The sequence below is a fragment of the Actinoplanes sp. NPDC051470 genome (assembly GCF_040682035.1).
GTDB lineage: Bacteria > Actinomycetota > Actinomycetes > Mycobacteriales > Micromonosporaceae > Actinoplanes.
The window spans coordinates 1-57,671 of the sequence record NZ_JBFBAA010000041.1 but is presented as its reverse complement, the minus strand read 5'-3'; the positions used below and the strand labels follow the sequence as shown (position 1 = coordinate 57,671).

The following is a 57,671-nucleotide window of genomic DNA, read 5'->3' as shown; positions in this document are numbered from 1 at the left end:
AAGAGGGAAAAAGGTCGGCGAGGGGAAAGACTGGCCCGGACCATACTGGTTTCTGTGACCGCCAAGGCGCTGATCTTCGACTTCGACGGCTTGCTGATGGACACGGAGACCACGCTGCTGGAGAGCTGGCGCTGGGAGTGGTGGCAGCACGGGCTGGAACTCGACTCGGCCGGCTTCTTCGCCGACCATGGCGGCGACGCCAACGAGCCGCGTTACGCCGCGCTCGCCGAGGCCGTCGGGCCGGCCTACGACCGGGCGTCCAGCCATGCGCAGCGCATGGCCTACCGCGCCGCCCTGAACGAAGCGCTGGAACCCGCACCCGGCATCGTGGATTGGCTGGATCGGGCCGGTGAGCTGGGGTTGCGGCTGGCGGTGGCGAGCAGTTCCGGTGTTCACCACGTGGGCGCGATGCTGGATCGGACCGGGCTGAGGGCGCGGTTCGAAGTGCTGGCGACCGGCGATGAGGTGACCGCGCACAAGCCGGATCCGGCCGTCTACCTGCTGGCCCTGGATCGGCTCGGCCTGCCGGCGCGGGAGGCGGTCGCGTTCGAGGACACCGCGCACGGGGTCGCCGCCGCGCGGGCGGCCGGTCTGCCGTGCGTGGCCGTGCCGAACCGGCATGCCGACCATGGCCGGTTCACCCATGCGGACATGCTCCTGCCCGACGCCGCAAGCCGGTCGCTCGACGCGATCCTGGCCGCGCTCACTCCGCGTGCTGGTTGAGCTGACGCGGCCGGATGAGGGTGGTGACGGGAGCAGACGAAGGGCCGGGGCCGCGAGCAGGATGCCGGGCGCGCAAGGTGGACAGTCGGCGCGGCGGGATCGGCGGTCGAAGGGCTCGGAATTGGGACGGCGGGGTCCGTCTGCTGGGAATTGGCGAAGCGGGCCAAAGGGGGCGCGGGCGGGCGGACCAGGGAGATCCAGTTCGGGGGATCGGCGCGGTTTGACATGGGACATTGACGGGCGTCGACGCGGAAGGGGCGTTTCGGGCCAACGGGAAACTGTGATGGGGCAAACAGGACCGTTTGCTTTCGGGGCGTGACCAGAGCGTCATCGTGTGTGCACGATGTGCTGATCGAACCCCCGCACCCCGAGGAGAACTTCGGTGACCCGACGCCCGCGCATCGACGACCTGACCTCGTTCGCCGCGCCGGAGGAGCCCGCACTGTCGCCGGACGGAACGCTGATCGCGTACGTCCTGCGCACCGCCGATGCCACCGCCGACCGCGCCGTGACCTGCCTGTGGCGCGTGGGCGCCACGGACGGTGAACCGCAGCAACTGACCCACGGACCCGCCGACACCGCGCCGGCCTGGGCGCCGGACGGGGAGCGGATCGCCTTCCTGCGGGCCGGCCAGGTCTGGGTCCTGCCGGCCGGCGGCGGCGAACCACAACAGCTGACATCGTTGCCACAGGGTGCGGGGGCGCCGGTGTGGAGCCCGGACGGCGGCCGGATCGCGTTCACCGCGCGGGCCGAGATCAGGCAGCCGAACAAGCCCGTGGTCGCGGATCGGCTCGGTATCCGGGAGGCCGGCCATGTGCATGTCCTCGACCTGGCCACCGGCGCCTGCCGGCAGATCACCGACGGGGACTGGCCGGTGGGCCAGCCGGCCTGGTCGCCGGACGGCACCCGGCTGGCGTACCCGGCCTGCACCGGGCCGGACGCCGACCTGAGCCTGCGCGAACCGGTGTGGGTGATCGACGCCGGCGGGAAGGGCGAGCCGCGCGTGCACGGGCCGGTCGACGGGGTGGCGACGACCGTGACCTGGGACGGCGACGCGCTGCTGGTGACCGGGCGCCCGGACGGGCCGGGCGGCCACCAGCATCTGCTCCGCATGCCGGTCAGCGGGACGGAGCCGACCGATCTGACCGCCGCCCTCGACCGGAACGTCTCACCGGTGGCGCCGAAGATCAGCGGGGACAAGGTCTACTTCTCCGCCATCGACCGCGGCTGCACCCATCTCTACGCCGCCGACGACCAGAAGGCCAAGGCGGTCGTCCAGGGCGCGGGGCGCAACGTGGCCGGCTACGACGTGCGGGGCAACACGGCCGTGGTGGTGCTGGAGACTTCGGAGTCGCTCGGCGAGATCGTCGTGGTCGATCTGGAGACCGGTGAGGAACGCGTACGCACGAAGCACAGCGACCCGGAGATCGTGTTCTACCCGCGGCGGGAGCGCGAGTTCGCCATCTCGGACGGCGCCGTGGTGCACGGCTGGGTGATCCGCGACGACGACGCCACCGGCCCGCGGCCGCTGCTGCTCGATGTGCACGGCGGCCCGCACAACGCCTGGAACGGGGCCGCGGACGGCATCCACATGTACCACCAGGAGCTGGTCCGGCAGGGGTGGACGGTGCTGCTGCTGAACCCGCGGGGGAGCGACGGGTACGGCGAGGCGTTCTACGTGGCCGTCTCCGGCGCCTGGGGCGAGGCCGACGCCAAGGACCTGCTCGAGCCGATCGACCGGCTGGTCGAGGAGGGCATCGCCGACCCGCGGCGGCTGGCGGTGACCGGCTACAGCTACGGCGGCTTCATGACGTGTTATCTGACCAGCCGCGACCAGCGCTTCGCGGCGGCCGTCACGGGGGCGCCGATCAGCGACCTGACCAGCATGACCGGGACGGCGGACATCGCGCAGTACCTCGGCGTACACGAGATCAGGGTGTTGCCGTGGCAGGACCGTGAGCGGTCGGCCGAGCTCTCGCCGCTGTCCCAGGTCGAGCGCGTGACCGCGCCGACGCTGATCCTGCAGGGCGCCGACGACCGCCGCTGCCCGCCCGACCAGGCCCGGCAGTGGCACACCGCGCTGCGGCAGCGGGGCGTGCCGGCGCGGCTGGTGATGTATCCGGAGGCCGATCACCTGTTCCTGTTCAACGGGCGGCCGTCCTACCGGATCGACTACCACCGGCGGACCGTGGCCTGGCTGCTGGAGCACACCGCGGGCCGGCCGGCCACGCTGGACCCGGTGCGCTGGGAGCGGCGGCTGCGGGTGCTGGCCGAGCGGCACAACGTCCCGGGCGCGGCGCTCGGCATCACCCACCTGGACGGCGAGACGATCGAGGTCGCACACGGTGTGCTGAGCACGTCGACCGAGGTGCCGGCCACGCCGGATTCGGTGTTCCAGATCGGCTCGATCTCCAAGATCTGGACGACCACGTTGGTCATGCAACTGGTCGAGGAGGGCCGGCTCGACCTGGACGCGCCGCTGAGCGACGTGCTGCCGGAGTTCAAACGTTCCGGCGTCACCATGCGCCACCTGCTCACTCACACCAGCGGCATCGACGGCGACGTGTTCACCGACACCGGCCGGGGCGACGACTGCGTCGAGAAGTACGTCGACCTGCTCGCCGACGTGGCCCAGAACCACCCGGTCGGCGCCACCTGGTCGTACTGCAACGCCGGGTTCGTGCTGGCCGGCCGTGTGGTCGAGCGGCTGACCGGGCTGACCTGGGACGGCGCCGTCCAGAAGCGCATCTGCGAGCCGCTCGGCCTGACCCACACCGGCACCATGCCCGAGGAGGCGCTGCTGCACCGGGCGGCCGTCGGCCACCTGAACGCGCGCACCGGGTTAAGACCCACGCCGGTCTGGATGCTCCCGCGGGGGATCGGACCGGCCGGGCTGATCCATTCGTCGGTCGGCGACGTACTGGCCTTCGCACGCATGCACCTGGCCGGCGGCGTGGCGCCGGACGGCCTGCACGTGCTGGGCGAGAAGGCGGTCTCGGCGATGACCGAACACCAGGTGGACGTGCCGGACGGGCACACGCTGCACGACTCGTGGGGGCTGGGCTGGATGCGCGCCACCTGGGACGGCCGGCTGGTGCTGGGCCACGACGGGCGGACCGTGGGACAGTGCGCGTTCCTGCGGCTGCTGCCCGAGGCCGGGTTCGCGATGACGCTGCTGACCAACTCGGACGAGGCCGCCGACCTGGCCGACGAGCTGCTGCGGGAGGTGTTCGCCGAGGTCGCCGGGGTGGCCATGCCGCGGCCGCCGGCCCCGCCGGAGCAGCCGGTCGAGGTGGACATCACGCCGCACGTGGGTGTCTACCGCCGGGCCGGCGCCGAGATCGAGGTGCTGGCCGACGGCCCGGCGCTGCGCTACACGGCCACCGGCGAGATGACGCAACTCACCGCCGAGCCGGTCACCGAGTACGCTCTGGTCGCGCTCTCCGAGGACCATTTCGTGGTGCGCTCGCCGTATTCGTCGGTCTGGACACCGGTCAGGTTCTACGCTCTGCCTACCGGGGAGCGCTACGTGCACCTCTCCATCCGCGCGACCCCGAAGGTGGAGCTTGCGTGATCGCCGACGCCCTGAGACTGATCGAGTGCGAGTCGCCGTCCAGTGACCTGTCCGCCCTGGCCGACTGCGCCGGGCTGGTCGCGGGGCTGGGCGAGCGTCTGCTGGGTGCGGCTCCGGAGCGGATCCAGGTCGATGGGCGTACGCATCTCCGCTGGCGATCCTTCGACGACGGCCCGCGTGTCCTGCTGCTCGGCCACTACGACACGGTGTGGCCGATCGGCTCGCTGGCCCGCCACCCGGCCACCGTCCGGGACGGCGTGCTGCGCGGTCCCGGCTGCGTCGACATGAAGGCCGGCCTGGTCCTGGCCATGCACGCGCTGGCCGGCCGGCCCGATCGCGCCGGGGTCGAGCTGCTGATCACCGCGGACGAGGAGATCGGCTCGCCGACGTCGCGCCGGCTGATCGAGGAGGACGCCGCCGGCTGTGTCGCCGCCCTGGTCCTGGAGGCCGCGGCCGACGACCGGGGTGCGCTCAAGACCGCGCGCAAGGGCATCGCGGGTTACACCATCGACGTGTACGGGAAGGCGGCGCACGCCGGCCTCAACCCGGAGCTCGGGGTGAACGCTTCGGTCGAGCTGGCCCACCAGATCGTGGCGGTGGCCGGGCTCGGGAACCGGGACCGCGGCACGACCGTCACACCGACCGTGCTCAGTGGTGGAACAGCGGCCAACACCGTGCCCGCGCGGGCACGGCTGGTCATCGACGTCCGGGTGCCCGACGCGGACGAGGCGGAGCGGGTCGACGCCGCGTTGAAGAGCCTGCGCCCGGTGCTGCCCGGGGCGCGGCTCGAGGTCACCGGTGGCGTCAACCGGCCGCCCATGCCGCCGGAAGCCTCGGCCGGCCTGCACCGGCGGGCGATCGCGGTGGCCGGGCGGCTGGGCCAGCCCGCCCCGGCCGGTGTCGCGGTCGGCGGCGGCTCGGACGGCAACTTCACCGCCGCGATCGGGGTGCCCACGCTGGACGGCCTCGGCGCGATCGGCGGCGGGGCGCACGCCGACGACGAACACGTGCTGGTGGACACGATGGACGGGCGCGTCGCCCTGGTCGCGGCCCTGATCGCCGATCTACGGTCGGACTCGTGACGGAAACCGAAGCGGAGGCGGCCGCCCGGGCCGCCGGGGTGCGCATCCGCGCGCTCGAGAGCATCACCGACCTGATGGCCGCCGACTCCCTGACCCGGGACATCTGGCAACCGGTCGAGCCCGGCATGATGCTGCCGCTGGAGACCATGCGGGCCTTCGCGCACACCGGCAACTACCTGGTCGGGGCGTACTCCGGCGAGGAGATGGTCGGGTGCAGCATCGGCTTCTTCGAGGCGCCGGCGGCGAACGCCCTGCACAGCCACGTCACCGGGGTCACCGACCGGGCGGCCGGGCGCGGCGTCGGCCGGGCGCTCAAGCTGCACCAGCGGCAGTGGTGCCTGGAACGCGGCGTCGCGGCGATCACCTGGACGTACGACCCGCTGGTGGCCCGGAACGCGTACTTCAACCTGGCCCGGCTGGGCGCGCGGCCGACCACCTACCTGACCAACTTCTACGGCACCATGCAGGACGGGCGGAACGGCAAGGACGAGAGCGACCGGCTGATGGCCCGCTGGGAGGTGGCCCGCTACCCACCGCCTCCGACTCCGGTGGACGGCGCCGAGGTGGTGCTCGGCCGGGCGGCCGACGGCGGGCCCGCTTACGAGCCCGGCGGCGGGCCGCGGGTGCTGGTGGCGGTGCCCGATGACATCGAGGCGCTGCGCGAGGCCGACCCGGACACGGCCAACCGGTGGCGCCACGCGGTGCGCGAGGCGCTGACCGGGCTGCTCGCCGAGGGCTACTATTTCGCGGGCTTCGACCGCACCGGGTACTACATCCTCGAGCAATGATCATTCGGTCGCGGTTCCCGGTCGACGATGCCGTCCTCAGCGCTCTGCATTCGCGTGCTTTCGGCGTACCCGTCGAAGTGAAGAAGTGGTCTTCGCAGTTGAACCGGCACGCCTTGACCTGGCTGGGCGCCTTCGACGCCGGCGATGAGCTGATCGGCTTCGTGCAGGTGGCGTGGGACGGCGGCGGGCACGCCTTCATCCTGGACACCGCGGTCGACCCGGCCGCGCAGGGCCGAGGCGTCGGCGCGGCGCTGGTGCGGACGGCCGCCGCCGAGGCCAAGGCGGCCGGCTGCGACTGGCTGCACGTCGACTACGAGCCACACCTCGACCACTTCTACCGTGACCGCTGCGGGTTCCGCCCCACTCAGGCCGGGCTCATCAGCCTCGACTCCCAGGCGACCTGACGCTGGAACACCTGGAAGCCGAGGCGGCGGTTGATGGCCAGCATCGGGGTGTTGTCGGCGGCGCTCTGGGTGACCAGGTAGCGGATCTCGGGGTGCTCGCGGATCAGCACCGACAGCATCGCGTCCTTCAGGCGGGTGCCCAGGCCACGGCCCCGGGCCGCCGGCAGCACACCGGTGAACTCCTGCTCGGCCACCCCCGGCGTGGTCGGCGACAGGGTGACCTGGGTGAAGCCGGTGATCACGCCGGCCTGGTCGCGGGCGCACAGGGTCAGCCAGCGCTCGCCGGCGAAGGCGGCCCGTTCCTCGAGCAGGCCGAGCGAGGCGGTCATCGACGAGGTGCCGCGCGGCGGGATCTCCAGCATGCGGTGGGCCTGCGCGAACGACTCCCGTAGCGCGGTCGGGCACGGGCCGAACCAGCCGGCCAGGCTGTCGTCGCTCGGGCCGGCGGCGCGCCCGCGCAGGTCGAGCAGGCTCCACTCCTCGGCGCCGCGGGGCCGGTCGAAGCGGGCGACCAGGAAGCCGTGACCGGCCGAGTGTTCCGCGGCCCGGCCGTAGACGGTGGCCGGGCCGTCGGCGAGCGCGGCCGCGCGTACCCATTGCATCAGCTCCGAGCCCAGGCCCCGGCGCCGCCAGTCGGCCCGGACCACGATCCGCAGCTTGCCGGACGGCAGCGTCAGCGTCGCGTACCCGATGGGCGTGTTGTCCGCGGCCCGAGCGACCCATCGGCGCTGCGACTCGCCATGCCGGGCGCGCAGCGAGCGAGCATCCGGCGGGCGCGGGTCGTACACCTCCGCGTCCGCGGTCCGGCACAGGTCGGCGAGGTCGTTACCGGCCTCTTCGACGATCTTCCACATCGGCACGGCGAGAACATACCTGGTTGACGGGCCCGGCCGTGGACCGCCACGATGCCGGGTGTGGACGAGCTGCGGGGGAACCGGCACGCGTGGGAGATCGCCTCGGAGAAGTACGTGCGGGAGTACTCCTCGCTCTCCGGCCTTGCCGAGGGCACCTATCCGCTCTTCCCGGCCGAGCTTGCCCTGCTCGGACCATTGCTGGCAACGGCGCCGCACGTGGTCCATCTGCAGAGTGGCTGGGCCCTCGACGACGTCGCCCTGGTGCGGGCCGGCGCCGCCTCGGTGGTCGGCGTCGACTTCAGCGTGGTGGCCGCCGCCACCGGCCGGCGGCGGGCGTGTGAGCTCGGCCTGCCCTGCCACTACGTGACCGGCGCGCTGCCCGGCGCCCCGCTGCGGGCCGGCTGCGCCGACCTGGTCTACACCGGCAAGGGCGGTCTGATCTGGATGCCCGACATCGACGCCTGGGCCCGGGACATCGCCCGGCTGCTCCGCCCCGGCGGCCACTTCTTCATCTTCGACGGCCACCCCGCCTCCGCCCTGTGGTCGTGGGACACCGATGTCGCCCGCATCCGGCCCGACCGGTCGTACTTCGCCCGCGGCTACGTCAACGACAGCTTCCCGGCCAACGGCGCCGTCGAATACCAGTGGACCCTGGGCCGGCTGGTGACCGCGGTGGTGAACGCCGGCCTCGCGATCGAGCACCTCAGCGAACACCCCGAGCCGTTCTGGAAGATGGGCGACGTCGAGGCGGCGGCCTTCGACGGCCGGCTCCCCAACACCTACGCCCTGCTCGCCCGCAAGGGCTGAACGAGGAAGCTTGGCGCGGCGTGGTCGCCGGATCGACCAGCGTGAGGGTCTCGCCGGGCACGGGGGTCCAGGCGCCGTCGATGAACGCGTTGCCCGTTCGGGCACGCGGGTAGCGGCGGGGTTACAGTCGGCCATGGCCCGTCTCCTTGATCGCCTCGCCACCCGGCTGCTGAAGCTGCCGCCCGCGACCACCGGCTACACGGTCACCAAGGATTTACGGGTGCCGATGCGCGACGGCGTGACGCTGGCCGCCGATCTGTTCCGGCCGGTCGCCGAGGCGGCGGGGACGATTCTGATCCGTGGCCCGTACGGGCGGGGGATGTTCGCGGCGGGCGCCGCCGGCGTCTATGCCGCCCGAGGTTACGCGGTGCTCTACGTGTCGTCGCGCGGGACGTTCGGGTCGGGTGGCGTGTTCGACCCGATGGCCACGGAGGCCGACGACGGGCAGGACGTCGTGCGCTGGATGGTGGCGCAGCCCTGGTTCACCGGGCGGTTCGCCACGCTCGGGATCTCGTACCTGGGATTCACCCAGTGGGCGCTGATGGCCGACCCGCCGCCGCAGCTGGCCGCCGCGATCGTCGCCGTCGGCCCGCACGACTTCGCCCGGCACATGTGGGGGACCGGCGCGCTGAACCTGGACTTCCTCGGCTGGGCCGACCTGGTCGCGCACCAGGAGGACCCGGGTGTGCTGCGCCGCGTGTACCGGCAGGCCACCGCGGCCAAGCGGCTCGGACCGGTGCTGGCGGGGCTGCCGGTGGCCGACGCGGGGGAGCGGTACCTGGCCGGGCGGGCGCCCTGGTACCGGGACCGGGTGACCCGCCCGGACCTGGCCGACCCGTTCTGGGCGCCGATGCGGCAGGCGGCCGCCCTGGAGCGGGCCGACGTGCCGATCCTGATCGCGGCGGGCTGGCAGGACCTGTTCCTGGAGCAGTCGATCGAGCAGTACACCCGGCTGCGTGACCGCGGGGTCGACGTGGCGCTGACCGTCGGGCCGTGGAGTCACACCCAGGTGGCCGGCCAGGGCGCCGGCCTGATCACCCGCGAGACCCTCGACTGGCTGGGCGAACACCTCGCCGGGCACGGCCGGCGGCGGCGCCGGACGCCGGTCCGGGTGTTCGTCACCGGGGCGGGCGAGTGGCGCGACCTGCCGTCGTGGCCGCCGGCCGAAAGAGAACGAACGTTCTTTCTGAATGTGAACGGCGAGCTGACCGCGGAGCGCGCCGGCGAGGCCGCCACGGCCGCCTTCACCTTCGATCCGGCCCGGCCGACCCCGGTCAGCGGTGGCCCGGTGCTGTCCGGCGGCGGCGTGGTCGACGACAGCGCGCTGGCCGGCCGGGACGACGTGCTCGCGTTCACCAGCGCCCCGCTGACCGAGCCGCTGACCGTCCTCGGCGCCCCGGTGCTGACCCTGGCGCACAGCTCGGACAACCCGCACGTCGACGTCTTCGCCCGGCTGTCCGACGTGGGCGCGCGTGCCCGGTCGCGCAACGTCACCGAGGGCTACCTGCGGCTCGACCCGGAGCGTGGCGACGGGCCGGTCACGCTGAGGCTGCGGAACGTCGCGCACCGTTTCGCCGCGGGGAGCCGGGTGCGCCTGCTGATCTCGGGCGGCGCCCACCCGCAGTACGCCCGGAACCTCGGCACCGGGGAGAACCCGAGCACCGGGTCGGCCATGAGGCCGGCCACGCACGCCATCGCGCTGCGTACCTCGAGCATCGTCTTGCCGCAGGTCGAGCCCGAGGGTTGAAGGCTGAATTGATGGTTTCCAAAACGGCTGAACGTTTCGCGGACGTGACACGTACAGAAAGACGCCAATGTCACCGAGGACTGGAGTCGCGATGGCCGGGACGGGAATCGATACGTCGATCCTGCACAAGGGTGCGCACAGCGCGTCCTACTTCGACCTCGCCCGGAACGCGGGTGACGGTGTGGAGATCGTCGATTTCTGCATTCCCTGCAACCCGTACTTCCCGACCCCGGAGATGTTCGACGAGCTCTCCCGCGACCTCAAGAACATCCTGAAGTACTACCCGAGCGACTCGGCGAACATCACCAAGAAGCTCGCCAGCGTGCTCAACCTGCACCCGCAGACGGTGGCCATGGCCAACGGCTCGACCGAGCTGATCACCTGGATCGACCACCTGCTCATCAAGGAGAGCGTGGCGATCCCGATCCCCACCTTCGGGCGGTGGACCGACCAGCCGCTGGAGACCGGCAAGCGGGTCGACATGTACCCGCTGCAGGAACGGGACGGCTTCCGGCTCAACCTGGACGACTACGTGCGCTTCATCCGCGAGCGGGGCACCCGGGTGGCCGTGGTCTGCAACGTGAACAACCCGGACGGCGGCTACCTCCCGCGGCGCGAGGTGATCCGGTTCATGGACATGCTCGGCGACCTCGACCTGGTCGTCATCGACGAGTCGTTCATCGACTTCTCCGACGAGGAGCAGTACCCGTCGGTCGGCCCGGACGCGGTGATCCGCCCCAACACGGTCGTCCTGAAGAGCCTGGGCAAGAACTTCGGCCTGCACGGCATCCGGTTCGGCTACCTGCTGGCCAACCCGGCCATCGCCGGGAAGATCGCCAGGACGCTGCCCAAGTGGAACCTGAACTCGCTGGCCGAGAAGGTCGTCTACATGATTCAGGAGCACGACGGCGAGTACGAGGAGAGCCTCGCCCTGCTGAGCCGGGACCGCCGGTCGATGGCCGGCGAGCTGTCCCGGATCCCCGGCCTGACCGTCTTCCCCTCGCAGGGCAACTTCATCCTGGTCAAGCTGCCCACCGAGTGGTCCGGTGTGGCGCTGCGCGACTTCCTGGTCGCCAACCACGGCGTCTACACCCGCGAGTGCGGCAACAAGCTGGGCATGACCAGCCAGTTCATGCGGATGGTGGTGCGGCCGGCCCGGGACGTGGACCGGCTGATCGACGGGATGATCGATTACGGCAGCCAGTTCCGCCGCCCGCCGTCGTACGAGGCCGACCCGCTGGACACCCGCCGCGGCTGGGAGCCGCCGCAGCCGGAGGCCCGGCCGGACAACCTGATCCAGTACCCGTCCCGGGGCCGTTCCGAGTACTCGGCCCGCCGGGCCGCCATGTAGCCCCTGTGGATAACCGTCCCGGAACGTCACACCCGTGCGCTACATTTCCGCCCACCCAGTGCCGGGGTGGGGGAGGTGGCGGCACGCGCGCGGGAGGCAAATTGATCTTGCGGCTAGAGCGTGGCGGGGACGCCCAGCCAGCTCCGGATGTCGCTGAGGCTGCCGGGGCCCTGGTCGGCGGCGACCGAGCCGGCCAGGTCGGCGACCGTGACCGCGCGCAGGGCCTGGCGCCAGGCCTGGTCGGCGGAGAGCATCGCGCGGTTGATGGCGCACGGCGTCAGGCACTCGGAGGCGCTGATGGCGATCGGGCCGCGCTGGCGGATCTCGGTGCAGACGAAGGCCGGCAAGGCGCCGTCGACCGCCTCGACCACGTCCAGCACGGTGATCTCGGCCGAGGAGCGGGTGAGGATGTACCCGCCGGAGTGGCCCTGCACCGACTCGATCAGGCCGGCCCGGGACAGCGCCTGCATCTGCTTGGCCAGATAGCTGGCGGACACGTCGTGCAGCTCGGCCAGGCGGGCGGCGGGGACGGGGCGGTCGGCCGCGGTCAGCACCACGCAGCTGTGCAGGGCCCATTCGACGCCACCGGACATCTTCACGCCGACACGCTACTTTCCCGGACAATATTGTCCGAATTGGATGGTCAGGATCATTTCACGCCGCGAAAAACTCGGATCGGCATGAACAACGGGTTGACCGGTCCGTTGTGGAGTCCGACGCACGCTTTCCGCTGCGGCGCCGGTGCTCCAGCCGGTGGCCGTGCCGGGGCCGTAAGCAGGCGCCGCGACCCCCCTCCGACGGCGCCGGCCCTGGGGAATCGGTGCCCCTCCACCCACCCCGCGGTGGAGGGGCACCTCCCGAGAACACGACCGGAGCGGTCAGGCGGCCTCCAGTCCGGTCCGCAGAGCCCGGAGGGCGTAGTGGGTGCGCGACTTGACCGTCCCGACCGGGACGCCCAGGCGTTCGGCCACCTCGTCGATCGAACGGCCACGCAGGTAGACCTGGGACAGGATGTCGCGGTGGGCCGGCGTCAGGCGGTCGAAGGCGTACCGCATGGACGCGCCGGCCAGCGCCGAGCCGGTGGTGTCGTCGCGGGCGGCGATCCAGTTCAGGTCGACGGCCCCGACCTCGGCCGGGCGGTTGTGCCGCATGCGCACGACGTCGATGACCAGGCGCCGGGCCACCGTGAAGAGCCAGCGGCGGATGCCCTCGGAGTCGTCGGGCAGCGAGTCGATGTGCCGCCAGGCCCGCAGCATCGTCTCCTGGAGCAGGTCCTCGGCGGTCTGCCGTTCCCCCTTGGTGAGGCCGAGCAGGAAGCGGGACACGTCGCGTGAGTGTTCGGCGTGCAGGGCGACCATGCGGGCCTCCCGGTCCTCCCCGCGCAGAGATGGTGTTTCCAGAGGTGGTGCGAGCATCCGTAACCCCCGTCGGGCGAACTAGGGCGAGATGAGGTCACGGACCGGGTCCGGTCCGTCTGCCCGAGAACGCTAGAAGGCGGGGGTGTCATCGCACTGACACTCGAGTGCGGAATGAGTGCCGTCGCGGCGTGCGGGAAACAAGTCACGGTCCGTCACGAAAGCGGACGACGGCGGGCCGGCCACCGGCGGGCAGCGTGCGGCGCCGCCGTCGCCCGCAACGGGAGCGGCGCTGTCCCTGACCCCCCAGCGGCAACACGCCGGCTCCATCCGTTAAGAACGGTGCTGACCAGGCGTTGTTCATTTGGCCAGGCGAAGTGATCTGGATCACAGTTGTCACCGTGAACACAGGCTGCCGGTATGCGTCCTTAGTGACGCAAGGCGGCCACCTCTCCCCGTGCGGTGGTCGCCTTGCCCGAACCGGTCCGGGAGACCCGGAGCGGGTTCTGCTCAGGCCGAGGGACGCAGCCGCCGACGCAGGGCGTGAGCGGTCGCCGCCTGCGCGTACGAGATCAGCCTCAACGCCTCGTCCCAGGCCCGCCCCGCCTCGGAGGCATCGCCGGCCGCCGTGAGCGCGTCACCGAGCGCGGTCAGCGCCTCGGCGGTCTGCGGCCTGGCCGACGCCTCCCGGAAGCACACGGCGGCGGCCCGCCACGCCGCCACCGCGGCCTCGTGATCGCCCGCGGCGGTGTGCACCTTCCCGATCACGTCCCAGCACTCCCCGGCCCCGAGCTGGTCGTCCAGCTCCTGGAAGACACCGAGCGCCCACCGGGCCAGCCGCGCCGCCTCGTCCCGATGCCCCAGCGCCGCGTGGTTGGCCGCCTGCTCGACGGCGGCGTCGGCCAGCTGCTTGCGGTCGCCGGTGGCGGTGGCCTGGGCGATCGGCTTGGCCAGGGCGGCCAGCGCCTCGTCGTGCCGGCCCTGCTGGCGCAGCACCATCGCGATGTTGAACTCGACCCGGCTCAGCTCGGCCCCGAGCCCCAGCGCGACGAACAGCGACCGGCTGCGTTCCAGGTGGAGCACGGCCGCGTCGAAGTCGCGCTGGAAGTAGTACGCGCCGGCCAGGCTGCGGTGGGTGCGCGCCTGGCCGGGCCGGTCACCGCCGCGCTCGGCCGCCTCGAGCGCCACGAGCGCGGTGGCCGCCCAGTCCAGCGACCGGCCGCTGCGCTCGAAGTAGTGCTGGATGCCGACGGCGAGCTGCCACGCGGCGGCGTGCCGGCCGGTCCGCGCGGCGAACTGCACGAGGTCGATCAGGACCTGCCCCTCCGCCTCCAGCCAGGACATCGCCGCCACCCGGCCGGGGAAGGCCAGGGGAGTCACGTCCGGGCCGGTGTCGGGTACGCCGTGCTGCTCGGCGCGGGTGGACAGAAGCTCATGGGCGACGGCCGCCGTGGACCGGTAGAAGCGCAGGCAGCGGTCTTCGGCGGCGCTCCGCTCGGCGGCCCCGGCCTCGTCCAGCAGCTCGGTGGCGTACGCGTGGAGCAGGTCGTGGGTCTGATAGCGGCCCGGCCGGTGCTCGGCGATCAGGTGGGCCCGGTTCAGCTCCCCGACCAGCCGGCGTCCGGCCCGGGCGGGCACCCCGGCCAGCGCCGCCGCCCCGGCGATCGACACGTCCTTGCCGGGGTGCGCGGGCAGCAGCCGGAACAGCCGCTGGGTCTCCGGGTTCAGCGCCCGGTACGACCACGAGAACACCGCGCGCAGATCGGTGTTCGGGTCGTCACCGGAGAACCCGTCGAGGCTGCCCCGGGCCAGCCGGAGCTCCTCGGCGATCCGTTCCAACGGGGTGTCCGGCCGGCTCGCCGCGCGGGCACACACCACCGCGCAGGCCAGCGGCAGCCGCCCGCAGCTCTCGATGATCTCGTCGACCATGTCGCCGGCCGCGTTCACCCGGGCCGGGCCGAGCCGCCGGATGAACCCCTCGCGCGCCTCCTCGAGGGTGGGCAGCGCGACCGGCATCGGGTGGGCGCCGGCGCCCGCCATCAGGCCGGTCAGCCGGCTGCGGCTGGTCACGATGACCAGGCAGCCCGGGCTGCCGGGGAGCAGGTGGCGGACCTGTTCGGTGTCGCGGCAGTTGTCCAGCACGATGAGCAGCCGGCGGCCGGCCACGGTGCTGCGGAACAGGCCGGCCTGGGCGTGCAGCTCGGCCGGGATGGTGTCCTGGGGCACGCCCAGCGAGCCGAGCAGGCCGCGGAGCGCCTCGGCCGTACTCATCGCGGGTCCTTGCCCGTCGAAGCCGCGCAGTTCGACGTAGAGCTGACCGTCCGGATAACGCGGGGCGAGCGCGTGTGCGATGTGCACGGCCAGGGTGGTCTTGCCGACGCCCGGCATGCCGTCCAGCGCCAGCACCCCGGCGCCGTCCGGCCCGGGCGCCCCGGCGACGCGGTAGGCCTCGGCCAGGGCGCCGACGCGGCCGGCGAAGAACGGCAGGTCCGGCGGGAGTTGCGCGGGTGCGGGCAGGGCCGCGGCCGATGTCGGGGCGGGGGTACGCCCGGCGGTCCGGCGAACCACCCGGTCGTACGCGTCGCGCATCTCCTCGCCCGGGTCGATGCCCAGCTCGTCGGCCATCCGGCGGCGTACCGCGTGGTAGAGGTCGACCGCCTCGGCCTGCCGCCCGTCCGCGGCCAGCGCGACCAGCAACCGGCTCTGCAGCGCCTCGTCGAGCGGATGCCGCCCGGCCGCGTCCCGGAGCGGCACCAGCACCGCCGCCGCGCGCCCGCTTCGTTCCGCCGCGTCGGCCGCCTCCCGCACGGCCACGGCGTGCTCGGCCTCGATCGCGGTGAAGGCCGGATGGGTACGGCTGACCGGCTCGAGCCCGGCCGCGACCCGCCCGCGCCACAGCCCGAGGCCGGCCAGCAGCAGGTCGAGCGCGGCGCCGGGGTCGTCGGTGGACCGCGCCTGGGCGACCAGGCCCCGGAACCGGAGCAGGTCGAGCGACTCCGGGGCGACGTGCAGCTGGTAGCCGGACATCTGCCGGATCAGGTAGCGCCCGGTCTCGCGGGTGGGCAGCCCCGGCTCGAGCAGCCGGCGCAGCGCCCCGATCTGCCGATGCACCACGTTGGACGCCGACGCGGGCGCCGACTCCTCCCAGAGCAGGTCGATCAGCTCGGTCATGGTGACCAGGGAGCCGGCCCGCGCGAGCAACAGCGCGAGCACGAGGCGTTGCTGCCGAGCCCCGAGCGCAAGCTCATGGTGACCCTGAGTGACGCGAAGGGATCCGAGCAGGTGAAATGTCACCGGCTGAAGATCACTGGGCTGCACGTGGGTCACGGTAGCCGTTCGGCTGCAACGCCAACCATCGGCATGTCGTTGGGCGCTGTCGTATTTGTGTCATGGCGCTACCGTCCACTCCCGACCGGGCGCGGACGCATCCGTCGATCACCCAGCCGGTCAGCCCCGATCTGACTCAGTGTGATCGGGCGAGCGGTCTGTCGCCATGCCGACTCGGCTCCCGGGCAAACGTGAAAACGGCGGCGCCCACCAGGGCAACCACTCCGCAGAGGCCCAGCGTCACGACCCGTCCCCAGTGCTCGATGGCCAGCCCGGCGAGCACGCCGGCGAGCAGCGAACCGGCCGCGGTGGCGTTCGCGAACAGCGTGGTGGCCCGGCCGGCGGCCGGCCGCATCAGTTCCTGGAACCAGCGGATCCCGGCCGCGCTGACCACGGCGATCGCGACAGCCCGGGCGACCTGGCCCACCAGCAGGCCGGTCATGCTCCGGGCGAGCAGGGTGATCGCGTAGTACGCGGCCATCGCCACCATCCCGCCGCCGATCAGCAGCCGCTGGTTCACCCGCTCGGGCAGCACGGCCAGGCCCAGGGCGGCGACGATCTCGATCGCCGCGCACGCGCTGAACAACAGGCCGACCGCGCTGCCGGGCCGGTGCAGGTCGGTCGTGACGTAGAGCGGCAACACCAGCGACCCGGCGAACATCGCCAGGAAGAACAGCGTCACGCCCGCCACCGCCATGATCGGCGTCTTCGGCGGCGTCGCCGGCGCGGCCTCGTCCGGGCCCGCCGCCCGGCCGGTCGCGGGCGCGGGGACGAGAGCCGTCGCGACGGCCGCCAGGATCAGGGTCAGCGCGGCCGCGACGAGCAGCCCGGTGAAGCCGGCCCGCGGGAGCAGGGCGGCCCCGGCGAGCGGGCCCAGCGCCCAGGCCAGCGACCATGTCGAGCGCAGCAGAGGGGTCGACCGCGGACCGCCCAGCACGACCCGGGAGAGGGCGAAGAGCTGCGGGAACATCGCCTGCCCGGCGGCGAGCAGGGTGCCGCCGACCAGGATCAGCAGCGGCGCCGACCTGGTGGTGGTGAGCAGCAGGAAGCCCAGCGCGCCGAGCACCGCCGTGGCGATCGCGTAGCTCTTGGCCGGCCGGCGGTCGAAGCGGCGACCGGCGAGCGTGCCGATCACGATCCCGCCCGCGGCGGGCGCCGAGGTGAACAGTCCGATCTCCACCGGACTCAGCCCGGCGGGCCCGGCCGCGAAGAGCACCAGGTACGCCCCGGTCATCGAGTCCGCGATCCCGAGCAGCACCACCGCACCGGCCAGCGCGGTGAACGTTCCCTTGTTACCGGCTATCAGCCTCATACTGGAAACACTGGCATCGCGCCGGGACGCCCGCAACCGGTAAGGAGCGATACGGTGGAAACATGGTGAGCAGGACGCCCCCGCGCGCGTTGCCGGTCGTCGGCGGCAACCTGGCCCTCGACTTCGCCAACACGGTCGACAACCCGTGGGGGCCGACCCGGCACGACCACCTCGGCGACTACGACGACCTGCTGGCCTGGTCGGAGCGGGCCGGCACGCTGGCCACCGGGTCGCCACGGCCGCGGCGACCCGGCGAGGTGCTGGGCCGGGCCCACGAGCTGCGCGACGTCCTCAACGACGTGTTCGGGGCGGCCGCCGATCGGACCGGCGACGTGGCGGAGCGGTGGCCGGTCCTGCGGCCCTTCGTCGTCCAGGCCATGGCGGCCGCGGCCCTCGACGACGAGATGCGCTGGTCGTGGTCGATCCGGGACGACCCGGCGGCCATGCTGCACCCGGTCGCCGTCGCCGCGGCCGAGCTGCTGACCGGCACCGACCTGCGCCTGGTCAAGCGGTGCTCGGGCTGCCCGTGGTTGTTCGTCGACCGGTCCCGCAACCACAGCCGCCGCTGGTGCGACATGGCCGACTGCGGCACGGTCGAGAAGATGCAGCGGTACGTCAGCCGCCGGCGGGAGCGGTCGTGAACTCGATGAACGTGTCCGGCGGGCGGTTCTCCGGGCGCGGGCCGTCCTCGACCTTCCACTCGTTCCCGGCCACCTCGGTCGCGACGCCGGCCCAGAACGACTCGACGCCGGGGTTGTAGCGCTGGAAGCCGATCCGCCAGCGGCCCGGGAACAGCGCGATGGTCCGCAGCGCCGCCTCCCGGCCGACTCCGGTCCGGCGCAGCGCCCGGACCACGAAGAACGCGCCGATCGTGGTGCCGCCGCCGGCGATCGGCAGGGTCATCACGAAGCCGCCCAGCCGGCCGGCGGCGGTGATCAGCCAGGCCCGGTGGCCGGGGTCGGCCTCGGCCAGGAAGCGGTCGACCATCCGGTCGTTGAAGGTGCCGTCCTCGTTCGGCAGCATTCCGTACGATTCGGACAGGTCGTAGCGGAACAGCTGACCCAGGTTGTGCAGGACGGCGCGATGCCGCCGGTCGGCCGGGCGCAACGCCACGGGCCGGGTCAGGGGGCGCGGGGGAGTCGGGGCGGTCCAGGGCATTACTTGATCTTCGCAGACCCGCCGTAGGCGCACCTGAAGCGGATCGTCAGGCCGGTCGGGCCAGGTTCAGCTGGTCAACGACGAGAACCCGGACCGCTGACGACGCCGCTGCGGGACGTGGCCGCGACGTTCGAGCTGGAGGACACGAAGGTGGTCAAGAACGGGGTGATCGACCCTGAGCGCGGGGGACCGGGATGGCGGTCCCCCGTCCCCCGCGGGTGACCACGCGGGAGCCGGCCGCGTGGTCGAATGCTCGGGTGTGGCGCCTCCTTCTCGGTCGGCGGATCGGGATGAAGGCGAATTGGTGAGGCTCGCCCTGGTCACGCTCATGGGAGCGCTCCCATATGCCGGTCAGCCTATCGAATGACGCCTCCCGGGCCAAGGCCAGGGGCACATGGCGCGAGTCGCGGCGCGAGTCGCGGCGCGAGCCGGGGTGTTGCCGTGGGAACGCTCCCATGGAAGAGTGTCGATATCGCGATCGGGGAGCCGGACCGGCGCAAGTCCTCCGTCCAGCACGACCCGTTGCGAGGAGTCCACCACCATGCAACCTGTCCTCAAACGATGGCGCGCGGCCCTGGTCGCCGGCGTCCTCCTGACCTCCGGGGCGGTGAGCGCGCCCGCGTACGCCGCCACCGCCTGCGAGGTCGGCTACACCACCAGCGACTGGAGCACCGGCTTCACCGCCACCGTCACCATCCACAACCTCGGCGACCCGCTCAGCTCCTGGAACCTGGGCTGGACCTTCCCGGACAGCGGTCAACGGGTCACCCAGGGCTGGTCCGCGGCCGTCACGCAGACCGGCAGCCAGGTGTCCGCGGTCAACGCCGGCTGGAACGGCTCGGTGCCGGCCGGCGGCTCGGTCAGCTTCGGCTTCAACGGCTCGCACACCGGCCGCAACCCGGCGCCGACCAGCTTCACGCTCAACGGCACCACTTGCGCCGGCGACGTTCCCGCGGCGGCGCTGGTCGCCACCCCGTCGTCGGTCAGCGTGCCCGAGGCCGGGAGCAGCGCGTTCACCCTCAAGCTGACGGCGGCGCCCGAGGCCGGCGTACCCGTCTCGTTGGTCAGGTCGGGCGACGCCGACGTCTCCGTCTCGCCGACGAGCGCGACCCTCACCGCCTCGAACTGGAACACCGGCGTCCCGGTGACCGTCTCGGCGGCGGCCGACGCCGACACCACCGGCGGCAGCGCGACGATCACGGCGAGCGCCACCGGCTATCCGTCCCTGGCCGTGCCGGTCACCGAGATCGACGACGACGTCCCGTCCAGCGACAACGCCTACACCGCGCGGTTCCTGGAGCAGTACCGGAAGATCAAGAACTCCGGCTACTTCAGCCCGCAGGGCGTGCCCTACCACTCGATCGAGACGCTGATCGTGGAGGCGCCCGACCACGGCCACGAGACCACGTCCGAGGCGTTCAGCTTCTGGCTCTGGCTCGAGGCGCAGTACGGCCGGGTCACGCAGGACTGGTCGCCGTTCAACCGGGCCTGGACGGCGATGGAGCAGTACATCATCCCCAGTCACGCCGACCAGCCCACCGCCGGCGTCAACGGCACCCCGCAGTACGCCGCCGAGTACAACCGGCCCGACCAGTACCCGTCCCAGCTGCAACCCAGCGTCCCGGTCGGGCAGGACCCGCTGCGGTCGGAGCTCCAGTCGGCCTACGGCACCGGCGACATCTACGGCATGCACTGGCTGCTCGACGTCGACAACACGTACGGCTTCGGCCGCTGCGGCGACGGGACCACGAAACCGGCGTACATCAACACCTTCCAGCGGGGCCCGCAGGAGTCGGTGTGGGAAACCGTGCCGCAGCCGTCCTGCGACACGTTCAAGCACGGCGGCCCGAACGGCTTCCTGGACATCTCGATCAAGGACAGCGGGACCCCGGCCAAGCAGTGGAAGTACACCAACGCGCCGGACGCCGACGCCCGCGCCGTGCAGGCCGCCTACTGGGCGCTGACCTGGGCCAAGGAGCAGGGCAAGCTGACCGACGTGTCGTCCACCATCACCAAGGCCGGCAAGATGGGCGACTACCTGCGCTACGCCATGTTCGACAAGTACTTCAAGAAGATCGGCAACTGCGTCGGCGCCTCCGCCTGCCCGGCCGGCACCGGCAAGGACTCGGCGCACTACCTGCTCTCCTGGTACTACGCGTGGGGCGGGGCGACCGACCCGGCCGCCGGCTGGTCGTGGCGGATCGGCTCGAGCCACGCCCACTTCGGCTACCAGAACCCGTTCGCGGCCTGGGCGCTGACGAATACGCCGGAGCTGTCGGCGGGCATGAAGTCGAGCACCGCGTCGGCCGACTGGACCAAGTCGATGGCCCGCCAGCTCGAGTTCTACACCTGGCTCCAGTCGTCCGAGGGCGGCATCGCCGGCGGCGCCACGAACAGCTGGGACGGCGCGTACGCCCAGCCGCCGTCCGGGACGCCGAGCTTCTACGGCATGCCGTACGTGGAGAACCCGGTCTACGCCGACCCGGGCAGCAACACCTGGTTCGGCATGCAGGTGTGGTCGATGCAGCGGATCGCCGAGCTGTACCACCAGACCGGCAACGCCCAGGCCAAGGCGCTGCTGGACAAGTGGGTGCCGTGGGCGCTCGCCAACACCACCATCGGGACGGGCGCCACCTTCTCGATCCCGTCCACGCTGGCCTGGTCGGGCGCGCCGGCCACGTGGAACCCGTCCAGCCCCGCCGCCAACAGTGGCCTGCACGTCACGGTCACCGAGCGGGGCAACGACGTCGGTGTCGCGGCGGCGTACGCCCGTACCCTGATGTGGTATGCCGCCAAGTCGGGCAACAGCGCGGCCAAGACCGGCGCGAAAGGCCTGATCGACGCGCTGAACGCGAACGCGGACAGCAAGGGCGTGTCGGTGACCGAGACGCGGGCCGACTTCAACCGCTTCGACGACACCTACAACGCGTCCACCGGCCAGGGCCTCTACCTGCCGCCGGGCTGGTCGGGCACGATGCCCAACGGTGACGCCATCCGTCCCGGCTCCACCTTCCTGGGCATCCGCTCCTTCTACCGCAACGACCCGGACTGGGCCAAGGTCCAGACCTACCTGAACGGCGGCGCCGCGCCGACGTTCAACTACCACCGGTTCTGGGCGCAGGCCGACGTGGCCATGGCCTACGCCGACTACGGACGGCTCTTCCCGAACGGCTGAGCCGGTCAGGCCGGTTGGTGCTGTTCCGCTCCCGGCTTGAGGATCTCCTGGGCGCCCTGACGGGCCTGGGCGGTCCAGGGCGCCGGCCGACCCGTCGCGAGGCTGACGCGTACGGTCGTCCGGTGCCCGTCGGCGTGCAGGATGCGCCCGTTGCCGGAGCGGATCTCGAAGCCGTACGCGGACGAGGTCCGGCCGATGCGGTCCAGCCAGAGCCGAACCCGCAGCGGCCCGGTCTCCCGGATCGGGGCGTGGTAGCTGATCGACTGCGCGCGGATCAGGTGGATCGCGTCCGGGTGGCTGGGCAGGATGCCGTGCCGCGCCCAGAAGTCGGCGGACGCCCGGTCGACCAGCGTGAAGTAGTGCGAGGCGTAGACCATGCCCATGGTGTCCAGGTCGTCGTAGAACACGACCGGGTGCTCGATCGAGCCGTAGGAGACCGCAGCTTCCATGTTTCTTACCTCTTTGTTTTGTTGACCGGGCAACCGTACAGACGTCGAAACAGGCGCTGCGCTCAACCGGCCGCTCCTAAATCTGAACTGTCACCGCATGCTGACCGTCAGTGCCTCGGTCACGGCCGGATTCGGCGGCTCGCTCGTCACCGGCGGCCGGCCGCGGACGGTGTCCCAGGCGGCCTTGAAACAGGCGAAGAAGTCGCGCCCGGCCTTCCCGGCCAGGAACAGGGTCCCGCAGCCCGGGCAGCCCGCGCTCACCCCGTCGGCGTCGATGCCCACCCTCCGGCACAGCGTCACCGCCCGCGACAGGTGATAGCCCTGCGTGACGACCAGCGCCCGGTCGATCCCGTAGACCTCACGCGCCCGCACACAGCTGTCGTAGGTGTCCAGTCCGTGCGGATCCTCGACGACGCGCTTCTCGTCAACCCCGAGACCTTTCAGGTACGCGGCCATCACGCCGGTCTCGTCCCCCGAGTCGCCGCCGCCGTCCCCCGACACCAGCAGCACCCGCGCCCGCCCGCTCGCCACCAGGGCCGCCGCCGTCCGCAGCCGCCCTTCGAGCCGTGGCGACGGCCGTCCGTCCGCCTCGACCCCGGTCCCCAGCACGATCGCCACCTCCGCCGCCGGCGCGGTGGCCTCGTCATGCTCGTGCCCCGCGGCCCCGACCTCGGTCCACGCCCAGGGCCCGCTCCCGAGCAGCACAAGAACGATCAGCGGGATCCAGAAACGTCGTCGCAGCCGTCGCACGGCCACGATCCTGTCAGGCCCATGCGAACCGGCGCCTTTTGCTCTGAGCGCGTATAGGCACCACCCATGAACGTCCGCGGGTGGTGCCTATACGCGCTCAGAGCAGAGGGTCAGGGGAGGACTGTCTCCAGGGCGGCGAGCCACCTGGCGGCGATCTTGGCGTTGCCGCTGTCGTTGGGGTGGACGCCGTCGTAGGTGTCGGTCGACGTGGTGAAGCCGGTCCACTGGTCGACCACACGGACCGGGGACGCGGCCGTGGTGTTCTGGGCGGCCCACGACGGGATCGCCTGGTTGAGGGCCACGGTCCGGGCGCCGCACGCGGCGCAGTTCGACGGGTTCATCGGGATGATCTGGGCCACGAGCAGGACGACGTCCGGGTTCTGGGCGCGCATCTGGCGGAGCAGGGTGGTGAAGGCGGCCAGGATCTCGGTCGGTGAGCGGTTGCTCCAGACGTCGTTGGTGCCCAGGTGCATGATCACGATGTCCGGGTCGGTGGCGCCCAGCCAGGGTGGGAGCTGGCTGCCGCCGGCGATGTTGGTCGCCAGGTAGCCGCCGTGGCCCTCGTTGTCGCCGTCGTAGGCCACGCCGCAGCCGTCGCCGGGCAGGGTGCCGACCATGTCGACCTCGTGGCCGGCGGCGACCAGGTTGTTGTAGAGGGAGGCCCGCCAGCAGCCGGGGGAGCCGGTGATCGAGTCGCCCAGCGGCATGATCCGGACGGCGGTTCCGGTGCCGGGATCCTCTGCCGCGCCGGTGGAGCAGGCCACCGTCGGGGTGGTGCTCGAGCCGTTGCCGATGAAACCGAAGGAAGCGGTGCCGCCGGCGGGTAGCGCGCCGTTGTAGGACGCGTTGGCCGCCGTCACGACGGAACCGCTGGTGGTGACCGTGGCGTTCCAGGACTGCTGGATCGTCTGGGCGCCGGGGTAGGTGAGCCGTACGGTCCAGCCGGTGATCGGCGAGGAGCCGGCCGTCACGGTCACGGCGGCCTGGAAGGCGCCGGTCCAGCTCCCGGTGACCGCGTAGGACGCCGTGCAGGCGCCGAGCGCGCTCGCCGAGGACGGCACGACCATGACCAGGCCGGCCGCGAGGAGCGCGGCCGCGAACAGGCGACGAACAAGCATGAGAACCCTCCGGGGAAGGGGACGGCCCGGGACCGAAGGGGTCGGTCCCGGGCCGCGGATGGAGTCAGGACAGCGGCGGGTACGCGTTGGCCATCAGCTCGCGGAACTGAGCGGAGAACCACGCCCCGGAGATCGGCGCGCCGGACAGCGCGCCGGTGGGGTTGTTGCCGTTGCGCTCATTGCCGGTGTACGTCGGGTCGCACATCCGGTCGAAGCCCTTGCCCTCGTCGTTCGGGATCAGCGTGCTGGACCCGTCCGACTCGCCCGGCGGCTTGACCCACACGTACGCGTCGATGCCGGTCGCCGGGTTGGCCCGCGGCCGCTCGCCGAGGCCCGCGCCGGACTGGTTGCACCAGTTGCCGGCGTGGATGCGGCGGTCGATCTTGGACTGGTTGACGAACGTGTCGACGTTGGTGGCCGTGCTCGGGCCGGTCGGCCGGGCCGAGCCGCCCCAGCCGTTGCGGGAGGTGTCGATCAGCATGCCGATGGTGGAGCTGAAGCCGACCGAGACCAGCTGGTTGCGGAAGGCCTGGGCGAACGTCAGCTCGTCGACGTACTGGTTCCAGTCCAGCCACTTCGACTGGCGCACCGAGGTTCCGTTCACCGACGTGTTGATGGTGAAGTTCGGCTCGGTCAGCGCCGAGTAGTTGGCCGTGTTGGTGATGAAGCCGGTGACGTTGTTGACGCTGCCGGACGCCTGGGCAGCGGCCAGCATCTGCTGGGCGGAGGGGCCGAAGTTGGAGTCCCAGCCGATCCAGCCGTGGTGCGCGGCGTCCACGTAGTTGTAGCCGTTGGGCAGCGCGCCCAGCTTCTGCAGCGCGTACCCGATGCCCTGCACGTAGCCGCCGTTGGCCTTCATCGTCGCGCAGGTCGCCACGTTGGTGTTGGTCACCAGGTTGGGCAGCGAGTCGATCTCGACGATGTTGATGATGCGCAGGTTGGCGTACTTGGAATCGGCCATGATCCTGGCGATCGGGTCGATGTACTCCGACTTGTACCGCGGCAGGTCGTTGACGCCCAGCTCACCGTTGGAGGCCAGCGCCGAGCAGTCCCGGCCGGGCAGGTTGTAGATGACGAACTGGATGTAGCCGGCGCCCTGCCGCAGCGCCTCGTCGAGGTGGTCGCGGACGCCCATCGACCCGTTCGAGCTGGAGTCGTCGGTGCCCTCGATCGCGGCGATCCGGTCCAGCCAGACCGCGGTCGGGTTGTTGGCGACCCGGCTGCCGCCCGGCTCGCCGTTGGCCTTGGCCTGCCACTCCGGGTTGCGGTAGCCCTGCGCGCTGGCGTACGGGTTGTCCACCTTGTTGCCGGGCGGCGGCGGGGCGGACGGGCCGGGGTCGGACGGCGACGGGCCCGGGTCGGACGGCGAGGGGCCGGGCGTGGTCGAGCCCGTGCACACCGTCCCGTTGAGCGTGAACTGGGCCGGCGTGGCGTTGGTGCCGGAGTAGTCGGCGTTGAAGCCCAGACTTACCGACTGGTTGGTAGGTAGGGAGGCGCTCCACGACGGGTTGGTGACCGTGACGTGCTGCCCGCTCTGGGCGAAGGTGCCGCTCCAGCCCTGGGTGACCCGCTGGTTGCCGGCGAAGTTCCACTCCAGCCGCCAGCCGTTGCTGATCGGGTCGCCGAGGTTGGTCAGCGCGATGTCGCCGGTGAAGCCGGTGCTCCACTGGTTGACCGTGTAGACGACCCGGCAGCCGGCCGCGGCGTTCGCCTCGTTGGCGGCCACCAGGCCTACGCCGGTGGCGAGGACGGCCGCCGCGGTGGCGGCGAGCATCCGTCGAGATGGATGGTGCATGCGTGGAGCTCCTTACTTCGGTGGGACGGGTCTGGGAGCGGAAGACTGTGGTGGGACGGGTCTGGGAGCGGAAGACCTTGGTGGTACGGGTCTGGGAGCGGACGACTGCGGTGGGACGGACGGATCAGGAAGCGGTGCAGGTCGGTGTGGGTGCGCGGTTGGCGCTGCCCCGGCTGGCGGTGAAGCCCCAGGTGGTGCTGCCGCCGGCCGGGAGCGAGCCGTTGTACGCGGCGTTGCGAGCCGTGATCGCGTCGGTGCCGGTGACCTCGGCGTTCCAGCTGTTGGTGAGGCGCTGCCCGTCGGGCCAGGTCCAGGTGACGGTCCAGCCGGTGATCGCGCCGGCGGCGGCCTTGACGGTCACCGCGCCCTGGAAGCCGGCGCCCCAGTCGCCGGTGGCGGCGTAGGTGGCCGAGCACGATGAGGCCGGAGGGGGATCGGTGGGAGCGCCGCCGTAGACCGCGGCCTCCTTGGCGGTGGCCGAGATGCCGTTGGCGCCGTTGAAGAGCCGGGCGCCCCATGGGGTCAGCGCGTTCTTGTTGAAGCCGGTGACCAGGTCGAGGTATTCGACGCCGCCCCCGTTGCCGCTCCACGACCAGCCCAGGTAGCCGATGCCCCGGGACCGGGCGGTGGCCAGGATGGTGTCCTCGTCCGGGTCGCCGTCGGAGTGCAGGTGGCCGAACTCGCCGATCACCAGCGGCAGGTTGGCCGACTGGAAGCGGCCGACGTAGTCGGTGATCTCGGCGGCGGTGTCGAACACGCCGTACATGTGGATCGAGAAGATGGTGTTCTTCCGCGGGTCGGCGGCGAACACCGAGGCGGCGTTGTCGCGCATGACGAACTGCCAGTCCTGGCCCCAGTTCGGCGCGTCCACCATGATGGCGTGGCCGAAGCCGGCCGAGCGCAGGCGCTGGACGGCCGAGGTGGTCGCGGCGGTCCAGGCCGGGGCGCCGATGTTCCCGTACGGCTCGTTGCCGATGTTGAGCACCACGTACGGCTCCTGGCCGTCGAGCGCCGACTTCACGCTGATCCAGTAGGTGACCGCCTCGTCCAGGGTCGCGGCGGCGGCCTCCTCGCCGTACCCGGTGGTGTCGTGGACCTCGAGGACGCAGATCAGCTTGACCCGCCTGCACTCGGCGACGACCGCGGCCACGTCCGACGTCTCGTTCCTGGTCCAGCGTTTGCCGCTGGCCAGCACGACCCGGGCCGAGTTGGCGCCGAGCGCCTTGAGGTCGGCCAGCGCGGTGGTCTGCTGCGGGTACCAGGTGTGCGCGTGGTTGACACCGCGGAAGACGAACGTGTCGCCGGTGGACTCCACGATCCGGGTTCCGTCGACATGGATGCCGGCGGCGGGCGCGAGGCGGTCCGCGGCCGGGGCCGGCGACGGTGCGATCGATATCGCCGCGGCCACGAGGGCTGCGGAGACGATGCGGCGCATGGGTCCTCCATCGATGGTCGGGAGCGCTCCCACATCGACGGACGGGTCTCTGTCTACTCAAGAACATCGACATGTGTCAAATCCCGGGCCCGAAAAGTGCGGTATTTGTTTCGGGCCCTTGACAGGATAGTTACGGCGGCCGATGGTGTTGGGAGCGCTCCCACATCCCCTGTCCGGAGGGAGAGTTTCTGTGCCCCGCCGCCCGTTCGCCGTGCTCGCCGCCGCCCTGATGGTGGCCGGTGCCGCCGTACCCGGATCCGCCGCAGCCGAGGTTACTGATCGGAAACTTGCCGAAACTTACACGTGGAAGAACGTGCGGATCGACGGCGGCGGCTTCGTACCCGGCATCGTCTTCAACCGCCGCGAACGGAACCTGATCTACGCGCGGACCGACATCGGCGGCGCCTACCGCTGGGACCAGGCCGGCGGCCGCTGGATCCCGCTGCTCGACTGGGTCGGCCAGCGCAACTGGGGCTACAACGGCGTGGTCAGCATCGCCACCGACCCGGTCGACCCCAACCGGGTGTACGCCGCGGTCGGCATGTACACCAACTCGTGGGACCCGGACAACGGCGCGATCCTGCGCTCCACCGACCGCGGCGCCACCTGGCAGGTCACCCCGCTCCCGTTCAAGAACGGCGGCAACATGCCCGGCCGGGGCCAGGGCGAGCGACTGGCCGTCGACCCCCGCGACAACAAGACGGTCTACTACGCGGCCGAGGGCGGCAACGGGTTGTGGCGCAGCAAGGACTACGGCGCCACCTGGGTCCGGGTCACCGCCTTCCCGAACGCCGGCAACTACGCGCAGGACCCGTCCGACGCCACCGGCTACCTGAGCCAGAACCAGGGTCTGACCTGGGTGACCTTCGACGAGACCACGCGTGACGTCTTCGTCGGCGTCGCGGACAAGCAGAACCCGGTCTACCGCAGCAGTGACGGCGGCAGCACCTGGTCGCGGATCCCGGGGCAGCCCACCGGCTACCTCGCGCACAAGGGCGTGGTCGACCCGGTCAGCCACCAGCTCTACATCGCCACCAGCGACACCGGTGGCCCGTACGACGGGGGCAAGGGTCAGGTCTGGAAGTTCGACCCACGGACCGGCGGATGGACCGACATCAGCCCGGTCGGCCTGGCCGACACCTACTTCGGCTACTCCGGCCTGACCCTCGACCGGCAGAAGCCGGGCACGCTGATCGTCGCCTCGCAGATCTCCTGGTGGCCGGACGCGATCTTCTTCCGCAGCACCGACAGCGGCGCCACCTGGTCGCGGATCTGGGACTACACCAGCTATCCGAACACGTCCAAGCGCTACACCATGGACATCTCGGCCAACCCGTGGCTCGACTTCAACACCAACCCGCAGCCGCCGGAGGCCACCCCGAAGCTCGGCTGGATGAACGAGTCGGTGGAGATCGACCCGTTCGACTCCAACCGGCTGCTCTACGGCACCGGCGCGACGATCTACGGCACCACCGAGCTGACCAACTGGGACCGCGGCACCACGTTCACGATCCGGCCGCAGGCGCGCGGGCTGGAGGAGACCGCGGTGCTCGACCTGGCCAGCCCACCCTCCGGCGCCCCGCTGGTCAGCGCGCTCGGCGACATCGGCGGCTTCTACCACGCCGACCTTACGGCCGTGCCGGCCGCCTTCCACGACCAGCCCAGCCTGGGCAGCAACACCAGCATCGACTTCGCCGAGCTCAACCCGTCGGTGTTCGTCCGGGCCGGCAACGGCGACGGCTCGAACGTCGGCATCTCCAACGACGGCGGGCGCAACTGGTACGCCGGGCAGGAACCGGCCGGCGTCACCGGCGGCGGAAACATCGCGATCGCGGCCGACGCCTCGTCCATCGTCTGGGCCCCGGCCGGCGCCGAGGTGCACCACTCGACCTCGCGCGGCGGCTCGTGGACGCGATCGTCCGGCCTGCCGACCGGCGCCAAGGTCGAGGCCGATCGGGTCAACCCCAAGACCTTCTACGGGTACGCCGCCGGCCGGCTCTACATCAGCACCGACGGCGGCGCCACGTTCACCGGCCGGGCCATGATCGACGCCCGGACGCTGCGGACCGTGCCCGGCCGGGCCGGCGAGGTGTGGCTGGCCGGCCCGAACGGTCTCTCCCGCTCGACCGACTCCGGCGCCACGTTCACCCCGGTGGCCGGCGTCAACGGGGCGGTCAACGTCGCCTTCGGCAAGGCGGCGCCCGGGTCGGCGTACCCGGCGGTCTATGCCGTGGGTCTCGACGGGGTCTTCCGCTCCGACAACGCGGGCGGCTCCTGGGTCCGGATCAACGACGACCAGCACCAGTACGGCAACGCCGGCGAGGCGCTGGCCGGCGACCCGCGCGTCTACGGGCGCGTGTACCTCGGCACCAACGGCCGCGGCATCCTCTACGCCGACCGGGCCGGCTCCTGATCGGGGGCGGACGGGACCATCCACCGGGTTCCGTCCGCCCCGAAGCCCTGTTTCGGAAAGGACACCAATGAAACGAGGACGCTGGGTCTCGTTCGCGGCGGCGGCCGTTCTCGCCGCCACGACGGGGCTGGTCGCCCTGACCGCACAACCGGCCGCGGCGCACGGCGCGATGATGGCGCCGGGCAGCCGCACGTACCTCTGCTGGCTGGACGGCCTCGACTCGACCGGCGCGATCAACCCCAAGAATCCGGCCTGCGCGGCGGCCGTCGCGCAGAGCGGCGCCACCTCGCTGTACAACTGGTTCGCCGTGCTCCGCTCCGACGGCGCCGGCCGGACCAGCGGCTTCATCCCGGACGGGCAGCCGTGCAGCGGCGGCACCGGCGGGCCGTACAACTTCACCGGTTTCAACCTGCCGCGCACCGACTGGCCGGTCACCCACCTGACCTCCGGCGCGAGCATGCGGTTCGACTACAACAACTGGGCCAAGCACCCGGGCACGTTCTCGCTCTACATCACCAAGGACTCGTGGAGCCCGACCCGCGCGCTGGCCTGGAACGACCTGGAGCCGCAGCCGTTCAGCCAGGTGGTCAACCCGTCGTCGGTCGGCGGCCCCGGCACGGCGGAGGGCCGCTACTCGTGGAACGCGATGCTGCCGGCCAACAAGACCGGGCGGCACCTGATCTACTCGGTGTGGTCACGCTCGGACAGCACGGAGACCTTCTACGGCTGCTCGGACGTCGTCTTCGACGGCGGCCACGGCGAGGTCACCGGCGTCGGCGACAGCACCCTGCCGCCGCCCGGTGGCGGGGACCCGACCGACCCGACCGAACCGCCGGACGGCTCCTGCGCCGCCGCGTACTCGATCACCGGCTCGTGGGGTGGCGGTTTCCAGGGCCAGGTCACGGTACGCGCGGGCGATGAGGCACTGAACGGCTGGATGGTGCACTGGACCTGGCCGGGCTCGCAGACCCTGACCCAGGCCTGGAACGGGCGCCAGACCTCGGCCGGCTCACTGGTCACCATCACCAACGAGACCTGGAACGGGTCGCTGCCCGCCGGCGGCACGGCAACGATCGGTTTCCTCGCCAACGGGACCGCCCCGGCGGCGCTCAACGAACTGATGTGCATGCCCGCGTGATCCAATCCCTACCCGGGTGGTTGTAGCTTGTGCAGCGACAACCGCTCGGGTTGGGGGGAGGCGGGGGACATGACGACGGAACGAAGCCGTGCCTCGGGACGACCGACGCTGGACCAGGTCGCAAGTCGGGCCGGGGTGGGCCGGGGCACGGTCTCCCGGGTGGTGAACGGCTCCGACAAGGTCAGCGCCGGCGCCCGGCGCGCCGTGGAGAGCGCTATCGCGGAGTTGGGGTACGTGCCGAACCGCGCCGCCCGGACGCTGGTCACCCAGCGGACCGATTCGATCGCGCTGGTCATCTTCGAGTCGGGCCGGCGCTTCTTCGCCGAGCCCTTCTTCGGCCGGATCGTGCAGTCGATCTCCTCGGCCCTGGTCGGCCGCAACCTCCAGCTGCTGCTGATGATCGCGCAGTCGCCCGAGGAACGGCACCGCACCGAGGGCTTCCTGACCCGCCAGCACGTGGACGGCGCCCTGCTGCTCTCGTTGCACGGCGACGACGCCCTGCCGGCCAAGCTCGAGGAGCGCGGCGTGGCCACGGTCCGCGCCGGGCGCCCGACCGGCGTCATCGGCGGGCAGACGTTCGTCGACGCGGACAACCGGGGCGGCGCCCGGGCCGCGGTCGAATACCTCCAGATGCGGGGCCGCCGCCGGATCGCGGCGATCGCCGGCCCGCAGGACATGGCACCCGGCGTGGCCCGGCTGGCCGGCTACCGCGACGTGGTCGGGCCCGGCGCGGTGGTGGTCGGCGACTTCAGCGAGGAGAGCGGCGAGACAGCCATGCGCCGGCTGCTCGACCAGCACCCCGACCTCGACGCGGTGTTCGCCGCCTCCGACCTGATGGCCGCCGGGGCGATGCGGGTGCTGCGCGAGAGCGGCCGGCGGGTGCCCGACGACGTCGCCATGGTCGGCTTCGACGACTCGTCCATCGCCGGGCACACCGACCCCGGGCTGACCAGCGTGCACCAGCCGATCGAGGAGATGGGCGAGGAGATGGTCCGGCTGCTGCTCGCCAAGGTCGACGGCACCGACCTCGGGCAGCACGAGGTCGTGCTGCCCACCCGGCTGGTGCCCCGCGGCTCGGCCTGACGCCTAGGTCCGCTTCACCTCGTCGAGGCGGGCCCGCAGGACGTCGGCCTGGGCGGCGTCGAGGCCACCCTCGCCGATGCGCTGGCGGACCTTCTGCTGGAGCGCGTCGACCCGGCCGGCCACCTCGCCGGCCGGCGCGTCGTCCAGCTGGCCGAGCAGGTTGAGCAGGTCGACGGCCACGTCCTCGCGGATCCGGCCGGCGTCGCGGCCCGCCTCGACGGCGGCCGTCACGTCCTGCACGGCGGCGTCCCGCCTTTCGTCGTTCTCCGTCCCCGTCTCCGTCGCCGGTGACGGCGGTGGGCTGGCCGGCGGCAGGTCCGGCTCGACAGTGACCGTGTGGGTGACGGCGGGCTCGGTCGTCGGAACCAGTGGTTCGGCGCGGTTGTCGTCGCCCGGGGAGGACCAGGAGCCGATCACCACGGCCACGCCGGCCGCGGCGAGCAGAGCGACGACCACGGCGATGCGTCCCGCGGTCCGGCGCGGGGGCCGCACGATCGGCACCGTGTGCGCGGGCGCCCGGCCCGAGGTGAACGGTCCCGCCGCGGCCCGGGGAGAGAACGAACGTTCTTTCTCTTTGTTGCCGATCAGTGTGCTCAACTCGTCGCGAACCTCGTCGGCGGGCGGCCGTTTCGCGGGATCGTCCCGGAGGCAATGCTCGACCAGGTCACGGAACGCCACCGGCAGGTCGTCGGGCAGCCGGCCCGGCCCGGCGGTCCGCGCGGCGGCGTACTCCTCCCACGTGTCCACCGGGTAGGGCGGCTCGCCGGCCACCATCTCGAACAGGACCGCGCCCAGCGCGTACACATCGGTCGCGGGTTCGGCCGGGCGTCCGTCCAGCCGTTCCGGCGCCACGTAGGCCGGCGTACCGAACGTCGACCCGGTCTCGTCCTCGTCCGGCGTACCGGTGACCGCGCTGATCCCGAAGTCGAGGATCTTGGTGCCGGTCGGCGTGAGCATCACGTTGCCCGGCTTGACGTCACGGTGCACCACGCTGCGGGCATGGGCCGCGGCCAGCGCCGACGCCACCTCGACGCCGATCCGCGCCGCCTCCGGCCAGGGGATCGGGCCGTCGGTGAGCCGGGCCGCGAGCGACTCGCCGTCCAGCAGCTCCATCACCACGAACGGCGCCAGCGACCCGTCCGGGCGGGGCGACTCGCCGTAGTCGTGGACGGCCGCGATGTGCGGGTGCGAGAGCCGGGCCGCGGTGCGCGCCTCGGTCCACGCCTGGTGCAGCACCTCGGCGGCGTGCGGGGTGGGCAGCTTCAGCGCGACGGCCCGCCCGAGCAGCTCGTCGTCGGCGCGCCAGATCTCCGCCATGCCGCCGGTGGCCAGCCGGTCCACCAGCCGGTAGCGGTGGGACAGCAGCGCCCCTGGTTGTGGCCAGTCCTCGTCCACCTGGGAACCCTCCGCCAAGAGCCTGGTCGCCGTCAACAGGTGCGTTTCTGTGCTACCGCGCGTGCCTCGGTCTTCCTGGCCGACGTCGATCGGACACAGGATGTCAACTACGCCGAAGCATTGTCGCCGCTTGGGGGCCGATATGCCCACTTCCCGTGCATACATTCGTGTCCTGGCTGCTCCGACGGCCGCCCTGTCGACCGCGACGCTACCCGCCCCGCCCGCCTTTGCTCTGCGCACTCATACGCAACCCCCGCTGACCTCGGCTTTCTCTCCGGGGTGCGGCTGAGCACCCCGGCGTCGGCGCCGGCGCCCCTGGTCAGGCGGTTTGCCTAGGGGGTGCATATAGGTGCGCAGAGCAAAAGGGGGCAGGTGCGGGATGGTGCCTTGGACGGATCGGCGCCGGACGGCTGAGCAGCGGGCGACGGCGCTGCTGCGAGCGAGCGCCCAGCGCCAGAAGTATCGGTGGCTGGTCCAGCATCCGGCCGGACAGTCCACAACAGACCGAGTGGCTGCGGCTCGGTGAGCACCGGGACGTCGGGATCCGGCTCACCGGCGATGAGCTGGCGATCTGGGGACGGCACGGCTGGACCGCGGTGCCGGGGGTCTGTCGGCCCTAGGTCGGCGGGATGTCGGACACCGCCGCGGAGACTGCGTTTCGGGGGCGCCAACCGTAGAATCCTCACGTGTCTCGCGCATGGAGTGAGGAATGGGCCCGGGAGGGCACCGCCCGGTTCGTGGCGGCGGTCGCCGGGCTCACCGAGGACCAGGTGCGGGAACCGTCGGCGCTGGCCGGCTGGACCCGCGCCCACGTGGTCGCGCATGTCGCCCGCAACGCCGACGCCCTGGTCAACCTGCTGGAGTGGGCCCGCACCGGGGTGGAGACCCCGATGTACGCGAGCCCGGAGCAGCGGGACGACGACATCGAGCGTGGCGCCAAGCGGCCGGCCGCCGAGCTGCGCGCCGACCTGCTCCGGTCGAGTGAGCGGTTCGCGGCCCGGACGGCGGAGATGCCGGCCGAGGCGTGGACGGCCACCGTGCGAACGCGGCAGGGGCGGGCGATCCAGGGCGCCGAGGTGCTCTGGATGCGCGCGCGGGAGGTCTGGGTGCACCAGGCCGACCTCGGCACCGGGCTGACCTTCGACGGCTTCCCGGAAGACTTCCTGATCGAGCTGATCGGGGATGTCGCCGGGAGTCTCAAAGGGCTGTCGGTGCGGATCGAGGCGGCGGGACACAGCTGGACCCTGGGCGACGGCGCGGTGGCGGTGTCGGGCACGCCGGCCGCGGTGGCCGGCTGGCTCACCGGCCGGTCGCCGGGTGATGACGTGCGGGGCGAGAAGCCGGAGTTGCCCGACTGGCTGTGAGCGGGGGAGCGATGCGCAATCAGGGACTCGGATCCTGGCCGGCCCGCCGGGCGCGGATGTCACCTGACCGCGTCGCCCTGACCCACGGCGGGGCCGGCACGACGTACGCGGAACTCGCCTCGGAAGCCCTGGGTTTCGCCCACCGGCTCAGGCGACTGGGCGTGCGGCGTGGTGACCGCGTCGCCTACCTCGGGGTGAACCATCCGCACGCGGTCCGGACCCTGTTCGCGGCGGGGCTGCTCGGGGCGGTGTACCTGCCGCTCAACTTCCGGCTGACCCGCGACGAGCTGATGGTGATCGTCCGCGACGCCGAGCCGGTCGTGGTGGTGGCCGGGCCGGGGCACGAGGGCGCCGCGGCCGACCTCGACCTCCCGTCGGTCACGGTGGGTGGCGTGGGCGGCGACCCCATCGACGAGCCGGTGGGGCTCGACGACCTGGCCGTGCTCATGTACACGTCGGGGACGACCGGGCGGCCCAAGGGCGCCATGCTCACCCACGGCAACCTGACCTGGAACGTCTGCAACCACCTGATCGACATCGACCTGCGCGGCGACGACGTGGTGCTGGTGGCGGCGCCGCTGTTCCACATCGCCGCGCTCGCCCAGTCGCTGCTGCCGATCCTGGTCAAGGGTGGCCGGGCGGTGCTCGTGCCGTCGTTCGACCCGCAGCGGGCGGCGGCCACGATCGCGGCCGAACGGGTGACCGTGATGTTCGGCGTACCCACGATGTTCGCCCTGCTTCTGAAGGTCAAGGACGCCGACTTCTCCAGCCTGCGGATCCTCGAGTGCGGTGGCGCGCCGGTGCCGGCGTCGCTGATCCAGGCGTACGAGGACCGCGGCGTGCCGTTCCTCCAGGGCTACGGGATGACCGAGGCCGCGCCCGGCGTGCTTTACCTGGCAGCCGAGGACGCCGCGCGCAGGGCGGGCACGGCCGGCGTGCCGGTGTTCTTCTCCGACGTCCGCGTGGTCACCCCGGACGGCCGTGACACCGCCGACGGCGAGCCGGGCGAGATCCTGGTCGCCGGCCCGAACGTGTTCGACGGCTACTGGGGCCGGCCCGACGAGACCGCCGCGGTGCTCGACGCCGACGGCTGGTTCCGCTCGGGCGACATCGCGGTCCGCGACGCCGACGGCTTCCACCGGATCGTCGACCGGGCCAAGGACATGATCATCTCGGGGGGCGAGAACATCTACCCGGCCGAGGTGGAGAGCGCCCTGCTGAGCTGCCCGGGCGTCGCCGAGTGCGCGGTGATCGGGGTGCCCGACGCCAAGTGGGGCGAGGTCGGCCAGGCGCTGATCGTGCGGTCCTCGGCCGTCGAGGCCGCCGACATCCTGAGCAGCCTCGAGGGGCGGCTGGCCAAGTTCAAGATTCCCCGGTACGTACGGTTCGTGGACGATCTGCCCCGGACCGCGTCGGGCAAACTGCTGAAGGCACGACTCCGCCGTGAGTACGGCGGACCCACCGAAGGGACAACCGCATGACGACCGTCGCCAACGGGCTGGCCGAGGTGACCGCCCTGGCCGGCCAGGACCTGGGCGCCACCGAGTGGATGGAGATCACCCAGGAGCGGGTGAACCAGTTCGCCGACGCCACCGACGACCACCAGTGGATCCACCTGGACGCCGAACGCGCCGCGGCCGGGCCGTTCAAGGGCACGATCGCGCACGGCTTCCTCACGCTGTCCCTGGTGATCCCGCTGTTCTCCCAACTGCTGCAGGTCAAGGGCGTCGCGATGGGGATCAACTACGGGCTCAACCGGGTACGGTTCCCGGCCCCCGTCCGGGTCGGCTCCCGCATCCGCATGCTCGGCGCCGTGGCGAGCGTCGAGCCGGTCGACGGCGGCGTGCAGGCGGTGTTCGACTTCACCGTCGAGGCCGAGGGCTCGCCCAAGCCGGTCTGCGTGGCGCAGAGCATCCAGCGCTTCTACGCCTGATCGCTCCATCTCCGCACCGGTGACAGGGCCAGCACGAGGGGGGACAGCAGCATCGCCGCGGCGGCCGCCACCAGGGTGGTCCGCGGGCTCGACGCGCCGGCCAGCAAGCCGCCGGCCAGCGAGCCCAGCGGCTGCATGCCCATGCCCGCGAAGGTGATCGTGGCGGCGACGCGGCCCTGCATGGCGGCCGGGGTGACCGCCTGGCGGATGGCCATCACCGTCACGTTCACCAGCTGACCGCCCGCCCCGAAGATCACCATCACGGCCAGCAGGAGCGGGAACGTCCAGGCCGGTGACCCGTGCAGGGCCGGGACGACCAGGGCCGCGCCGTCCCCGATCAGCGCGGCGCCGACCACCGTCACCCCGTACCCGAGAAGACCCGGCAGCCGCGCCGCCAGGAGTGACCCGACCAGCGCGCCCGGCCCGGCCGCGGCCAGCACCAGCCCGATCGCGCCGGCCGAGAGACCCAGGTCCCGGGGCAGGAAGACCAGGAACGCGGTCATGAACCCGGCGAACGAGAACTGGAACGCCGCCGACGCCAGGCCCACCGCCCGCAGCACCGGCTGACCGGCGACGAAGCGCAGGCCGTCGCGGATCCGGGTGCGGGAGCGGTGTTCCGGGTCGTCGGCGCGCAGCGCGCGGATCGACAGGAACGAGGTCGCGAAGAACAGCGCGCCGGACCCGATGGCCGCCGCGGCCGGCAGCAGCGACACGAGCGCGCCGCCGAGAGCCGGGCCACCCAGCTGCGCGGCCGAGCGGGTGCCCTCCAGAGCGCTGTTGGCCGTGATGAGCTGGTCGCGGCGCAGCAGCCGGGGGATCGACGCCTGGTAGGCGATGTCGAACAGCACCGACATGCCGCCGACGACCAGGGCCACCACGAACAGGCCCGGCAGCGCGAGCCCGGCCACGGCCGCGACGGTCAGGGCGACGGCCCGGGTGAGGTCGGCCGCGACCATCACGTCGCGGGTACGCCATCGGTCCACCCAGGCGCCGGCGAACAGCGCGAGCAGCAGGAACGGCGCCTGGCCGAAGGCGCGGAGGAGGCCGACGTCGGCCGGGGTGGCGTTCAGGGCGAGCACCGCGATCAGCGGCAGGACCGCCGCGGTGGTGTGTTCGCCGAGCTGGGAAGCGGTCTGGCCGAACCAGAGCAAGCGGAAGTCGCGGTCGCGCACGGAGATCCTTCGGGCAGGCTGGTGCCACGCATCTCAGTGGGCGGCACGCGTCGGACGGGTTTCGTCAGCGCGTGCGGGAACGACCGGGCATGGCGGGGACCCTACGCCACCGGCGCGGCCCGGCGTTGACAAATATCGGCAATACATGGATGTTCATCAATGTGATGCGGATCCTCCGGCTCGCTGCCGTCGCCGTCCTCGTACTCGCCGCCTCGCTCGTCGCTCCAGCTCAGCCCGTCCTGGCGCTGGACAACGGGCTGGCCCGGACACCACCGATGGGCTTCAACAACTGGAACTCGACGCAGTGCCGGGCCGAGTTCAACGAGGCCATGATCAGGGGCATCGCGGACATCTTCGTGGCGCGCGGCCTCAAGGCGGCCGGCTACGAGTACGTCAACCTCGACGACTGCTGGGCGTTGTCGCAGCGGGACGCGAACGGCAACCTGGTGCCCGACCCGGCGCGGTTCCCCAACGGGATCAAGGCGGTCGCCGACTACGTACACGGCAAGGGTCTGAAGTTCGGCATCTACACCAGCGCCGGCACGATGACCTGCTCGCCGATCGGGTTCCCGGGCGGGCTCGACCACGAGGACCAGGACGCGCGGCTGTTCGCCTCGTGGGGCGTCGACTACCTGAAGTACGACAACTGCAACAACCAGGGCCGCGACGCGATCGAGCGCTACACCCGGATGCGCGACGCGCTGGCCCGCACCGGCCGGCCGATCGTGTTCGCGATCTGCGAGTGGGGCTCGACCCAACCGTGGCGCTGGGCCGGCCCGGTCGGCAACGCGTGGCGCAGCACCGGCGACATCGAGGACAACTGGGGCTCCGTCCTCAGCATCATCCGGCAGAACTACGTGCTGGCCCCGTACTCCCGGCCCGGCGCCTGGAACGACCCCGACATGCTCGAGGTCGGCAACGGCGGGATGACCGATACCGAATACCGTACGCACTTCGCGCTGTGGGCCATGATGTCGGCGCCGCTGCTGATCGGCTCGGACCTGAGGACCGCCTCCAGCGCCACGTTCGGCATCCTGACCAACGCCGGGCTGATCGCGGTCGACCAGGACTCGCTGGGCCGGTCGGCGTACGTGGTCCGCAACTACTCCGGCCAGTGGGTGTTCAGCAAGGTGCTGGCGAACGGCGACCGCGCGGTGGCATTGTTCAACGAGAACGGCTCGGCCACCACGATCACCACGAGCGCGGCCCAGGTCGGCATGAACGCAGCCGGGTCCTACGGTCTGCGCGACCTCTGGACCGGCGGCGCCTCGACGACCACCGGAACGATCTCGGCGACCGTTCCGGCCCATGGCACCGCGGTGTTCCGGGTGTCCGGCGGGTCGCCCTACGCCGGTCGCCAGCTGGTCGGCCAAGCCTCCGGACAGTGTCTCGACGTGCACGACAACGTGGTGGTCAACGACGCGGCGGCCGAGATCTACCCGTGCAACGGCGGCGCCAACCAGCGTTGGAACTTCACCGCGGCCGGCGAGCTGCGGGTCTACGACGGCACGCGTTGCCTCGACGTCTTCAACGGCGGCACGGCGGCGGGCACCCGCGTCCTGCAATGGGAATGCAACGGCGGCGTCAACCAGCAGTTCCGCCTCAACCCCAACGGCACCATCACGGCCGTCCAGTCCGGCCTGTGCCTCGACGTCAACGGCGCCTCCACCACCCCCGGCGCCGGCATCATCATCTGGACCTGCCACGCCCAGCCCAACCAGATCTGGACCTGATCCCGCCGCCCCGGTCAGGGTTGGGCGCGGAGCGCCCGGAGGGTGACCACGCACGCGGAATGAAGGTCGCGCGGCTCTGGTTTGGACGCGCCAGCGGCCAGGAGCCGCGCGACCGGCCCCGGCGGGAGCGGCGGTCAGCACCACCCACCGAGCTACGACATCAAGCCTTTGATCGTGAACTCACGTCGGCCACGGAAGGTCGGGCTCCACCGGGACGTCGTAGTCGACGCCGTCGATGTCGAAGCCGTAGAGGGCGCGGAACTGGGCGCGGAACCAGGCTACGTCGGCCACCTCGCTGATCGTCCCGGGGGTGATCGACGACCAGCGCTCGGCCACGGCGGCCTGCACGTCGGGGGAGAGTTCCCAGCGGTCGAGGCGGATGCGGCCCTGCTCGTCCAGGTCGAGGGGGGCCGCGCCGGTGAGCTGGTCCCACAGCCGGATCGACTGTTCCATCGGGGACTGGAGCGCGTCGCCCAGGACGGCGCGCAGCAGGCTGACGTAGAGGGCGATGCCGGGGATGGCGGTCGACGCCTGGGTCACCGCGGCGCCGTTCACCGAGGTCAGGGCGCGGCCGCCGACCGGCTTCAGGAGGTCGGTCAGGCCGGCCGCGGTCGACTCCAGGTGGGCCTTGGCGGCGCCGATCGTGCCGTCGCGGTAGATGGCCGAGGTCAGCTTCGAGCCGATGTAGGTCAGGGCCACCGTCCGGAAGCCGTCGCGCAGCAGGCCGCGGTCGGACAGGGCGGTGATCCAGCGGGACCAGTCGTCGCCGCCCATCACCCGGACCGTGGCGGCGGTCTCGGCCTCGTCGGCGGGGTCGGCGCTCAGCTCGCGCAGCGCGGGGGTGCCGTCGCGGTCGAACTCCAGCGTGCGGGTCGTATGGGCGGCGCCAAGGGGCTTGATGACCGACTGGAAGGTCTCGCCGGTGTCGGGGTCGGTGCGGCGGGGCGCGGCGACGCTGTAGATCAGGTGGTCGAGGCCGCCGAAGCGCTTGGCCAGCAGGTCGAGGGTCTCCTGCTTGGTCGCGTCGGCGAAGGCGTCGGCGTTCAGGAAGGTGAAGTCGCTGCCCGCCTCGGCGGCGAACTCGGCCGTGGCGATCGTGCGGTACCAGCCGGCGGTCGCGGTGCGGCGGCCGGGCGGGCGCTCGAAACCGATGCCGACGCCCTGGATGCCCTGCCGGGCCAGGCCCGCGACGGTGGCGGCCAGGCCGTAGCCGGCGCTGGAACCGATCACCAGCGCGGTCGGCCGCCGAGACACGGGCGCGATGGGAGGCAGCGCCGCCCGGACGCTCTCGACGCAGCCGGTCGGGTGGGAGTCGAGCAGGAGGAAGCCGCGCCCGGTGGGGCGCACGATACGTTCAGCCACCGGCACATCCTGCCATGCTCACGGTCGGACGCGGCCGGCCTTGCGGGCGCGGTACGCGTTGACGGCCGCCCGGTTGCCGCAGCCGGCCTCGCAGAAGCGCTTCGAGCGGTTCTTGGACAGGTCGACGAGCACGTTGTCGCAGTCGTCGGCGGCGCACCGGCGCAGGCGGCTCAGCTCGTCCTCGCGGATCATGTCGACGAACGCCATCGCCGCCTCGACCATCATCCGGGTGGCCAGCGGGGCCTCGGACGGGGCGGCGTGCAGGTGCCAGCTGAACTGGTCGTGGCGGACCAGCTGGGGGAGCGCCCGGCCCTCGCGGAGCAGCTCGTTCACCAGGACGACGATCTGCTCCTCGCCGGCCGCCTCCCAGACCTGGCGCAGGCGGGGGCGCAGCCTCTGCACCGCGCGCAGCTCGGCCTCGGTGCCGGCGCGGCGGCCGGTCCACTGCCAGGTCCGGTAGAACGCGTCCAGAGCGGCCAGGTCGGGCAGCTGCTCGCCGCCGTCGGTGGTGTTCACCAACGCCGCCGCGCCGGCCAGAGAGATCTCCGTGTCATGGGCGAAAATCATCTTGACTCCTGTCACGCCCGGGTCCTAGTGTCATGAGCATAGCAATGTTTGACTCATGACAGGGGATGGGGCTATGCGTCTCGGGCTGCTGCTGGCGCTGCTGTCGGCCGCCACCTTCGGAACGTCGGGCATCTTCGCGCGTTCACTGCTCGACGCCGGCTGGTCGGCCGGGTCGGCGGTGGCCGTGCGGGTCGGGCTCGGCGCCGTGCTGCTGGCGATACCGGCCCTGATCGCGATGCGGGGGCGCTGGGCCGCGCTGCGGCGGTCGGCCGGCCCGGTCGGGCTGTTCGGCCTGCTGGCCATCGCGGCCGCCCAGGTCGGCTACTTCAACGCCGTCCAGCGGCTGCCGATCGGGGTGGCGCTGCTGCTGGAATACTCCGGCATCCTGCTGGTGGTGCTGTGGATGTGGGCGGTGCACGGGCAGCGGCCGGTGCGGCTCACCGTGGCCGGTGCGGTCACCGCGCTGGCCGGGCTGGCGCTGGTCCTCGACCTGACCAGCGGCGCCCGCTTCGACCCGCTGGGCGTGATGTGGGGGCTGATCGCGGCGGTCGGGCTGGCCGGCTACTTCGTGCTCTCGGCCCGGGTCGACCCCGAGCTGCCATCGATCGCGCTGGCCTCGGGCGGCATGGCGGTCGGCGCGGTGCTGCTCTTCGGGCTGGGCGCGGCAGGACTGCTGCCGATGACGTTCACCTTCGGCCAGGTGACCCTGGCCGGGCTCCAGGTGAGCTGGCTGGTGCCGATCGCCGGGCTCGCGGTGGTCGCGGCCACCATCGCGTACGTGGCCGGCATCGGCGCCGCGCGGCTGCTGGGCGCGTCGCTGTCGTCGTTCGTCGGCCTGACCGAGGTGCTGTTCGCGGTCCTGTTCGCGTGGCTGTTCGTCGACGAGCTGCCGACCGCGCTCCAGCTCGGCGGCGGCGTCCTCATCATCGGAGGCATCGTGCTGGTGCGGCTGGGCATGGATCGAGCCGGCCCCGATTCCACTGAGCGGAAGGCGCCACTCCCGTCTGTTGAGGCAGCTGCATAGCGTCCCGGTCATGACACTCGTCGGCGATGGTGCGTGGCACGGCAAGATCTGGACCGGGGCGTGGGCCGACGGTGGCGGCGACGCGTACGACGTGGTCGAACCGGCCACCGGCGACACGCTGGGCACGATGGGGCTGGCCACGCCGGCCGACGTCGCCACGGCCGCCGCCCGGGCCAAGGAGGCGCAGGTGGCGTGGGCCGGCCTGCCCCACGAGGAACGCGCCGCCGTGCTGCGCCGCGCCGGCGACCTGCTCAACGCCAACGCCGGCGAGATCAAGGAGTGGCTGGCCCGCGAGACCGGCGCCATCCAGCCGTTCGGCGGCTTCCAGGTGCACACCAGCGCCGCCGAATGTTACGAGGCCTCGGCGCTGCCGTCCCACCCGTATGGCGAACTGCTCCGCACCGGCCTGCCCCGCCTCAGCTTCGCCCGCCGCGTCCCGGCCGGCGTGGTCGGCGTGATCGCGCCGTTCAACGTCCCCACGATCCTGGCCATCCGCGCCGTCGCCCCGGCCCTGGCGCTGGGCAACGCGGTCATCCTGAAGCCCGACCCGCGCACCGCGGTGACCGGCGGCGTGGTCTTCGCCCGGATCTTCGAGGAGGCCGGGCTGCCCGCCGGCGTGCTCCAGGTGCTGCCCGGCGGCGCGGACGTGGGCGCCGCGCTGGTGACCGAGCCGGCCGTACGCGTCATCGCCTTCACCGGATCGACCCGCGCCGGCCGGCTGGTCGGCGAGCTGGCCGGCAAGCACCTCAAACGCGCCCACCTCGAGCTGGGCGGCAACTCGGCGCTGATCGTCATGCCCGACGTCGACGTCGCCGCGGCCTCCTCGGTCGGCGCGTGGGGAACCTTCGCGCACGCCGGCCAGATCTGCATGGCCACCTCCCGCCACCTGGTGCACCGGGACATCGCCGAGGAGTACACCGCCCAGCTGGCCGAGCGGGTCGCGAAACTGCCGGTCGGCGACCCGTTCCGCGAGGAGGTGGCGCTCGGCCCGCTGATCGACCAGGCCCAGCGCGACCGCGTGCACGGCCTGGTCTCGTCCAGCGTGGCCGGCGGGGCGACGCTGCGCACCGGCGGCACCTACGACAACCTGTTCTACCGGCCCACGGTCCTGGGCGACGTGCCGGTGTCCGCCCCCGCGTACGCCGAGGAGATCTTCGGCCCGGTCGCCCCGGTGACGCCGTTCTCGTCGATCGACGAGGTGATCGCGCTGGCCGCCGACACCGACTACGGGCTGTCGCTGGGCATCCTGACCAAGGACGTCTACGCGGGCCTGGCCCTGGCCGAGCGCATCCCGTCCGGCCTGGTCCACATCAACGACCAGACGGTCAACGACGAGGCGGTGGCCCCGTTCGGTGGTGTCGGCGCGTCCGGCACCGGCTCCCGCCACGGCGGCCCGCAGGCCAACATCGAGGCGTTCACCGAGACCCAGTGGGTCACCCTGCGCGGCGATCTGCCCTCGTACCCGATCTGAACCGCAGCGGCGAGACGCCCGCCTCGCGCTTGAACGCCGTGCCGCACGCGCTCTCCGACGGGACATGGTGGCCGCGCGGGCCGGCTCGACCAGCTGCCACGGCCGCCCCGGCTCGGCGTGCATCAGGCCCACCGCCGGGCGCAGCTGCTTCGTGCTCAGTGATCCCCGGCCTCTTCGTCTCACCCAACTTCAAGAGCGGCAGCGGCTTCCGCCGGGGCGCATCTGTCGGCTCGCCACCCCAGATCAAGATCAAGAGCGTGATGTCGTAGCTGGGCGGGGTGTGCAGACCGCAGCTCCCGCCGAGGCCGGGTGCGCGGCTCCAAGGCCGTGGCCGGCCAGAACAGAGCCGCGCACCCTTCGTTCTGCGTGCGTGGTCACCCTCCGGGCGCTCCGCGCCCAAACCACCACTCCGGGCCGAGCCGTTCCGCGACGGCGCTCCGAGCCCGACCCCTCCGCCGGCGCTCCGAGCCCGACCCCTCCGCCGGCGCTCCGAGCCCGACCCCTCCGCCGGCGCTCCGAGCCCGACCCCTCCGCCGGCGCCTTTGCTCTGAGCGCGTATAGGCACCACTTGGATGGCGACGACATCCGGATACCGCCAACATCGAAGTGTTGCCTATACGCGCTCAGAGCAAAGGGGCGCCAGAGGCGGGGCTCAGGGGCTGAGGGGCTCAGGAGCTGAGAGGAAGGCGGCTGGGGGCCGCGGTCGGCGCCGTCGAGGACGCCTGGATGGGGACCGCGGGCGGGTCAGAAGCGGGACTGGAGGCCGGTTATGCGGCCTGCCTGGGCCTCGCGGGCCTTGCGCAGGGCGTAGGAGCGGAGGAACCACGGCGTGTGCAGCTCGACCGACTCGACGAGCGTGCAGCCGGCCTCGGTCGGCGTCAGGGTGACGGTGGAGGTCAGGCGGACCCAGCCGGGGGAACGGACCGAGCTGACGACCTCCAGCGGGGTCGGGAAGGTCATGGTCACGTCGATCGCGTTGTCCCAGTGGAACGGGCCGAAGCGGAAGCGTTCCACGGCCACGTAGCGGGTCGAGGCGCCGGTGACGCGGATGTCGCGGACCTCGACGACCAGGGGCGCCAGGCCGACGTAGCTGTGCGGGTCGGACAGGAAGGCGTGGACGTCGGCCGGGGGTGTGGCCAGGCTGGTCGTGGTGCTGAAGTGGTCGGTGGGCATCGATCCATGATCGGGGACCCTGGTTTGCCCGTGCGCGGCGGGGGAACCCGATGAGTATGCGTTTCGGATACAAGTTGTTCGCCGAGAACTTCGGGCCGCGGGAGCTGATCCGGCAGGCGGAGCGGGCCGAGGCCGTGGGATTCGACTTCGTCGAGATCAGTGATCACTACCATCCGTGGGTGGAGGCGCAGGGGCATTCGCCGTTCGCGTGGACGGTGCTGGGCGCGATCGCCGCGCGTACCCGGGATCTGGGTCTGGCCACCGGCGTGACCTGCCCGACGGTGCGCTACCACCCGGCGATCGTGGCGCAGGCCGCGGCGACGTTGCAGATCGTCTCGGACAACCGCTTCACGCTGGGCATCGGGGCGGGGGAGCGGCTCAACGAGCACGTGGTCGGTCAGGGGTTCCCGAGCGTCCGCGGGCGGCACGAGCGGCTGGCCGAGGCGCTCGACATCATCAACCTGCTGTGGCAGGGCGGCTACCGGTCGTACGACGGGAAGCATCTGACCCTGGAGGACGCGCGGGTCTTCGACCTGCCGGAACAGCTGCCCGTGATCGCGGTCGCGGCCGGTGGGAAGGACGCCGCGGAACTGGCCGCGACGCATGGTGGCGGGCTGTTCACGACCGAGCCGCGTAAGGATCTCGCCGAGACCTACGCGAAGGCCGGTGGCCAGGGCCCGCGGTACGCCGAGGTCGCGACGGCCTGGGCGACCAGTGAGGACGCGGCGGTCGAGTCGGCGCTGAAGCTCACGCCGTGGGCGGTCACCGGCTGGAAGGTGATGAGCGAGCTGCCGAACCCGGTCAACTTCGAGGCCGCCGCGGCCACGGTCACCGCCGACGACATCCGCGAACAGTTCGTCGTCGGGCCCGACCCGCGCAAGTACGTCGAGCAGGTCAAGACCTACGCCGAGGCCGGGTACGACCACCTGGTGCTGATGAACGCCGGCCCGGACCCGGACGGCTTCCTCGACTTCTACGACAAGGAACTACGGGACGTGCTCACGAAGGAGGTCTGATCATGCCGGCTGGTTCGAGCCCCAAGCGGGAGCGGCAGTACGAGCACATCAAGCAGGGACTCAAGAAGAGCGGCCGGTCCGAGGGTGTGGCCGAGGAGATCGCCGCGCGGACCGTCAACAAGGAACGCGCCCGGGCGGGCGAGTCGCGGACGGCCAGCAAGAGCTCGCTGAAGGACGTGTCGTCGGGCCACCGGGGCGGCAAGCGGTCGCACAGCGGACCCGGCGGCCGGACGAAGGAGCAGCTCTACAACGAGGCGAAGCAGAAGAACATCAAGGGTCGTTCCTCGATGTCCAAGGCGGAGCTGGAGAAGGCCGTCAACGCAAAGTGATGACGGCGACCGGGAACTTGCGGTCGGTCTTCTTTTCGTAGTCGGCGGCGTCCGGCCAGTACGCGCGCCAGATGCCGTACAGGCGGTCCCAGTCGTCGTCGCGGCCCGGGCGGACCACACGGTGGTCCGCCTTCACCGTGTCGGTGTGGTACTCGACGGTGACCGGGCCGTCGACCGCCTCCAGGTTGGCCACCCACACCGGGTCGGAGGGGCCGCCGCCGGCGCTGCCGCAGACGATGAACGAGTCGCCGTCGGACGCCGCCACCAGCGGGTTGATGGTCACCTTGCCGGTCTTGCGGCCCGGGGTGTGCAGCAGGAGGGTCTCTTTGCCCTCGAAGTGGCCCCCCAGCACGCCGTCGTTGGCTCGGAACTGCTCGATGATCGTGTCGTTGAACGAAGCCATGCCACCAAGATTAGTTGACGCCGGGAAATTCCACCAAAAAAGTGGGAGCCCGGCGGCCATCAGGTCCGCCGGGCTCCCGGAAACAGCAGATCACAGGTTGGCCGCGCCGGCCGCCGTGGCCTCGGCCACCGCGTCGGTGCGCCGCTCCGACGCCCGGGCGTCACGCGAGCCCGAGCGGTCGGCCGTGACCGACTTGGCGGCCTTCTTGGACGCCGCCGCCGTCGCGGTCGAGTCGCCGACCACGCCACCGCGGATGCGGTTGTTGGACGCCACCACGGCCGCCGGGTTGTTCGTCTGCACGGTCAGCACGCCGTCGATGATGTTGTCGTCGACGGTCACGCCGCCCTGGGTGTTGGTGATGCTGACGTCCCGGCCGAAGTAGCCACCGGACGCGCAGCCGTCCAGGGCGCCGTTCGGGCCGAGCTGCACGCCGCCGAGATTACCGGCGAACGTCGCCTTGCCCCGGACCGCGCTGCCGCAGACCACGCTGCCGGTCGCGCTGTTGAGCACCGAGAGCTGGCCGTCAACGAACGAGTCGTGCACGTCCGTGTAGTAGGTGCCGGAGCTGTTCACCGCGCCGGTGACCTGGGTGTTCTGGTCCAGGCGAACCTCGCCGGCGCTGGCGTTGACCGCGCCGGTGATGGTCGAGCCCTCGACGAACAGGAACGAGTCGACCGTCGACGCGCCCTTGGCCCGGACCGTGATCGTGCCGGTCCGCGCCGACTTGAGGAAGACGCCGTAGCCACCGGACGCGACCACCACGGTCCCGCCGATGTCGGAGTTGCCGGCGTCCAGGTACCCGTTGGCCGCGACCTGCACGTTGCCGCTGACGTGGCCGCCGGTGACGACCAGGTTGGCCCCCGCCGCCACGCTGACGTTGCCGGTGATCGTGGTGCCGGTCAGCGCGCACGACTCGTTCGGCGGGACGTAGAGGTCGTTCGGCACGGTGACGGCGCCACCGGTGCCGATGCAGTAGGTGACCAGGTCGGCGCTGGCCGGCGCGGCGCCGACGAGGACACCGGCGGTGACGGCGGCCGTGGCCGTGGCGAGCTGGGCGACTAAGCGTCTGCGCATCGTGGATCTCCCCGATTCGTCGGTGTTCGAAAGATGGGTCATGAGCCGACCGTCGATCGAGCTGCCGCCCGGACGATGGCGCCCTGCTGCCGCGGGGTGAGCGTGCCCGGGACGAGCGGTCCGGTGACCGTCTCGACGTGCCGGACGAACGCGGCGTGGTTGGGGTAGGGAGCGAACTCGGCGACCAGGTCGTTGACCGTGCAGCCGTCCCCGGTGTCCCGGTTCGGGACCCTGGTGTCGTCGGTCCCGATGATCACCGTGGGCCGGGTGTCCGAGGCGGGACAGGCGTCCTCGCCCGAGGTGACGACGGTGAAGGTCACCGACTTCTCCGGCGCGGTGTTGCCGGCGTTGTCGGTGGCGCGGTACTTGAGGGTGTGCGCGCCGGCCGTCCGGACCACGACCGGGGCCGTGTAGGTCGTCCAGCCGCCGGCGTCCAGCGCGTACTGGATCCGCGCCACGCCCGACTCGCTGTCGGTCGCGGTGACGGTCACCGTCGCGGCGCCGACGAAGTTGCCGTCGCCGTCCTGCTCACCGGCCGCCGAGGCGGTCGTGGCCGGAGCGGTGGTGTCCGGCTGCGGCGGGGCGACCACGGTGAAGGTCACCGACTTCTCCGGGGCGGCGTTGCCGGCCTGGTCGGTCGCCCGGTAGCGGAGCGTGTGCGCGCCCACGGCGGTCACCGCGACCGGCGCGGTGTACGCCGTCCAGGCGCCCGAGTCGAGCTGGTACTCGACGGTGGCCACGCCGGAATCCGCGTCGGTTGCGGTCACCGTGACGGTGGCCGTACCGATGTAGTTGCCGTTGGTGTCCCGGGAGCCGGCCACGGTCGCGTTGGTCGCCGGGGGAGTGGTGTCCGGCGTGGGCCGCGCGACGACGGTGAACATCGCCATCTGCTCGGCCGACCGGTTCCCGGCGTTGTCGGTGGCGCGGTAGTGCACCATGTGCGAGCCCGGCGTGTTGACCACGACCGGCGCCGTGTACGGCTGGTACGCGCCGCCGTCGACGTTGTACTCGATCAGGGCGACCCCGGAGTCCGCGTCGGTGGCGGTCACCGTGACGGTGGCCGTACCGATGTAGTTGCCGTTGGCGTCCTTGTCACCGGCGATCGTGTGACTCGCCGAAGGCGGGGTCACGTCCTCGTCGCCGGGCTCGACCACCGTGAACGAGACCGAGCCGACCGCCGAGGTGTTGCCGGCTTTGTCGGTGGCCCGGAACTGCACCGAGTGGTCACCGAGCTCATCGACCACGACCGGTGCGGTGTACGGCAGGAAGCTGGTGTCGTCGACCTGGTACTCGACCGTGTCGACCCCGGACCCGCTGTCGGTCGCGTTGACCGTGACGGTGGCCGAGCCGACGTAGTCGCCGTCGTCGTTCCGGTTGCCGGCCACCGAGCCGGTCACCGTCGGCGGCGTGGTGTCCTCGACGGGCCCGCCGGTGACGGTGAACTCGCCGACCATCGTGCTGTGCCCCGGGATGGAGCAGAAGTACCGGTACTTGCCCGGCGTCAGCACCACGTCGATCACCCAGCGGCCGTTGTTCTGGTCGAACGGGCTGGCCAGCTGGTTGACGTTGACGTCGTGGTTGTAGCCCTCGGCCGAGGTGTCGAAGGTCAGCGTGTGCGGCATGCCGATGTTGTTGCCGGTCGCCTCGCTGTTCTCCCACACGATCGTGGTGGCGCCGGCAACGGCCGACGACGGCGCCGATTTGTAGCGGGTGATGTCACTGTCAGCGGTCCAGTTCAAGGTCTGCACCGCCGCCGCGGCGGGGGAAGCCCCCGCCACGACGAAGGTGCTGACCAGCAGGACCAGCGCCGCGAAGGCAGCGCGGATCTTTAAATTCACAGGGGCCTCACGCGAATGTTGCGGAACTCGATGAGATCGGCGTCGCCGTGGTTCTGCAGCCCGAGGAAGCCCTCGGTGAACTGCCGCAGGTCGGTCGGCGGGTCGCCGGCCCGGGACGACTGCTTGCCCGGGGTGTTGTCGAACTGCTTGATCACGACGCCGTTGCGGATGATCGTGTAGCGCTGGCCGACCACCCGGAGTTCGTAGTCGTTCCACACGTTCTTGGCCGTCGGCCGGGCCTGGGTCAGGTTGTTCGGGTCGAAGTTGTAGATCGACCCGGTCTTCTGCGGCTCGCCCGGTTCACCGTCGTAGATCTGGATCTCGTGCCCGCAGTAGATGGCGACCCAGGCCTGCGAGTCACGTGCCGACCCGATGGTGTCGCATCGGCCCGCCGGCCGCTGGGCCAGCGGGGTCCGCGGGTCGGGGAACCGGGCGAACAGGCCGCTGTTGGCCCGCCCGGTGCCCGGCGCGATGTCCTTGAACTGCGTCTTCATCGAGAAGTTGGCGTAGTTCTTGGTGTAGTACAGCATTCCCAGGCCGCCCGAGGAGCGCAGCGACCCGTCCGGCTGGATGTTCCACTGCCCGGAGGGCGCCATCTCCCAGCCGTTCAGGGAGGTGCCGTCGTAGATCGCCTCGGTGTCCGCGTGTCCTTCGCGGCCGATCGCCGACGCCGCCGCGAGCCGGGTCAGCGTGCCCGCCTCGCGAGCGGTCAGCCGGCCCGCGTCCTGCTGGGCCTTGGCCACCGCGGTGACGTGGCGGACGAAGCTGTCGTGGTCGTCCCACGCGGCCTCGTCGTCGATCAGGTCGTTGATCGTGCAGCCGCCGGTGGTCGCCTTGTTCGGCACACCGGTGTCGGTGTCCTCGAGGAACACCGTGCCGCGCTGGTCCGGCACCGCACAGCCGACGTTGACGACGGTCTGCACGGTGGACTTGATGCCGTCCGCGTAGGTGATCGTCAGCTTGGCCGTGAAGGACCCGGTCCGGGTGTACGTGTGCCGCGGGTTCGCCTCGGCCGACGTGGTGCCGTCGCCGAAGTCCCAGGCCCAGCTCACGCCGCCCGACTTCGAGCCGGTGAACTGGTAGGTCAGCGCCCGGTTCTGCACCGCGACCGAGGTCGCGGCCGGCGCCGGGGTGGCCGGTCCGCCGGTGTAGATGGTGCGCTGCAGCTTCTGGTTCGGGGTGAGGCTGAAGAAGCCGCCACCGTAGTCCAGCGTGTAGAGCGCCCCGTCCGGACCGAACTTGGCGTCCATCCAGTCCTGCACCCGGTTGTCGGCGCTGCCGCCGGGGAAGATCGCCCGCAGCGTCTCCGCGAACGGAGGCGGCGACTGGGTGGGCACGCCGGCCGGGTCGACCGTCACCGCGACGCGGTTCTGGGAGTTCGACTCGTCACCGATGAACCACTTCTTGTCCCAGTAGCTCGGCCAGGCCACGCCGCTGTTCTGGTCGACCAGCTCGGTGTGGTAGGTCGGGCCGGACATCACGGCCTGGCCGCCGCCCCGCAGGTACGGCTCGGTGTAGGTGGCCTGCGCCGCGATGTACGACGGGATGCCGCTGCCGTCGGCGCGCGGCGGGAAGATCGGGCCGCCACCGTCCGGCGCGTACCAGATCATGTTGTTCCGGGCCGGCGGGATGTCCACCAGGCCGGTGTTGCGCGGCGAGTTGTTCTTCAGGTTGTCGCAGTTGTACCAGCCGGTCAGGACGGTCGCGTCGGTGTTGCTGCGGTCGCGGTACGGCTGCTTGTTGCCCATGCAGTACGGCCAGCCCTGGTTGCCCGCCGAGGTGATGATCGTGGCGGTCTCGTACTTGGCCGGGCCGAGCTCCGGGTTCGGCGAGGCGGCGTCCGGGCCCACCCAGGCGGCGGTCAGCCACTGGGTCACCGGGTCGATCTGCAGACGGGAGATGTTGCGGACACCCATCACGTAGATCTCGGCGCGCGTCTTGTCGGTGCCCGGCGGGAAGAGGTTCCCCTCGGGGATCGTGTACGTGCCGTCCGCCTCCGGGTGGATGCGGATGATCTTGCCGGCCAGGTCGTTGGTGTTGCCCGAGGTACGGCGGGCGTCCTGGAACGAGATGCCCTGGTACTCCTGCGTCCAGTTGTTGCCGGAGTAGCCGCTGGAGCCTTCGGACGAGTTGTTGTCGCCGGAGCCGACGTAGAGGTTGCCCTTCGCGTCGAACGCCATGCCGCCACCGGCGTGGCAGCAGCTGTGGATCTGCACCGGGAACTGGAGCAGGTCCTTGCGCGTACCCTGGTCGATGGTCTTGGCCGCGGGGTCGTAGGTGAACCGCGAGACGGTCCGCTGGCCGACCCGCTTGACCCGGTCGATGCTGTTGTGCGGCATCCAGTAGACGTAGAGCCAGTGGTTCTCGGCGAACTTCGGGTCCGGCACGATGCCGAGCAGACCCTCCTCGTTCTTCTGCAGCTCGCCGCCGGCGCCGCGGTTGCCCATCACCTCGAGCGTGGTGAGCAGCTTGACCGTCTTGGTGACCGGGTCCCACTGGTGGATGGTGCCGCAGCCCTTGCCGACGTTCGGGTTGTCCCAGCTCTCGATGAAGCCGGACGGGCAGGCCGCCTTGCCGACGTAGAACACGGTGCCGTCCGGCGCGATGGTCAGGCCGTGCGGCTCACCGATCTGGTCGAGCTGGCCGGTCTGGTTGCGCGCGGTCAGCCGCTCGGTCTTGTAGTTGGCGGCGATGGTCGCCTGGCAGTCACCGCGGACGATGCCGGTGGTCCACTGCAGGGCGCCGGAGAGGTGCTTCTTGAAGGCGTCCTCGCCGTAGCTGCCCGAGGTGTGGCCCATGCCGGTGTAGAAGGACCGGCCGCCCTCGTAGTCACGGCACCAGGAGACCGGGTGGAACGCGCCGTTCGCGCCCTGGCCCGGGTTGTAGTGCCGTTCCTCGACCTGCGCGACGGTGTGCACCGTGCCGATCGGGTTCGGGTCCCAGTTGTACCAGCGGTCGGTCCGGGTGACCTTGAGCGGCAGCGACTTGGTGGACGGGTGCTGCCGATCGAGGATGTCGACCACCGACTGCACGGCGGCCGGCGGCTGCGGCGCGGTGGTGCTGCCGGCGAACAACCGCCAGTCGGCCAGCTGGATCAGCGGCTCGCCGTTGTTCGCGGTGATGTTCAGCCGCCAGTAGCGGTAGGTGGCCGGCGTGGCCAGGTCGAACCGCTTGTTCTGGAAGCGCTCGGCCCAGCTCTGTCCCGCGCGGGTCTCGACGTTCTGCCAGTCCGAGCCGTTGGTCGAGCCCTGGAGGGCCCAGTCCTTCGGGTCGCGCCCGGGGAAGTCGTTGGCCGAGGTCAGCGCGTATCCGGTGATCGCCTTGGCGCTGCCCAGGTCGTAGGCCACCCACCCGGTCGGGTTGAAGGTCAGCCACTTGGTGCCGGAGTCGCCGTCGGTGAGCTTCTCCTTGGTCTCGTTCGGCGGGTTCTCCGCGCTGGCGGTGACCGCCGAGACCGGCTCGGCGTTCGGCAGCGCGCCGACCGGGCGGGTGCCGATCAGCCCGGTGAACCAGGCCGAGTCGAGCTGCGCCTGGGCCGCGTCGCCGATGCCGAGGAAGCCGCCGCCGGACTTCACGTAGGCCTGGAGCGCCTGCTCCTGCGCGGCGTTCAGGGTCGCCTTGTTGGCCGACAGGAACACCACCGACCGGTACGCGGACAGTCCGGCCGTGGTGAACGCGGCCGGGTCGCTGGTGACGGTGACGTCGGCGCCGGCCGCCGCGCCCAGATCCTCGATGGTCTGCGCCGCGGTGGCGACCGGGTCCTGCTGGTCGGCGGCCGGTCCGTGGAAGACCAGCACCTTGATGTCCGCTGCCGCCGCCGCGGTCTTCGGCGCCGCCTGTGCCAACGTTGTCATCGTCGGCGTCAGCGACACCACGACCACGGCAGCCGCGGCTCCGGCGAGAGCCCTGTGTATCCGGCCCCCGAAACCGCCTCTAGCTTGTCTCAGCCCTCGCCTCATCCTCGCTGGCCCCCTACTTCGTGTGGTCCATGGCGTTGTGCGCCGTGGACATCTGGGACATGTGGCCCTTGAACCGATCGATATCCGCCTGGGCGGCGGCCGGCACGCTGCCGTCCGCGTTGCGCACCAGGAAGATCCCGGCCATACCGGTGTCGGAGTGCTGCTGCACGTGGCAGTGGTACATCCAGGCGCCCGCGCCGACGTGCTCTCCGGCGATCACCTGGAAGCCGAACGAGCTGCCCGGATTCAGGTCTTTGTTGTCGGTGACAATGCTCGGGTCGTTCGGCCCCTCGAGCATTCCGGTGCGGTTGTCGGCCCACCGGTGGGCGTGCAGGTGGAACGTGTGGATCAGATTGCCGTGGCCGATCGCTAGCCATTCCACCCGTTCGCCGAGATTGGCCTCGAACGTCGGCGTGTTGGTCGTCGGCCGGTTGTTGATCATCATTTCGTTGAAGACGACGGTGAATGTCTTGTCCGGCAGGATGTCGCCGCGGCGGCGCACGATCAGCCCGCCGTAGAGCCCGCGCAGGACGCCGGCGGTGCCGTGGTCGGTGCCCATCGCGTGGTCGTGGTAGTGCCAGTAGCCGGCGCTGCCCGGCATGAACCGGCGCCCGGCCGCCGCGGTCATCTCGTGCGACCGCCAGATGTAGGTGCGGGTCTCGCCCGGGTTGTTGAACGAGTTGTTCAGCGGCGCGCCGTCCGAGACGGTGTCGTAGTCGACGCCGTGGGCGTGGATGGACAGTCGCTGCGTGGTGTTGTTGACCAGGGTGATCTCCATCGTGTCGCCCTCGTACATCTCGAGGAGCGGACCGGGGATCGAGGCCTGGCCGGGCGCGAGCCCGTAGCCGTACTGGTTGTTGCCGAGGGACTCGGCGTAGATCGTCACCTTCTTCGTCGCGCCGGTCGCGGCGGCCGCCGGGCCGGTGCGCACAGTGGACGCCGCCAGGCCGATGGCCGGCGCGGCCAGGCCGACGCCGCCGGCGGCGATCAGCGTGCGGCGGGAGAACGTGAGGCCGTTACCGCGGGGTTCGCGGTCCATGCCGGACGCTTCGTCCATCTCTCTCCGTTTCGCGGCCGGGCGAAAGGCGCGCGCGACAGAATTGCGTGCACGGGACGATACGTCGACCGGCACGCTGAATCCGCACCGCTCGATATGGTGGGGTCGAGTGGTGCTCGCGGGGGCTTTGGCTCGGCTGACTCAGAACTTTCGGTGGTTGAGAAGAACTTATGGTCTCCATAGACGAAAGTAAAGGTCCACCGGCAAAAAGCGTTTACTCCGGTGTAACAACGCTGGTCAATGTGTCAGGGATGTCCACTGTGTGCCGGGACATCGATCAGCGCCAGTGGCGCTTGATCGACCGACTGACCAGGGGCGGAACCACCCAGGAGTACACGCAGAGGATCAGCCAGAGCCCGGCGGACACCGCCGACAGACCGGCCAGGCCGACCGCCCGCAGGCCGTAGATGATCACGATGGCGGCGATCCAGGTCTTCAGCGGGCCGAAGCGGATGATCGGGCGGATCGGCACCAGTAGAGGGTGGCTGGCGATCTTCGCCTCCAGCGCCGACTCGGCCCACGCCTGCTCACCCGGCGCCGAGGCGGCCGCCTGGCGCAGCCCCGAGTATGCGTCGCCGACCTGGCCGCGGGCGGCGCTGGTGCTGCCCAGCAGGGCGTGCGCGGCCGGGTTCTCCGGATAGGCGGCCACGAACTCGCGGGCGATCCGCTGCGCCGCCCGGTCGTCGCCCCTCGCGTACGCCAGCTGCACCCGCGTCGCATAGACCGTCGGCGCGTGCGGGTCCTGCGCGGCGGCGCGATCGACCAGCTTCGCGGCCTTGTCCATCTGGTTGTCGGCGATGCAGAGCCGGGCGTACGCGCAGAGCAGGTCGGCGTCGTTCGGCGCCAGCGCCAGGCCGTCGAGCAGCGCCCGCTCCGCCACCTGGAGATGACCCAGCTCCTGCTCGGCCCGGCCCAGCAGGCGCAGCAGATCGGGGTCGGGGCCGCCGGCGGTCAGCCCCTGCCGGGCCGACTCGGCCGCCTCGGGCCAGCGCTCCAGGTTGGCCAGCGCGACACAGCGCAGGTAGTGGGCCCGTGCGCTGATCGCGTCGCTCGCCGGCAGCGTCGCCAGCTCGGCCAGGGCCTGCTCGGGGCGGTTGGCACCCAGCAGGGCGGTGGCGCGCTGGAAGACCTCGGTGCTCATCGCGCCACCGCGTAGATCACGATGACCTGGAGGAGAACCAGCCCGATCGCGCTCAGCAGGCCCGGCCGTACCAGGCTCGCCGGCTCGCCGTCGCCGTACAGGTAGGCCCGGAACGGCCCGCGCTGGAACGCGATCACCGCCAGCCAGGCCAGCGAGCCGGTGATCGACCCGAACAGCCGCACCACGTTGTCGGCGTCGGTCATCAGCGCGGCCACGATCCACAGGGCGAAGCCGGCCATCCCCGCCAGCCCGATCAGCGCCACCCGCGAGCCGGCCAGGCCCAGCCGCCGCGCGTTGATCGCGCCCAGCACCCCCGCGGTCAGCGGGCCACCGAAGAACGCCGGGTAGAAGATCGACTCCGGTCGCCACGGACGCCTGCCGGAAACCGGACGTTCCCGGACAGTCGGGCTGAACAGGTCGTCGGTCATCGGTCGGTCCCGTCTCGTCGGTCGGACGCACAGCATAATGGTCGGCCATGAGCAACTCGCTGATCGAGAGCATGATGGCCGCGGTCAAGGCCAGCCCCGACGACCTGCCGCTGCGCCGGCACCTCGCCGAGCTGCTCATCGCGGCCGGTCGCGGCCCCGAGGCGGTCAGCCACCTGGCCGTGGCGCTGGCCCAGGAGCCGGCCGACTCCGGCACCCAGGCGTTGATGTCTCAGGCCCTCGGCGGCGCCCCTCCTGAGGCCTCTCCGCCGGCCTCTGCGCCGGCCTCTCCGCCGGCCTCTCCGCCGGCTGACGAGAAGCGCGGCGTCGACTGGAAGGCGTACGAGAAGGAGTTGGACGGCGCCGTGCCCCCGCGCTTCGCCCGCGCCGACGACGAGCCCGACCCGATCGAGGGCGACCAGGACCGGACCATCGACATCGAGCTGTCCGCGGTGAAGCTCGCCGACGTCGGCGGCATGAAGGACGTCAAAAAGCGCCTCGACCTCGCCTTCCTGGCCCCGCTCAAGAACGAGAAACTGCGGTCCATGTACGGCAAGAGCCTGCGTGGCGGCCTCCTGCTGTACGGTCCGCCCGGCTGCGGCAAGACCTTCCTGGCCCGGGCGGTGGCGGGGGAGATGGGCGCGCGGTTCGTCACCGTGTCCCTGGTCGACGTGCTGAACATGTGGATCGGCCAGTCCGAGCGCAACCTGCACGAGATCTTCCAGGCGGCCCGGCGCAACGCGCCGTGCGTGCTGTTCCTCGACGAGGTGGACGCGCTCGGCCACAAGCGGAGCCAGATGCAGAGCTCGTCCATGCGGACCCTCGGCAATCAGCTCCTGGCCGAGCTGGACGGCATGGAGGGCACCAACGACGGGGTGTTCGTGCTGGCGGCGACCAACGCGCCCTGGGACGTCGACCCCGCCCTGCGCCGGCCGGGCCGGCTCGACCGTACGGTGCTGGTGATCCCGCCGGACGCCGAGGCCCGCGCCGCGATCCTCGAGGTGCACCTGCGCGACCGCCCGATCGCCGGCATCGACCTCAAGCGCCTGGCCGCGGCCACCGACAAGTTCTCCGGCGCCGACCTGGCCCACCTCTGCGAGACCGCCGCCGAGTACGCCATGCACGACTCGGTGACCAGCGGCCACGTCCGCATGATCGAACAGCGCGACATGGAGGCGGCCCTGCAGGAGGTGCGCCCCTCCACCGGCCCCTGGCTGCAGACCGCCCGCAACGTCGCGATGTTCGCCAACGAGGACGGCGCGTACAGCGATCTGGCCAAGTACCTGAAGAAGAACAAGCTCATCTAACTCGAAAATCGACCGTGACCAGATACGCGGCAGCATCCCGCGGCGCGAAGCGGCGTGGGATGGGTCTTGGTTGAAGCGGTGACTTATGCG

At 71.6% G+C, this 57,671-nt stretch carries 45 protein-coding genes; 22 read left to right on the top strand and 23 right to left on the bottom strand.

The window, feature by feature from the left end:
• Window positions 1-54 precede the first annotated feature (54 nt).
• The 5 genes from AB0M54_RS42640 (at window position 55) to AB0M54_RS42620 (ending at window position 6,571) form a co-directional block, all read left to right on the top strand.
• A complete protein-coding gene (locus AB0M54_RS42640; protein WP_364478124.1) occupies window positions 55-723 on the top strand; it encodes an HAD-IA family hydrolase in 669 nt (222 codons plus the stop codon).
• A 382-nt stretch (window positions 724-1,105) separates the two neighbouring features.
• Window positions 1,106-4,297, top strand: a complete 3,192-nt coding sequence (locus tag AB0M54_RS42635) for a serine hydrolase (protein ID WP_364478121.1) — start codon at window positions 1,106-1,108, stop codon at window positions 4,295-4,297.
• Entirely contained in the window at window positions 4,294-5,379 is a 1,086-nt protein-coding gene (locus AB0M54_RS42630) for a M20 family metallopeptidase (RefSeq protein WP_364478118.1), read from the top strand. The genes AB0M54_RS42635 and AB0M54_RS42630 overlap by 4 nt, the downstream gene beginning before the upstream one ends.
• Window positions 5,376-6,167, top strand: a complete 792-nt coding sequence (locus AB0M54_RS42625) for a GNAT family N-acetyltransferase (RefSeq protein ID WP_364321719.1) — start codon at window positions 5,376-5,378, stop codon at window positions 6,165-6,167. The genes AB0M54_RS42630 and AB0M54_RS42625 overlap by 4 nt, the downstream gene beginning before the upstream one ends.
• A complete protein-coding gene (locus AB0M54_RS42620) occupies window positions 6,164-6,571 on the top strand; it encodes a GNAT family N-acetyltransferase (RefSeq protein ID WP_364321716.1) in 408 nt (135 codons plus the stop codon). The genes AB0M54_RS42625 and AB0M54_RS42620 overlap by 4 nt, the downstream gene beginning before the upstream one ends.
• Here the strand turns inward: AB0M54_RS42620 and AB0M54_RS42615 are convergent.
• Complete coding sequence (locus tag AB0M54_RS42615; RefSeq protein ID WP_364478178.1) at window positions 6,532-7,425, bottom strand: GNAT family N-acetyltransferase; 894 nt, start codon at window positions 7,423-7,425, stop codon at window positions 6,532-6,534. The genes AB0M54_RS42620 and AB0M54_RS42615 overlap by 40 nt on opposite strands.
• A gap of 60 nt (window positions 7,426-7,485) precedes the next feature.
• On the opposite strand from AB0M54_RS42615, the gene AB0M54_RS42610 reads away from it, so the two are divergent.
• The 3 genes from AB0M54_RS42610 (at window position 7,486) to AB0M54_RS42600 (ending at window position 11,330) form a co-directional block, all read left to right on the top strand.
• Window positions 7,486-8,232, top strand: a complete 747-nt coding sequence (locus AB0M54_RS42610) for a class I SAM-dependent methyltransferase (RefSeq protein ID WP_364321714.1) — start codon at window positions 7,486-7,488, stop codon at window positions 8,230-8,232.
• 133 nt (window positions 8,233-8,365) lie between these two features.
• Window positions 8,366-9,979, top strand: a complete 1,614-nt coding sequence (locus tag AB0M54_RS42605; RefSeq protein WP_364478115.1) for a CocE/NonD family hydrolase — start codon at window positions 8,366-8,368, stop codon at window positions 9,977-9,979.
• Window positions 9,980-10,070: 91 nt separating this feature from the next.
• Window positions 10,071-11,330: a histidinol-phosphate transaminase gene (locus tag AB0M54_RS42600; protein WP_364321708.1), complete on the top strand. Its 1,260-nt coding sequence runs from the start codon at window positions 10,071-10,073 to the stop codon at window positions 11,328-11,330.
• 113 nt (window positions 11,331-11,443) lie between these two features.
• Here AB0M54_RS42600 and AB0M54_RS42595 read toward each other — a convergent pair whose 3' ends face one another.
• From AB0M54_RS42595 to AB0M54_RS42580, 4 genes are all read right to left on the bottom strand, one after another.
• The gene (locus AB0M54_RS42595; RefSeq protein ID WP_364322114.1) at window positions 11,444-11,923 is read right to left on the bottom strand and encodes an Rrf2 family transcriptional regulator; all 480 of its coding nucleotides are present in this window, start codon (window positions 11,921-11,923) and stop codon (window positions 11,444-11,446) included.
• 285 nt (window positions 11,924-12,208) lie between these two features.
• On the bottom strand, window positions 12,209-12,745 hold the full coding sequence (locus AB0M54_RS42590; protein ID WP_364321705.1) for a sigma-70 family RNA polymerase sigma factor: 537 nt from the start codon (window positions 12,743-12,745) through the stop codon (window positions 12,209-12,211).
• A 450-nt stretch (window positions 12,746-13,195) separates the two neighbouring features.
• Window positions 13,196-15,898, bottom strand: a complete 2,703-nt coding sequence (locus AB0M54_RS42585; RefSeq protein WP_364478112.1) for a BTAD domain-containing putative transcriptional regulator — start codon at window positions 15,896-15,898, stop codon at window positions 13,196-13,198.
• Window positions 15,899-16,148: 250 nt separating this feature from the next.
• Entirely contained in the window at window positions 16,149-17,324 is a 1,176-nt protein-coding gene (locus AB0M54_RS42580; protein WP_364478109.1) for an MFS transporter, read from the bottom strand.
• Between the two features lie 62 nt (window positions 17,325-17,386).
• Between AB0M54_RS42580 and AB0M54_RS42575 the strand changes: the two genes are divergently transcribed.
• A complete protein-coding gene (locus AB0M54_RS42575; RefSeq protein ID WP_364478106.1) occupies window positions 17,387-17,965 on the top strand; it encodes an ABATE domain-containing protein in 579 nt (192 codons plus the stop codon).
• Here AB0M54_RS42575 and AB0M54_RS42570 read toward each other — a convergent pair.
• Window positions 17,940-18,482, bottom strand: coding sequence for a hypothetical protein (locus tag AB0M54_RS42570; protein ID WP_364478103.1), 543 nt, complete (start codon window positions 18,480-18,482; stop codon window positions 17,940-17,942). The genes AB0M54_RS42575 and AB0M54_RS42570 overlap by 26 nt on opposite strands.
• A gap of 541 nt (window positions 18,483-19,023) precedes the next feature.
• Here AB0M54_RS42570 and AB0M54_RS42565 point away from each other — a divergent pair.
• Window positions 19,024-21,657 carry a glycoside hydrolase family 48 protein gene (locus AB0M54_RS42565; RefSeq protein WP_364478100.1) on the top strand — a complete coding sequence of 878 codons (2,634 nt, stop codon included), beginning with the start codon at window positions 19,024-19,026 and terminating at the stop codon, window positions 21,655-21,657.
• 5 nt (window positions 21,658-21,662) lie between these two features.
• Here the strand turns inward: AB0M54_RS42565 and AB0M54_RS42560 are convergent, their stop codons facing one another.
• The 5 genes from AB0M54_RS42560 to AB0M54_RS42540 all read right to left on the bottom strand — a co-directional run bounded on the left by AB0M54_RS42560 (window position 21,663) and on the right by AB0M54_RS42540 (window position 27,204).
• Complete coding sequence (locus AB0M54_RS42560; protein WP_364321687.1) at window positions 21,663-22,106, bottom strand: thioesterase family protein; 444 nt, start codon at window positions 22,104-22,106, stop codon at window positions 21,663-21,665.
• Window positions 22,107-22,196: 90 nt separating this feature from the next.
• Window positions 22,197-22,856: an ElyC/SanA/YdcF family protein gene (locus tag AB0M54_RS42555; protein WP_364478097.1), complete on the bottom strand. Its 660-nt coding sequence runs from the start codon at window positions 22,854-22,856 to the stop codon at window positions 22,197-22,199.
• A 110-nt stretch (window positions 22,857-22,966) separates the two neighbouring features.
• Window positions 22,967-23,974, bottom strand: a complete 1,008-nt coding sequence (locus AB0M54_RS42550) for a cellulose binding domain-containing protein (protein WP_364478094.1) — start codon at window positions 23,972-23,974, stop codon at window positions 22,967-22,969.
• 64 nt (window positions 23,975-24,038) lie between these two features.
• Entirely contained in the window at window positions 24,039-25,769 is a 1,731-nt protein-coding gene (locus tag AB0M54_RS42545) for a glycoside hydrolase family 6 protein (RefSeq protein WP_364478091.1), read from the bottom strand.
• A gap of 124 nt (window positions 25,770-25,893) precedes the next feature.
• Window positions 25,894-27,204, bottom strand: coding sequence for a cellulase family glycosylhydrolase (locus AB0M54_RS42540; protein ID WP_364478088.1), 1,311 nt, complete (start codon window positions 27,202-27,204; stop codon window positions 25,894-25,896).
• 190 nt (window positions 27,205-27,394) lie between these two features.
• On the opposite strand from AB0M54_RS42540, the gene AB0M54_RS42535 reads away from it, so the two are divergent.
• The 3 genes from AB0M54_RS42535 to AB0M54_RS42525 all read left to right on the top strand — a co-directional run bounded on the left by AB0M54_RS42535 (window position 27,395) and on the right by AB0M54_RS42525 (window position 31,838).
• Window positions 27,395-29,617 carry a xyloglucanase gene (locus AB0M54_RS42535; RefSeq protein ID WP_364478085.1) on the top strand — a complete coding sequence of 741 codons (2,223 nt, stop codon included), beginning with the start codon at window positions 27,395-27,397 and terminating at the stop codon, window positions 29,615-29,617.
• Between the two features lie 67 nt (window positions 29,618-29,684).
• Entirely contained in the window at window positions 29,685-30,755 is a 1,071-nt protein-coding gene (locus tag AB0M54_RS42530; protein ID WP_364478082.1) for a lytic polysaccharide monooxygenase, read from the top strand.
• A gap of 69 nt (window positions 30,756-30,824) precedes the next feature.
• The gene (locus AB0M54_RS42525) at window positions 30,825-31,838 is read left to right on the top strand and encodes a LacI family DNA-binding transcriptional regulator (protein ID WP_364321666.1); all 1,014 of its coding nucleotides are present in this window, start codon (window positions 30,825-30,827) and stop codon (window positions 31,836-31,838) included.
• 3 nt (window positions 31,839-31,841) lie between these two features.
• Here AB0M54_RS42525 and AB0M54_RS42520 read toward each other — a convergent pair whose 3' ends face one another.
• Window positions 31,842-33,233, bottom strand: a complete 1,392-nt coding sequence (locus AB0M54_RS42520) for a serine/threonine-protein kinase (protein ID WP_364478079.1) — start codon at window positions 33,231-33,233, stop codon at window positions 31,842-31,844.
• A 686-nt stretch (window positions 33,234-33,919) separates the two neighbouring features.
• Here AB0M54_RS42520 and AB0M54_RS42515 point away from each other — a divergent pair.
• Genes AB0M54_RS42515 through AB0M54_RS42505 form a run of 3 tightly spaced genes read left to right on the top strand, consistent with a single transcriptional unit; the run spans window position 33,920 to window position 36,530 of the window.
• A complete protein-coding gene (locus tag AB0M54_RS42515; protein WP_364478076.1) occupies window positions 33,920-34,597 on the top strand; it encodes a maleylpyruvate isomerase family mycothiol-dependent enzyme in 678 nt (225 codons plus the stop codon).
• 56 nt (window positions 34,598-34,653) lie between these two features.
• Window positions 34,654-36,078, top strand: a complete 1,425-nt coding sequence (locus AB0M54_RS42510; protein WP_364478073.1) for a long-chain fatty acid--CoA ligase — start codon at window positions 34,654-34,656, stop codon at window positions 36,076-36,078.
• Window positions 36,075-36,530 carry a MaoC family dehydratase gene (locus AB0M54_RS42505; RefSeq protein ID WP_364321654.1) on the top strand — a complete coding sequence of 152 codons (456 nt, stop codon included), beginning with the start codon at window positions 36,075-36,077 and terminating at the stop codon, window positions 36,528-36,530. Before AB0M54_RS42510 ends, AB0M54_RS42505 begins: the two co-directional genes overlap by 4 nt.
• Here AB0M54_RS42505 and AB0M54_RS42500 read toward each other — a convergent pair.
• Window positions 36,521-37,702, bottom strand: coding sequence for an MFS transporter (locus AB0M54_RS42500; protein WP_364478070.1), 1,182 nt, complete (start codon window positions 37,700-37,702; stop codon window positions 36,521-36,523). The genes AB0M54_RS42505 and AB0M54_RS42500 overlap by 10 nt on opposite strands.
• Window positions 37,703-37,851: 149 nt before the next feature.
• On the opposite strand from AB0M54_RS42500, the gene AB0M54_RS42495 reads away from it, so the two are divergent.
• Window positions 37,852-39,435 (top strand): RICIN domain-containing protein, encoded by a 1,584-nt coding sequence (locus tag AB0M54_RS42495; RefSeq protein WP_364478067.1) that lies wholly within the window; start codon window positions 37,852-37,854, stop codon window positions 39,433-39,435.
• A 180-nt stretch (window positions 39,436-39,615) separates the two neighbouring features.
• On the opposite strand, the gene fabV is transcribed toward AB0M54_RS42495, so the two are convergent.
• Both fabV and AB0M54_RS42485 read right to left on the bottom strand, forming a co-directional pair.
• The gene (gene fabV / locus AB0M54_RS42490) at window positions 39,616-40,797 is read right to left on the bottom strand and encodes an enoyl-[acyl-carrier-protein] reductase FabV (protein WP_364478064.1); all 1,182 of its coding nucleotides are present in this window, start codon (window positions 40,795-40,797) and stop codon (window positions 39,616-39,618) included.
• Window positions 40,798-40,815: 18 nt separating this feature from the next.
• Window positions 40,816-41,364 carry a CGNR zinc finger domain-containing protein gene (locus tag AB0M54_RS42485; protein WP_364478061.1) on the bottom strand — a complete coding sequence of 183 codons (549 nt, stop codon included), beginning with the start codon at window positions 41,362-41,364 and terminating at the stop codon, window positions 40,816-40,818.
• A 73-nt stretch (window positions 41,365-41,437) separates the two neighbouring features.
• Here AB0M54_RS42485 and AB0M54_RS42480 point away from each other — a divergent pair, with 73 nt between their 5' ends.
• Both AB0M54_RS42480 and AB0M54_RS42475 read left to right on the top strand, forming a co-directional pair.
• Window positions 41,438-42,388, top strand: a complete 951-nt coding sequence (locus AB0M54_RS42480; RefSeq protein WP_364478058.1) for an EamA family transporter — start codon at window positions 41,438-41,440, stop codon at window positions 42,386-42,388.
• Between the two features lie 10 nt (window positions 42,389-42,398).
• Window positions 42,399-43,859: a benzaldehyde dehydrogenase gene (locus tag AB0M54_RS42475; RefSeq protein WP_364321636.1), complete on the top strand. Its 1,461-nt coding sequence runs from the start codon at window positions 42,399-42,401 to the stop codon at window positions 43,857-43,859.
• 744 nt (window positions 43,860-44,603) lie between these two features.
• Here AB0M54_RS42475 and AB0M54_RS42470 read toward each other — a convergent pair.
• The gene (locus AB0M54_RS42470; protein WP_364478055.1) at window positions 44,604-45,032 is read right to left on the bottom strand and encodes an SRPBCC family protein; all 429 of its coding nucleotides are present in this window, start codon (window positions 45,030-45,032) and stop codon (window positions 44,604-44,606) included.
• Window positions 45,033-45,082: 50 nt separating this feature from the next.
• On the opposite strand from AB0M54_RS42470, the gene AB0M54_RS42465 reads away from it, so the two are divergent.
• Both AB0M54_RS42465 and AB0M54_RS42460 read left to right on the top strand, forming a co-directional pair.
• Window positions 45,083-46,048 carry a TIGR03557 family F420-dependent LLM class oxidoreductase gene (locus AB0M54_RS42465; protein WP_364321630.1) on the top strand — a complete coding sequence of 322 codons (966 nt, stop codon included), beginning with the start codon at window positions 45,083-45,085 and terminating at the stop codon, window positions 46,046-46,048.
• A 2-nt stretch (window positions 46,049-46,050) separates the two neighbouring features.
• Window positions 46,051-46,377, top strand: a complete 327-nt coding sequence (locus AB0M54_RS42460; RefSeq protein ID WP_364321627.1) for a plasmid stabilization protein — start codon at window positions 46,051-46,053, stop codon at window positions 46,375-46,377.
• On the opposite strand, the gene AB0M54_RS42455 is transcribed toward AB0M54_RS42460, so the two are convergent.
• The 7 genes from AB0M54_RS42455 to AB0M54_RS42425 all read right to left on the bottom strand — a co-directional run bounded on the left by AB0M54_RS42455 (window position 46,364) and on the right by AB0M54_RS42425 (window position 56,277).
• Entirely contained in the window at window positions 46,364-46,780 is a 417-nt protein-coding gene (locus AB0M54_RS42455; protein ID WP_364478052.1) for a nitroreductase/quinone reductase family protein, read from the bottom strand. The two genes, AB0M54_RS42460 and AB0M54_RS42455, sit on opposite strands and share 14 nt — an antisense overlap.
• A gap of 90 nt (window positions 46,781-46,870) precedes the next feature.
• Window positions 46,871-47,854, bottom strand: coding sequence for a hypothetical protein (locus AB0M54_RS42450; protein WP_364321621.1), 984 nt, complete (start codon window positions 47,852-47,854; stop codon window positions 46,871-46,873).
• Window positions 47,855-47,892: 38 nt separating this feature from the next.
• Entirely contained in the window at window positions 47,893-49,692 is a 1,800-nt protein-coding gene (locus AB0M54_RS42445) for a copper-binding protein (RefSeq protein WP_364321618.1), read from the bottom strand.
• Window positions 49,689-53,537 carry a ThuA domain-containing protein gene (locus tag AB0M54_RS42440; protein ID WP_364478049.1) on the bottom strand — a complete coding sequence of 1,283 codons (3,849 nt, stop codon included), beginning with the start codon at window positions 53,535-53,537 and terminating at the stop codon, window positions 49,689-49,691. Before AB0M54_RS42440 ends, AB0M54_RS42445 begins: the two co-directional genes overlap by 4 nt.
• A gap of 127 nt (window positions 53,538-53,664) precedes the next feature.
• Window positions 53,665-54,708 carry a multicopper oxidase domain-containing protein gene (locus AB0M54_RS42435; protein WP_364321612.1) on the bottom strand — a complete coding sequence of 348 codons (1,044 nt, stop codon included), beginning with the start codon at window positions 54,706-54,708 and terminating at the stop codon, window positions 53,665-53,667.
• A gap of 277 nt (window positions 54,709-54,985) precedes the next feature.
• Window positions 54,986-55,849: a tetratricopeptide repeat protein gene (locus tag AB0M54_RS42430; RefSeq protein WP_364321609.1), complete on the bottom strand. Its 864-nt coding sequence runs from the start codon at window positions 55,847-55,849 to the stop codon at window positions 54,986-54,988.
• The gene (locus AB0M54_RS42425) at window positions 55,846-56,277 is read right to left on the bottom strand and encodes a hypothetical protein (RefSeq protein ID WP_364321606.1); all 432 of its coding nucleotides are present in this window, start codon (window positions 56,275-56,277) and stop codon (window positions 55,846-55,848) included. Before AB0M54_RS42425 ends, AB0M54_RS42430 begins: the two co-directional genes overlap by 4 nt.
• A 47-nt stretch (window positions 56,278-56,324) precedes the next feature.
• Here AB0M54_RS42425 and AB0M54_RS42420 point away from each other — a divergent pair, with 47 nt between their 5' ends.
• The gene (locus tag AB0M54_RS42420; protein WP_364478046.1) at window positions 56,325-57,581 is read left to right on the top strand and encodes an AAA family ATPase; all 1,257 of its coding nucleotides are present in this window, start codon (window positions 56,325-56,327) and stop codon (window positions 57,579-57,581) included.
• Window positions 57,582-57,671 lie beyond the last annotated feature (90 nt).

Bases quoted from the DNA above. Each gene is read 5' to 3' on its own strand.
- AB0M54_RS42460 (WP_364321627.1), top strand. From the start codon at position 46,051: ATGCCGGCTGGTTCGAGCCCCAAGCGGGAGCGGCAGTACGAGCACATC.
- AB0M54_RS42525 (WP_364321666.1), top strand. From the start codon at position 30,825: ATGACGACGGAACGAAGCCGTGCCTCGGGACGACCGACGCTGGACCAG.
- AB0M54_RS42450 (WP_364321621.1), bottom strand. From the start codon at position 47,854: ATGCGCAGACGCTTAGTCGCCCAGCTCGCCACGGCCACGGCCGCCGTC.
- AB0M54_RS42425 (WP_364321606.1), bottom strand. From the start codon at position 56,277: ATGACCGACGACCTGTTCAGCCCGACTGTCCGGGAACGTCCGGTTTCC.
- AB0M54_RS42560 (WP_364321687.1), bottom strand. From the start codon at position 22,106: ATGGAAGCTGCGGTCTCCTACGGCTCGATCGAGCACCCGGTCGTGTTC.
- AB0M54_RS42470 (WP_364478055.1), bottom strand. From the start codon at position 45,032: ATGCCCACCGACCACTTCAGCACCACGACCAGCCTGGCCACACCCCCG.
- AB0M54_RS42545 (WP_364478091.1), bottom strand. From the start codon at position 25,769: ATGCACCATCCATCTCGACGGATGCTCGCCGCCACCGCGGCGGCCGTC.
- AB0M54_RS42455 (WP_364478052.1), bottom strand. From the start codon at position 46,780: ATGGCTTCGTTCAACGACACGATCATCGAGCAGTTCCGAGCCAACGAC.
- AB0M54_RS42590 (WP_364321705.1), bottom strand. From the start codon at position 12,745: ATGCTCGCACCACCTCTGGAAACACCATCTCTGCGCGGGGAGGACCGG.
- AB0M54_RS42495 (WP_364478067.1), top strand. From the start codon at position 37,852: ATGTTCATCAATGTGATGCGGATCCTCCGGCTCGCTGCCGTCGCCGTC.
- AB0M54_RS42530 (WP_364478082.1), top strand. From the start codon at position 29,685: ATGAAACGAGGACGCTGGGTCTCGTTCGCGGCGGCGGCCGTTCTCGCC.
- AB0M54_RS42580 (WP_364478109.1), bottom strand. From the start codon at position 17,324: ATGAGGCTGATAGCCGGTAACAAGGGAACGTTCACCGCGCTGGCCGGT.
- AB0M54_RS42605 (WP_364478115.1), top strand. From the start codon at position 8,366: ATGGCCCGTCTCCTTGATCGCCTCGCCACCCGGCTGCTGAAGCTGCCG.
- AB0M54_RS42505 (WP_364321654.1), top strand. From the start codon at position 36,075: ATGACGACCGTCGCCAACGGGCTGGCCGAGGTGACCGCCCTGGCCGGC.
- AB0M54_RS42480 (WP_364478058.1), top strand. From the start codon at position 41,438: ATGCGTCTCGGGCTGCTGCTGGCGCTGCTGTCGGCCGCCACCTTCGGA.
- AB0M54_RS42465 (WP_364321630.1), top strand. From the start codon at position 45,083: ATGAGTATGCGTTTCGGATACAAGTTGTTCGCCGAGAACTTCGGGCCG.
- AB0M54_RS42575 (WP_364478106.1), top strand. From the start codon at position 17,387: ATGGTGAGCAGGACGCCCCCGCGCGCGTTGCCGGTCGTCGGCGGCAAC.
- AB0M54_RS42510 (WP_364478073.1), top strand. From the start codon at position 34,654: ATGTCACCTGACCGCGTCGCCCTGACCCACGGCGGGGCCGGCACGACG.
- AB0M54_RS42540 (WP_364478088.1), bottom strand. From the start codon at position 27,204: ATGCGCCGCATCGTCTCCGCAGCCCTCGTGGCCGCGGCGATATCGATC.
- AB0M54_RS42600 (WP_364321708.1), top strand. From the start codon at position 10,071: ATGGCCGGGACGGGAATCGATACGTCGATCCTGCACAAGGGTGCGCAC.
- AB0M54_RS42595 (WP_364322114.1), bottom strand. From the start codon at position 11,923: ATGTCCGGTGGCGTCGAATGGGCCCTGCACAGCTGCGTGGTGCTGACC.
- AB0M54_RS42420 (WP_364478046.1), top strand. From the start codon at position 56,325: ATGAGCAACTCGCTGATCGAGAGCATGATGGCCGCGGTCAAGGCCAGC.
- AB0M54_RS42485 (WP_364478061.1), bottom strand. From the start codon at position 41,364: ATGATTTTCGCCCATGACACGGAGATCTCTCTGGCCGGCGCGGCGGCG.
- AB0M54_RS42475 (WP_364321636.1), top strand. From the start codon at position 42,399: ATGACACTCGTCGGCGATGGTGCGTGGCACGGCAAGATCTGGACCGGG.
- AB0M54_RS42430 (WP_364321609.1), bottom strand. From the start codon at position 55,849: ATGAGCACCGAGGTCTTCCAGCGCGCCACCGCCCTGCTGGGTGCCAAC.
- AB0M54_RS42570 (WP_364478103.1), bottom strand. From the start codon at position 18,482: ATGCCCTGGACCGCCCCGACTCCCCCGCGCCCCCTGACCCGGCCCGTG.
- AB0M54_RS42550 (WP_364478094.1), bottom strand. From the start codon at position 23,974: ATGCTTGTTCGTCGCCTGTTCGCGGCCGCGCTCCTCGCGGCCGGCCTG.
- AB0M54_RS42565 (WP_364478100.1), top strand. From the start codon at position 19,024: ATGCAACCTGTCCTCAAACGATGGCGCGCGGCCCTGGTCGCCGGCGTC.
- AB0M54_RS42435 (WP_364321612.1), bottom strand. From the start codon at position 54,708: ATGGACGAAGCGTCCGGCATGGACCGCGAACCCCGCGGTAACGGCCTC.
- AB0M54_RS42615 (WP_364478178.1), bottom strand. From the start codon at position 7,425: ATGTGGAAGATCGTCGAAGAGGCCGGTAACGACCTCGCCGACCTGTGC.
- AB0M54_RS42620 (WP_364321716.1), top strand. From the start codon at position 6,164: ATGATCATTCGGTCGCGGTTCCCGGTCGACGATGCCGTCCTCAGCGCT.